This window comes from Brachybacterium hainanense (assembly GCF_042434575.1).
In the GTDB taxonomy this organism is placed as follows: domain Bacteria; phylum Actinomycetota; class Actinomycetes; order Actinomycetales; family Dermabacteraceae; genus Brachybacterium; species Brachybacterium hainanense.
Map to the genome: position 1 here is coordinate 55,433 of NZ_JBHLSV010000008.1, position 54,392 is coordinate 109,824.

At 71.4% G+C, this 54,392-nt stretch carries 53 protein-coding genes and 5 tRNA genes (2 of these 58 running past the window's edge); 24 read left to right on the top strand and 34 right to left on the bottom strand.

What is annotated here, in order from left to right; translation table 11 throughout:
* Positions 1–976, top strand: partial view of an ATP-binding cassette domain-containing protein gene (locus ACFFF6_RS08400; RefSeq protein WP_376979911.1) — the 3' portion only. Its footprint begins 647 nt before the window's first position; 976 of the gene's 1,623 nt are visible here — the last part of the coding sequence; the start codon falls outside the window, past its left edge; it ends in the stop codon at positions 974–976.
* 160 nt (positions 977–1,136) lie between these two features.
* Positions 1,137–2,423 carry an O-acetylhomoserine aminocarboxypropyltransferase/cysteine synthase family protein gene (locus ACFFF6_RS08405; protein WP_376979912.1) on the top strand — a complete coding sequence of 429 codons (1,287 nt, stop codon included), beginning with the start codon at positions 1,137–1,139 and terminating at the stop codon, positions 2,421–2,423.
* Between the two features lie 134 nt (positions 2,424–2,557).
* Here the strand turns inward: ACFFF6_RS08405 and ACFFF6_RS08410 are convergent, their stop codons facing one another.
* Positions 2,558–3,412: a DUF559 domain-containing protein gene (locus ACFFF6_RS08410; RefSeq protein WP_376979913.1), complete on the bottom strand. Its 855-nt coding sequence runs from the start codon at positions 3,410–3,412 to the stop codon at positions 2,558–2,560.
* Positions 3,413–3,772: 360 nt separating this feature from the next.
* On the opposite strand from ACFFF6_RS08410, the gene ACFFF6_RS08415 reads away from it, so the two are divergent.
* The 4 genes from ACFFF6_RS08415 (at position 3,773) to ACFFF6_RS08430 (ending at position 9,814) form a co-directional block, all read left to right on the top strand.
* Positions 3,773–4,474, top strand: coding sequence for an HAD family hydrolase (locus ACFFF6_RS08415; RefSeq protein ID WP_376979914.1), 702 nt, complete (start codon positions 3,773–3,775; stop codon positions 4,472–4,474).
* A complete protein-coding gene (locus ACFFF6_RS08420; RefSeq protein WP_376979915.1) occupies positions 4,471–5,166 on the top strand; it encodes an HAD family hydrolase in 696 nt (231 codons plus the stop codon). The genes ACFFF6_RS08415 and ACFFF6_RS08420 overlap by 4 nt, the downstream gene beginning before the upstream one ends.
* Positions 5,167–5,255: 89 nt before the next feature.
* Positions 5,256–7,172: a thioredoxin-like domain-containing protein gene (locus ACFFF6_RS08425; protein ID WP_376979916.1), complete on the top strand. Its 1,917-nt coding sequence runs from the start codon at positions 5,256–5,258 to the stop codon at positions 7,170–7,172.
* Between the two features lie 35 nt (positions 7,173–7,207).
* Positions 7,208–9,814, top strand: a complete 2,607-nt coding sequence (locus ACFFF6_RS08430) for a pyrophosphatase (protein WP_376979917.1) — start codon at positions 7,208–7,210, stop codon at positions 9,812–9,814.
* Between the two features lie 49 nt (positions 9,815–9,863).
* Here the strand turns inward: ACFFF6_RS08430 and ACFFF6_RS08435 are convergent, their stop codons facing one another.
* Together ACFFF6_RS08435 and ACFFF6_RS08440 are read right to left on the bottom strand one after the other, a co-directional pair.
* Positions 9,864–10,457, bottom strand: a complete 594-nt coding sequence (locus tag ACFFF6_RS08435; RefSeq protein WP_376979918.1) for a TetR/AcrR family transcriptional regulator — start codon at positions 10,455–10,457, stop codon at positions 9,864–9,866.
* A 136-nt stretch (positions 10,458–10,593) separates the two neighbouring features.
* A tRNA-Gly gene (locus ACFFF6_RS08440) sits at positions 10,594–10,664 on the bottom strand.
* Between the two features lie 119 nt (positions 10,665–10,783).
* Between ACFFF6_RS08440 and dcd the strand changes: the two genes are divergently transcribed.
* Both dcd and ACFFF6_RS08450 read left to right on the top strand, forming a co-directional pair.
* The gene (dcd, locus tag ACFFF6_RS08445; RefSeq protein WP_376979919.1) at positions 10,784–11,377 is read left to right on the top strand and encodes a dCTP deaminase; all 594 of its coding nucleotides are present in this window, start codon (positions 10,784–10,786) and stop codon (positions 11,375–11,377) included.
* 1 nt (position 11,378) lies between these two features.
* Complete coding sequence (locus tag ACFFF6_RS08450; RefSeq protein WP_376979920.1) at positions 11,379–12,191, top strand: hypothetical protein; 813 nt, start codon at positions 11,379–11,381, stop codon at positions 12,189–12,191.
* 47 nt (positions 12,192–12,238) lie between these two features.
* Here the strand turns inward: ACFFF6_RS08450 and ACFFF6_RS08455 are convergent, their stop codons facing one another.
* Positions 12,239–13,591: an MFS transporter gene (locus ACFFF6_RS08455; protein ID WP_376979921.1), complete on the bottom strand. Its 1,353-nt coding sequence runs from the start codon at positions 13,589–13,591 to the stop codon at positions 12,239–12,241.
* Between the two features lie 178 nt (positions 13,592–13,769).
* Between ACFFF6_RS08455 and ACFFF6_RS08460 the strand changes: the two genes are divergently transcribed.
* From ACFFF6_RS08460 to mnhG, 6 genes are read left to right on the top strand one after another with little or no spacing between them, the layout of a single operon-like run.
* Positions 13,770–16,673: a Na+/H+ antiporter subunit A gene (locus tag ACFFF6_RS08460; RefSeq protein WP_376979998.1), complete on the top strand. Its 2,904-nt coding sequence runs from the start codon at positions 13,770–13,772 to the stop codon at positions 16,671–16,673.
* A complete protein-coding gene (locus ACFFF6_RS08465) occupies positions 16,663–17,274 on the top strand; it encodes a Na(+)/H(+) antiporter subunit C (RefSeq protein WP_376979922.1) in 612 nt (203 codons plus the stop codon). Before ACFFF6_RS08460 ends, ACFFF6_RS08465 begins: the two co-directional genes overlap by 11 nt.
* Positions 17,271–18,863, top strand: a complete 1,593-nt coding sequence (locus ACFFF6_RS08470) for a Na+/H+ antiporter subunit D (RefSeq protein ID WP_376979923.1) — start codon at positions 17,271–17,273, stop codon at positions 18,861–18,863. The genes ACFFF6_RS08465 and ACFFF6_RS08470 overlap by 4 nt, the downstream gene beginning before the upstream one ends.
* Positions 18,860–19,411: a Na+/H+ antiporter subunit E gene (locus ACFFF6_RS08475; protein ID WP_376979924.1), complete on the top strand. Its 552-nt coding sequence runs from the start codon at positions 18,860–18,862 to the stop codon at positions 19,409–19,411. The genes ACFFF6_RS08470 and ACFFF6_RS08475 overlap by 4 nt, the downstream gene beginning before the upstream one ends.
* Complete coding sequence (locus ACFFF6_RS08480; protein WP_376979925.1) at positions 19,408–19,941, top strand: MrpF/PhaF family protein; 534 nt, start codon at positions 19,408–19,410, stop codon at positions 19,939–19,941. Before ACFFF6_RS08475 ends, ACFFF6_RS08480 begins: the two co-directional genes overlap by 4 nt.
* Positions 19,938–20,531 (top strand): monovalent cation/H(+) antiporter subunit G, encoded by a 594-nt coding sequence (mnhG, locus tag ACFFF6_RS08485; protein WP_376979926.1) that lies wholly within the window; start codon positions 19,938–19,940, stop codon positions 20,529–20,531. Before ACFFF6_RS08480 ends, mnhG begins: the two co-directional genes overlap by 4 nt.
* Positions 20,532–20,550: 19 nt before the next feature.
* Here mnhG and ACFFF6_RS08490 read toward each other — a convergent pair whose 3' ends face one another.
* The 9 genes from ACFFF6_RS08490 to ACFFF6_RS08530 all read right to left on the bottom strand — a co-directional run bounded on the left by ACFFF6_RS08490 (position 20,551) and on the right by ACFFF6_RS08530 (position 27,594).
* Positions 20,551–22,227 (bottom strand): formate--tetrahydrofolate ligase, encoded by a 1,677-nt coding sequence (locus ACFFF6_RS08490; RefSeq protein ID WP_376979927.1) that lies wholly within the window; start codon positions 22,225–22,227, stop codon positions 20,551–20,553.
* 62 nt (positions 22,228–22,289) lie between these two features.
* Positions 22,290–23,225, bottom strand: coding sequence for a sensor histidine kinase (locus ACFFF6_RS08495; protein WP_376979928.1), 936 nt, complete (start codon positions 23,223–23,225; stop codon positions 22,290–22,292).
* A complete protein-coding gene (locus ACFFF6_RS08500) occupies positions 23,225–23,944 on the bottom strand; it encodes a response regulator transcription factor (protein ID WP_376979929.1) in 720 nt (239 codons plus the stop codon). The genes ACFFF6_RS08495 and ACFFF6_RS08500 overlap by 1 nt, the downstream gene beginning before the upstream one ends.
* A gap of 15 nt (positions 23,945–23,959) precedes the next feature.
* The gene (locus ACFFF6_RS08505; RefSeq protein WP_376979930.1) at positions 23,960–24,628 is read right to left on the bottom strand and encodes a hypothetical protein; all 669 of its coding nucleotides are present in this window, start codon (positions 24,626–24,628) and stop codon (positions 23,960–23,962) included.
* A 124-nt stretch (positions 24,629–24,752) separates the two neighbouring features.
* Positions 24,753–25,433 (bottom strand): DUF3060 domain-containing protein, encoded by a 681-nt coding sequence (locus tag ACFFF6_RS08510; RefSeq protein ID WP_376979931.1) that lies wholly within the window; start codon positions 25,431–25,433, stop codon positions 24,753–24,755.
* Positions 25,434–25,458: 25 nt separating this feature from the next.
* A complete protein-coding gene (locus ACFFF6_RS08515; RefSeq protein WP_376979932.1) occupies positions 25,459–26,703 on the bottom strand; it encodes an OmpA family protein in 1,245 nt (414 codons plus the stop codon).
* A gap of 141 nt (positions 26,704–26,844) precedes the next feature.
* Positions 26,845–26,917: transfer RNA gene (locus ACFFF6_RS08520), tRNA-Phe, on the bottom strand.
* A 153-nt stretch (positions 26,918–27,070) separates the two neighbouring features.
* A complete protein-coding gene (locus ACFFF6_RS08525) occupies positions 27,071–27,433 on the bottom strand; it encodes a metallopeptidase family protein (protein ID WP_376979933.1) in 363 nt (120 codons plus the stop codon).
* Positions 27,434–27,521: 88 nt separating this feature from the next.
* Positions 27,522–27,594 (bottom strand) — tRNA-Glu (locus ACFFF6_RS08530).
* Between the two features lie 286 nt (positions 27,595–27,880).
* Between ACFFF6_RS08530 and ACFFF6_RS08535 the strand changes: the two genes are divergently transcribed.
* Positions 27,881–27,954 (top strand) — tRNA-Asp (locus tag ACFFF6_RS08535).
* Between the two features lie 137 nt (positions 27,955–28,091).
* On the opposite strand, the gene ACFFF6_RS08540 is transcribed toward ACFFF6_RS08535, so the two are convergent.
* Positions 28,092–28,778, bottom strand: coding sequence for a response regulator (locus ACFFF6_RS08540; RefSeq protein WP_376979934.1), 687 nt, complete (start codon positions 28,776–28,778; stop codon positions 28,092–28,094).
* On the bottom strand, positions 28,757–29,920 hold the full coding sequence (locus ACFFF6_RS08545; RefSeq protein WP_376979935.1) for a sensor histidine kinase: 1,164 nt from the start codon (positions 29,918–29,920) through the stop codon (positions 28,757–28,759). Before ACFFF6_RS08545 ends, ACFFF6_RS08540 begins: the two co-directional genes overlap by 22 nt.
* 123 nt (positions 29,921–30,043) lie before the next feature.
* Between ACFFF6_RS08545 and ACFFF6_RS08550 the strand changes: the two genes are divergently transcribed.
* Positions 30,044–31,654, top strand: coding sequence for an alpha/beta hydrolase (locus tag ACFFF6_RS08550; RefSeq protein ID WP_376979936.1), 1,611 nt, complete (start codon positions 30,044–30,046; stop codon positions 31,652–31,654).
* A 137-nt stretch (positions 31,655–31,791) separates the two neighbouring features.
* Positions 31,792–31,864, top strand: a tRNA-Thr gene (locus ACFFF6_RS08555).
* Between the two features lie 25 nt (positions 31,865–31,889).
* Here the strand turns inward: ACFFF6_RS08555 and ACFFF6_RS08560 are convergent.
* Positions 31,890–33,317, bottom strand: a complete 1,428-nt coding sequence (locus ACFFF6_RS08560; protein ID WP_376979937.1) for a tyrosine-type recombinase/integrase — start codon at positions 33,315–33,317, stop codon at positions 31,890–31,892.
* 409 nt (positions 33,318–33,726) lie between these two features.
* Between ACFFF6_RS08560 and ACFFF6_RS08565 the strand changes: the two genes are divergently transcribed.
* The gene (locus ACFFF6_RS08565; protein ID WP_376979938.1) at positions 33,727–34,068 is read left to right on the top strand and encodes a DUF2510 domain-containing protein; all 342 of its coding nucleotides are present in this window, start codon (positions 33,727–33,729) and stop codon (positions 34,066–34,068) included.
* 227 nt (positions 34,069–34,295) lie between these two features.
* Here ACFFF6_RS08565 and ACFFF6_RS08570 read toward each other — a convergent pair whose 3' ends face one another.
* The 9 genes from ACFFF6_RS08570 to ACFFF6_RS08605 form a co-directional block, all read right to left on the bottom strand.
* Complete coding sequence (locus tag ACFFF6_RS08570; protein ID WP_376979939.1) at positions 34,296–34,943, bottom strand: hypothetical protein; 648 nt, start codon at positions 34,941–34,943, stop codon at positions 34,296–34,298.
* Between the two features lie 29 nt (positions 34,944–34,972).
* Positions 34,973–35,620 carry a hypothetical protein gene (locus tag ACFFF6_RS08575; RefSeq protein WP_376979940.1) on the bottom strand — a complete coding sequence of 216 codons (648 nt, stop codon included), beginning with the start codon at positions 35,618–35,620 and terminating at the stop codon, positions 34,973–34,975.
* 685 nt (positions 35,621–36,305) lie between these two features.
* The gene (locus tag ACFFF6_RS08580; protein ID WP_376979941.1) at positions 36,306–36,728 is read right to left on the bottom strand and encodes a hypothetical protein; all 423 of its coding nucleotides are present in this window, start codon (positions 36,726–36,728) and stop codon (positions 36,306–36,308) included.
* On the bottom strand, positions 36,725–37,003 hold the full coding sequence (locus ACFFF6_RS08585) for a hypothetical protein (protein ID WP_376979942.1): 279 nt from the start codon (positions 37,001–37,003) through the stop codon (positions 36,725–36,727). Before ACFFF6_RS08585 ends, ACFFF6_RS08580 begins: the two co-directional genes overlap by 4 nt.
* On the bottom strand, positions 37,000–37,287 hold the full coding sequence (locus ACFFF6_RS08590; protein WP_376979943.1) for a hypothetical protein: 288 nt from the start codon (positions 37,285–37,287) through the stop codon (positions 37,000–37,002). The genes ACFFF6_RS08585 and ACFFF6_RS08590 overlap by 4 nt, the downstream gene beginning before the upstream one ends.
* The gene (locus ACFFF6_RS08595; RefSeq protein WP_376979944.1) at positions 37,284–37,595 is read right to left on the bottom strand and encodes a hypothetical protein; all 312 of its coding nucleotides are present in this window, start codon (positions 37,593–37,595) and stop codon (positions 37,284–37,286) included. Before ACFFF6_RS08595 ends, ACFFF6_RS08590 begins: the two co-directional genes overlap by 4 nt.
* 97 nt (positions 37,596–37,692) lie before the next feature.
* Positions 37,693–38,106 (bottom strand): FDXHR family putative zinc-binding protein, encoded by a 414-nt coding sequence (locus tag ACFFF6_RS20005; protein WP_446680630.1) that lies wholly within the window; start codon positions 38,104–38,106, stop codon positions 37,693–37,695.
* Positions 38,103–38,318 carry a hypothetical protein gene (locus tag ACFFF6_RS08600; RefSeq protein ID WP_376979945.1) on the bottom strand — a complete coding sequence of 72 codons (216 nt, stop codon included), beginning with the start codon at positions 38,316–38,318 and terminating at the stop codon, positions 38,103–38,105. The genes ACFFF6_RS20005 and ACFFF6_RS08600 overlap by 4 nt, the downstream gene beginning before the upstream one ends.
* A complete protein-coding gene (locus ACFFF6_RS08605) occupies positions 38,315–38,692 on the bottom strand; it encodes a helix-turn-helix transcriptional regulator (protein WP_376979946.1) in 378 nt (125 codons plus the stop codon). The genes ACFFF6_RS08600 and ACFFF6_RS08605 overlap by 4 nt, the downstream gene beginning before the upstream one ends.
* A 332-nt stretch (positions 38,693–39,024) precedes the next feature.
* Between ACFFF6_RS08605 and ACFFF6_RS08610 the strand changes: the two genes are divergently transcribed.
* Positions 39,025–39,489 (top strand): hypothetical protein, encoded by a 465-nt coding sequence (locus ACFFF6_RS08610; RefSeq protein ID WP_376979947.1) that lies wholly within the window; start codon positions 39,025–39,027, stop codon positions 39,487–39,489.
* Positions 39,490–39,939: 450 nt separating this feature from the next.
* Here ACFFF6_RS08610 and ACFFF6_RS08615 read toward each other — a convergent pair whose 3' ends face one another.
* From ACFFF6_RS08615 to ACFFF6_RS08625, 3 genes are all read right to left on the bottom strand, one after another.
* Positions 39,940–40,143, bottom strand: a complete 204-nt coding sequence (locus ACFFF6_RS08615) for a cold-shock protein (RefSeq protein WP_376979948.1) — start codon at positions 40,141–40,143, stop codon at positions 39,940–39,942.
* Between the two features lie 955 nt (positions 40,144–41,098).
* Complete coding sequence (locus tag ACFFF6_RS08620) at positions 41,099–41,908, bottom strand: response regulator (protein WP_376979949.1); 810 nt, start codon at positions 41,906–41,908, stop codon at positions 41,099–41,101.
* Positions 41,905–43,056, bottom strand: coding sequence for a sensor histidine kinase (locus ACFFF6_RS08625; RefSeq protein ID WP_376979950.1), 1,152 nt, complete (start codon positions 43,054–43,056; stop codon positions 41,905–41,907). The genes ACFFF6_RS08620 and ACFFF6_RS08625 overlap by 4 nt, the downstream gene beginning before the upstream one ends.
* Positions 43,057–43,125: 69 nt before the next feature.
* On the opposite strand from ACFFF6_RS08625, the gene ACFFF6_RS08630 reads away from it, so the two are divergent.
* Entirely contained in the window at positions 43,126–43,332 is a 207-nt protein-coding gene (locus tag ACFFF6_RS08630; RefSeq protein ID WP_376979951.1) for a hypothetical protein, read from the top strand.
* Positions 43,333–43,409: 77 nt separating this feature from the next.
* Here the strand turns inward: ACFFF6_RS08630 and ACFFF6_RS08635 are convergent, their stop codons facing one another.
* A complete protein-coding gene (locus ACFFF6_RS08635; RefSeq protein ID WP_376979952.1) occupies positions 43,410–43,793 on the bottom strand; it encodes a universal stress protein in 384 nt (127 codons plus the stop codon).
* Positions 43,794–43,867: 74 nt separating this feature from the next.
* Positions 43,868–44,548, bottom strand: a complete 681-nt coding sequence (locus tag ACFFF6_RS08640; protein WP_376979953.1) for a lysophospholipid acyltransferase family protein — start codon at positions 44,546–44,548, stop codon at positions 43,868–43,870.
* A gap of 227 nt (positions 44,549–44,775) precedes the next feature.
* On the opposite strand from ACFFF6_RS08640, the gene ACFFF6_RS08645 reads away from it, so the two are divergent.
* The 4 genes from ACFFF6_RS08645 (at position 44,776) to nrdE (ending at position 50,160) form a co-directional block, all read left to right on the top strand.
* Entirely contained in the window at positions 44,776–46,530 is a 1,755-nt protein-coding gene (locus ACFFF6_RS08645; protein WP_376979954.1) for a Gfo/Idh/MocA family oxidoreductase, read from the top strand.
* A gap of 696 nt (positions 46,531–47,226) precedes the next feature.
* Positions 47,227–47,490, top strand: a complete 264-nt coding sequence (gene nrdH, locus ACFFF6_RS08650; protein WP_376979955.1) for a glutaredoxin-like protein NrdH — start codon at positions 47,227–47,229, stop codon at positions 47,488–47,490.
* A gap of 133 nt (positions 47,491–47,623) precedes the next feature.
* Complete coding sequence (nrdI, locus tag ACFFF6_RS08655; RefSeq protein WP_376979956.1) at positions 47,624–48,022, top strand: class Ib ribonucleoside-diphosphate reductase assembly flavoprotein NrdI; 399 nt, start codon at positions 47,624–47,626, stop codon at positions 48,020–48,022.
* Positions 48,023–48,027: 5 nt separating this feature from the next.
* Complete coding sequence (gene nrdE, locus ACFFF6_RS08660; protein WP_376979957.1) at positions 48,028–50,160, top strand: class 1b ribonucleoside-diphosphate reductase subunit alpha; 2,133 nt, start codon at positions 48,028–48,030, stop codon at positions 50,158–50,160.
* A 99-nt stretch (positions 50,161–50,259) separates the two neighbouring features.
* Here the strand turns inward: nrdE and ACFFF6_RS08665 are convergent, their stop codons facing one another.
* The 4 genes from ACFFF6_RS08665 to ACFFF6_RS08680 form a co-directional block, all read right to left on the bottom strand.
* Positions 50,260–51,612 carry a hypothetical protein gene (locus ACFFF6_RS08665; RefSeq protein WP_376979958.1) on the bottom strand — a complete coding sequence of 451 codons (1,353 nt, stop codon included), beginning with the start codon at positions 51,610–51,612 and terminating at the stop codon, positions 50,260–50,262.
* Positions 51,613–51,718: 106 nt separating this feature from the next.
* Entirely contained in the window at positions 51,719–52,978 is a 1,260-nt protein-coding gene (locus ACFFF6_RS08670) for a DUF418 domain-containing protein (protein ID WP_376979959.1), read from the bottom strand.
* A 150-nt stretch (positions 52,979–53,128) separates the two neighbouring features.
* On the bottom strand, positions 53,129–54,130 hold the full coding sequence (locus ACFFF6_RS08675) for a permease prefix domain 1-containing protein (protein ID WP_376979960.1): 1,002 nt from the start codon (positions 54,128–54,130) through the stop codon (positions 53,129–53,131).
* Positions 54,131–54,140: 10 nt separating this feature from the next.
* Positions 54,141–54,392, bottom strand: the 3' portion of a protein-coding gene (locus tag ACFFF6_RS08680; protein WP_376979961.1) for a PadR family transcriptional regulator. Its footprint extends 105 nt past the window's final position; only the last 252 of its 357 coding nucleotides appear in the window; its start codon lies beyond the right edge, outside the window; its stop codon occupies positions 54,141–54,143.

The following is a 54,392-nucleotide window of genomic DNA, read 5'->3' on the forward strand; positions in this document are numbered from 1 at the left end:
CGACCGCGCCTTCCTCGACGAGGCGACCCGCATGCAGCTGGACCTGGATCCGTCCCCGCAGCCGCTGGGGGAGACCCCCGGCGGGGTGAGCGCCTACGAGGGCGGGTTCTCCGACTACCTGCTGGCCCGGTACGACGCCCGCGACCGCTGGGAGCGGCAGTTCCGCGAGGAGCAGGAGGAGCTCGGGCGTCTGCGCACGCAGGTCCGCGACTCCCACAGCGTGGGTCATGAGGGCCGCGGGCCCCGCACCGAGGCCCGGGCCTCGAAGAAGTTCTACTCGGACCGCAACGCGACCGTCGTCTCGCGCCGCGTCCGCGACGCCCAGCGCCGGCTCGAAGAGCTCGAGGAGAGCCAGATCCGCAAGCCGCCGCAGGAGCTGCGCTTCACCGGCATCGGCGAGCGGCGCCGGCCTCCGAGCGGAGGGGCTGTGCTCGCCGCCGCCGCGCAGGCGGAGGCGGCGGGGCGCCTCGCCCCCGTCTCCTTCAGCGTGAGCGCCGGGGAGAAGCTGCTGGTCACCGGGGCCAACGGCTGCGGGAAGTCGACGCTGCTCGCCCTGTTGTCCGGGCACCTCGCCCCGGACGCGGGGTCGGTGACCGTGACCGCGGACCGCGCCCTGCTCGCGCAGGACGAGGCGGTGGACCAGGACGCCCTGGTGCGCGCGGTGCTGGGCCGCGACGCCGAGGAGCAGCAGGGGGACGGGGTGCCGGGGGATCTCATGGGCCTGGTGCATCCCCGCGATCTGGACCGCCGGATGGGGGAGCTGTCCCGCGGCCAGCAGCGTCGCGTCGCCCTCGCCGCGATCCTGCGCCGCCCGCCGGCGCTCCTGCTGCTGGACGAGCCCACCAACCATCTCAGCCTGGACCTGGCGACCCACCTCGAGGAGGCCGTGCAGGAGTGGGAGGGGACCGTGGTGATCGCGAGCCACGACCGGTGGCTGCGCCGACGCTGGCGGGGCCGGCGGCTCGAGCTCGGCTGACCGCCGCCCGACCCCGCAGCCGTGCGGGCTGGACGAGCCGGAGCCTCGGCCCTCCGGCCCGTCACGGACGTTCACAGAACCTGGACCGGTGCGCCGTCCTCGGCGATGCTCCTGGTGATCGGCAGGCCATGCCGCTCTCCACCGCCCACCAGGAGCACCGATGTCGCAGAGCCCGTTGAAGTTCGAGACCCTGACCATCCACGCAGGCCAGGAGCCCGATCCTGCGACCGGGGCCCGCGCCCTCCCGATCCAGCAGACGACGAGCTTCGTCTTCCCCAGCGCCGAGTCGGCTGCCGGACGCTTCGCGCTCGCGGAGACGGGGAACATCTACACCCGCATCACCAACCCGACCCAGTCCGCGATCGAGGACCGCATCGCAGCGCTCGAGGGCGGCGCCGCCGGCCTGCTGCTGGCCTCCGGGCAGAGCGCGATCACCCTGGCGATCCTCAACGTCGCCCGCGCAGGGAACAGCATCGTCGTCTCCCCGAGCCTCTACGGCGGCAGCTTCAACCTCTTCAAGCACACCCTGTCCCGCCTGGGCATCGAGCCCCGCTGGGTCGAGGACCCCACCGACCCCGAGTCCTGGCGCGCCGCCGCCGCGGAGGACACGGTCGCGTTCTTCGGCGAGACGATCCCGAACCCGCGCCAGGACGTCCTGGACGTCCGCGCGATCGCCGACGTCGCCCACGAGGTCGGCGTCCCGCTGATCGTCGACAACACGATCGCTACCCCCTACCTGCTGCGCCCCCTCGAGCACGGCGCCGACGTCGTCATCCACTCCGCCACCAAGTACCTGGGAGGCCACGGCACCTCGATCGCCGGGGTGATCGTCGACGGCGGCAGCTTCGACTTCTCGAAGGACCCCGCGCGCTTCCCGAACTTCACCGAGCCCGACGAGTCCTACAACGGCCTCGTCTACGCCGACCTCCCGGCGCCCTTCGCCATCCGCGCCCGCGTCCAGCTGCTGCGCGACCTGGGCCCGGCGATCTCTCCCTTCAACGCCTTCCTCATCGGGCAGGGCCTCGAGACCCTGCCGCTGCGCATCGACCGCCACCTCGAGAACACGCATGCCGTCGCCGCCTTCCTGCGCGAGCAGCCCGCCGTGACCTCGGTGCGATGGGCCTCGGACCCGGACTCGCCCTCCAAGGAGCTCGCCGACCGCTACCTGCCCCGCGGCGCCGGGGCCGTGCTCGGCTTCGTCCTCGAGGGCGGCGCCGAGGCCGGCAGCGCCTTCGTGGACGCGCTCACCCTGCACTCCCACGTCGCCAACATCGGCGACGTGCGCAGCCTCGTGATCCACCCGGCGACCACGACCCACGCACAGCTCTCCGCGCAGGAGCAGCTCGCCGCGGGCGTCGAGCCCGGATTCGTGCGGCTGTGCGTGGGCATCGAGCACATCGACGACATCCTCGAGGACCTGCGCCGCGGGTTCGCCGCGATCGCCTGATCGACTCCGCCAGCCGGAGGGAGGCCTCCGACATCGATGCGAGCAGGGAGCATCCCGTGCGCGATGCGTGCAGGAGATGCTCCCTGCTCGCATCGCGCTCGGCCCGGACGTCGGGATCACACGACGGACGGGCATCAGCGGTACCACGGCGCCACGGGGACGGGCTCCCCGCGATGCTCCCTGCTCCGGATCATGCCCAGCAGCATCCGCGAGGTCCGTTCCCAGTCGAGCATGACCTGCTCGTAGGTCAGGTTCACGACGGTGTACCCCCGAGCCTGGAGATCGAGGCGCTTCCGGTAGGTGCGCGCGTAGTCCTCCACGCCCGTGTGATATCTCCTGCTGTCGCATTCGATGACGAGCTTCTCGCCCACCAGCATGTCCACGCGCCATGGGCCGATCGTGACCTGGGGGCGCACCCGGACGTGCCGCTTCTCGAAGAACCTGCGGGCCTTCGTCTCGGTGCCGGCCTCCGCGTCGGCGCGGAGCGTCCCCAGGGCGCTGCGCGTGCGCAGCGGAAGACGCGCGAGCAGCTGATCCACCTCCGCCATGGTCGCGACCCCCACATGCAGCGAGGACTCGAGGAGGATGGCCGCCTCCTCCGTGCCCCGGCACCGCACCGCGTGCAGGAGCGCTGTCGTCACGGGCAGGACGGGGGAGCCGTCCGGCCATGCCTGCAGCGCCGGGTCATGGAGGACCATGCCCGTCGCCGCCGCTCTGCGCGTGCCTGCGCGCAGGACCGCGACATGGAGACCGTGCACCGGCGGCGTCCAGACGCCGCGCAGACCCAGCGCGCTGGTACAGGTCAGACGGGCTCCCGCGCGCAGGGCCTCGGCGACGGCGGGCGGTGTCAGCGCCGAGCCGTACCATCCTCGCGCCAGACGGACGATGCTCCCGTCGGCCACCAGGGCGGCCAGCTCGGCGCTCGTGCACCCGGCCTCGATCAGCTGCCGACGGGTGCGGACGTGCAGCTCGGGCTCCGTGGTCGTCATCGCCTCAGCCTCGGGCTCCGGAGCCGCCGTGGCGAGAGGAGCGCCGCGCCTGTGGACGGCGGTGCATGGGGAGGACAGGCACGTGCGCCGAGAGACGGGGAAGGTTCCCGACGCCGATGCGAGCAGGGAGCAGCCCGCGCTCCTACCGCCCACGGGATGCTCCCTGCTCGCATCGGGGGCCGGACGGGGCACTCGCGCTGGGCGCTGGGAGCGGGTGACGGCGGAGGGGGCATGCCGCGGGACCCGGCGGGGAGCCGCCGGGGCGGGGGATGAGGGGGATGGCCCAGCCCAGCGCCGTGCACATCCCCGAGCCGCCGGGGAGGGGGAGAGATGTCAGGCGCACCCCGATACGCTGGGAGCATGAGCGACCTCCTCGGCACCCTCCCCCTGTCCGTGTGGCCCTCGACGTGGACCCCGCGCGCCGTGGTCTTCGACCTCGACGGCACCCTCGTGAACACCGAGGCCGAATGGGTGGCGGTGCAGGACCGCTATCTCGCGGAGCACGGCGCCAGCATCAGCGAGCAGACCCGCCGCGACATCACCGGCCGCGCCGCGGAGGTCGTCGTGCTCGCGATCGCGCGCGCCGTCGACAAGGACCCGCACCTCGTGGGGCGCGAGCTCGTCGACGCCCACCGCGAGGGCATGCGCGGCCGGGACGGCTTCGCGATGCTCCCCGGCGCGCTCGCGACCGTCGCGGCCATCGCCGCGAAGGTGCCCGTCGTCATCGCCTCGAACTCGCCCCGGGACATGCTCGACCACAAGCTCGAGGTCACGGGCCTGCTGGCGCTGGTCGACGCGCACGTCGCGATCGAGGACGTCCCCCTGCCCAAGCCTGCCCCCGACATGTACCACCATGCCGCCGCGCTGCTGGGCGCGGAGCCCTCCGCCGCCCTCGCCTTCGAGGACTCCGAGACCGGGGCGGAGGCCGCGCTCGCCGCCGGCCTGAACCTCATCGCCATCCCCTCCCTCCCCGGGCAGGACCCGCAGGCCCACCTGCGCCTGACGAGCCTCGAGGACCCGCAGCTGCAGTCCTGGATCGCCGGCTGGGAGTCCGTCCGATGAGCAGCCGCTTCGAGGCGGCCTTCGACGGCTGGACCCCGCAGGCGGTCGTCTTCGACTGCGACGGCCTGCTGCTGGACACCGAGTCGATCTGGGAGCACACGCAGGCCGCGATGCTCGAGCGCTACGGCGTGGCCCTTGAGGACACCGACCTCGAGGCGCTGGTCGGCTCGACCCTCGAGGAGGCCGCCGCGGCGATCGCCCGCGCCTCGGGTCGGGAGGAGCAGCTCGTGCTCGAGGAGACCCGCGAGCAGTTCGTGCGCGATCTGGGAGCGGAGATCCAGCTCATGCCCGGAGCCCGGGCCGTCCTCGAGGCCGCGGCCTCGCGCGTCCCCATCGGCTGCGCCTCCAACTCGTGGCTCGCGGCGCTCGAGGACAAGCTCGAGCGGACCGGCCTGCGGGACCTGTTCGGGGTGCTCGAGGCCGCGGACACGGTGGCGAGCCCCAAGCCGGCCCCCGACATGTACGTCGCCGCGGCGCGCGCCCTCGGCGCCGACCCCGCCCGGACCCTCGCCTTCGAGGACTCCCCGACCGGGGCCCGGGCCGCGCTCGAGGGAGGGCTGCGGCTGATCGCCGTGCCCGCGCCCGGGGCGCGGATCGATGGCGCCGCGCTCGTGCTGGAGGACCTCGAGGACCCGGAGCTGCTCGCCTGGATCCGCAGCTGGCCGGTCCCCGCCGGCGCGGTGGACGCCTGAGCGCCGCCGGCCCGGCCGCGGAGGCATCGGCCGACGCAGACGTGCACCGGGTTGGCGCAGGGGCCTCCCGGCAGTGTTCACTGGAGGGCATGACCTCGAACACGGACCCCGGCACCCTCGACGCACGGGTGCGCGGAAGCGCGCTGCGCGGGCGCGGCTGGCTGAACACCGGCGGCGCGGACCTCGCCCTGGAGGACCTCCGCGGCAAGATCGTGCTGCTGGACTTCTGGACCTTCTGCTGCGTCAACTGCCTGCACGTCCTCGACGAGCTGCGGCCCCTCGAGGAGAAGTGGGCGCAGGAGCTCGTCGTCATCGGCGTGCACTCGCCGAAGTTCGAGTTCGAGAAGGACCCGGAGGCGCTCGCCGCGAACATCGAGCGCTACGAGGTCGAGCACCCCGTCCTCGACGATCCCGAGCTGCTGACCTGGTCGGAGTACAGCGCCCGGGCCTGGCCCACCCTCATGGTGCTGGACACGCACGGCCGCATCGCCGGGAACCTGTCCGGCGAGGGCCACGCGGCGAACCTCGACCAGCTGATCGGCAGGCTCGTCGCCGAGGGCGAGGCCGACGGTTCCCTGCGCCGGGGACCGGCCCCCACCGTGCTCGCCGAACGCACCCCGCAGACCCTGCGCTACCCCTCCAAGCTCACCGCCCTGCCCGACGGGCGCCTGGTCGTCTCCGATGCGGGCCAGCACCGTCTGGTGATCTTCGGGACCGACGGGAGCACGGTCGACGAGGTCATCGGCGGCACCGAGCGGGGACTGGTCGACGGCGAGAACGAGGAGGCCCGATTCGCGGAGCCCAACGGCGTCCTCGCCCTGCCGGCGGAGATCGCGGAGCAGGTCGGCTACGAGCTGCTCGTGGCCGACAGCGCCAACCACGTCCTGCGCGGCGTGGACCTCGGCGCCGACCGTCTCCTGCGCGGGCGCGCCGCGAGCACGGTCACCACCGTCGCGGGCACCGGGGCCCAGTGGATGCAGGGCCAGCCCCTTCCGCGGGCCGAAGGCGATCCGCGCTCCTTCGCGCTGTCCACGCCCTGGGACCTGACCTGGTCCCACGCCCTGCACCGCGTCGTCATCGCGATGGCGGGCATCCACCAGATCTGGACCTTCGACCCCGTCACCGGGGCGCTCGCCGTCCTCGCCGGCACCACCAACGAAGGGCTCGTGGACGGACCCGTCGTGGAGACCTGGTGGGCTCAGCCCTCCGGCGTCGCCGAGGCCGCCGACGGCACGCTCCTCGTCGCCGACTCCGAGAGCTCCGCGCTGCGCACCATCGACCCCTTCACGATGACGGCGCGGACCCTCGTCGGCGAGGGCCTGTTCGACTTCGGGCACGTCGACGGGCCCGCACGCACCGCCCGGCTGCAGCATCCGCTGGCCGCGACCGCGCTGCCCGACGGCCGCGTCGCGATCGCCGACACCTACAACGGCGCGATCCGCCTGCTGGATCCCCACGGCGGCGCCGACGGCGCGGGAGAGGTCGTCACCGTCGCGACCGACCTGTCCGAGCCCTCCGGCCTGATCGTGGGCCCGCCCGTGGACGGGATCGGCCAGCTCGTGGTCGTCGAGTCGGGGGCGCACCGCATCACCTGGGTGCCGGTCGCGAAGGCCGCCGAACGCGTCATCGATGCGGGCGCCCAGCGCTCGGAGCGTCCCGCGACCGAGGTGGGACCCGGGCCGCTCACGATCCGGGTGCTGTTCACCCCGCCCGAGGGACACAAGCTCGACGACTCCCTGGGTCCCTCGACGCAGCTGAGCGTGAGCACCACCCCGAGCGCCATGATCACGGGCGGCGGCGGCACGGGCACCGAGCTCGAGCGCCGCATCGAGGTCGATCCCGCGTACACCGAGGGGGTGCTCCACGTGAGCGCGCGCGCCGCCTCCTGCGACGCGGACCCGGCCGTCGAGTTCCCCGCCTGCCACATGCATCAGCAGGACTGGGGTGTCCCGATCCGCATCGTCGACGGCGCTCCCACGACCCTGGACCTCGCCCTCCTCGGCTGAGGAGACCAGCACGACCGACCAGCTGAAGGAACCGCATGCAGTTCATCACCGGCTACGCCCTGGGCCGTGACACGGCCACCCTCCTGCTCGCGGTGGCGGTGCTCGCACTCGGCGCGCTCCTCGCCGCCGTGATCGTGGTGCGCCGCGCGGCCGCCCGGCAGGCCGAGCCCGCCGCTCTCGGCTCCTCCCTCCTCAGCTCCGGGATCAGCCTGGGCCTCTGGGCGGGCGTGCCGGTGCTGGGCCTGTCGCTGCTGGTGGTCGACAGCTTCCCGGACCGGGTGCTGCGAGCGGCGATGATCCTGCTGGGTCTCGCGCTCGGCGGCTTCTCCGCATGGCTGGGGCAGCGGCTCCTCGCCGCCTTCGCGACGGGGGAGGAGGGCGACGCCCCCGCGGACGCCGTGCGCGCCGGGGGGCTGCTCGCCGCCGCCTCGGTCGGCATCGCGGCGCTCCCGGTCGCGGTCGCCGTCTGGTTCCTGCGCGAACGTGCCGGGGAGATGATCCTCGCCCTCGCCGCCGGGACGGCGCTCATGGTCCTGGGTATCCGCGTGGTCGGGGCGATGGCGGAGTCGGCCGCGGCGTCGGCCGCGCTGCTCGCCGGCTCCCACGAGCTCGAGCTGGGACGGGAGGATCCCGCGAACCTGTCCGCCGCGGCGCTGCGCGAGACCGAGCTGCTGCGGCACGGGGCGGGCCGCGGCGCCCAGCTCACGGCGGTCGCCGCGCTCCTGGCCGGGGCGGGCACCACCGTCGGCGTGACCGTGCTCGCGACGGAGGGCATCGTCGTCACCGTGCTCGCCCTCGGCGTCGCCGTGGCAGCCCCCCTGCTCGCGCTCGTGATCCCGCACCGCGGCGCCCCCGGACGCGAGGGCGCCGCCTACCGTCTGGGCGCGCTCGTGCCCGCCCTCCTCGGTGCGGCCGCGGCCGTCTCCGCGACCGCCCTGTGGCTGCCCTCCCAGTACCAGAACCTGCGCTTCGACGCCGTGGGCCTGGGGACCATCACCGACCCGGCGATCGTCGCCTCCGCGACCCCGCGCGCCGACCTCGTCGCGCAGCTCGAGACCGCCCTCGGGGACCTCGGCCCCTACCTCGACGCGACCGACGAATCGCGCGAGGCGAGCGCCCTGCTCGACCTGATCTCGGTCTACGCCACGCATCCGGGCACCCTCGCCGCCCTCGCCCTGGCCCTCGGCGCCCTCGGCGCGCTCTGCGTCCAGACGCTGATCGCCGCGCACGCCGCCCCCGGCGGCGCCGCCGCCCGTCGCATCGCCCGCACCGCCCGCACGGGTGCGAGCCTCGGCATCCTCACAGGGCTCGGCGGCGCCGCCGCGCTCGCCGGCGCGGCCCTTGCGGCGACGGCGCTGCTGCTGACCGTCCTCGGCGTGCTGGCCGCCGGCGTCCCCCTCCTCGCTCTGACCATGATCGGTCTCGCCGGGCTGGGTGCGCTGATCGTCGTCAGCGGCAACGCCGCCTCCCACGCGGCCGTGACCGTGGACCGCCCGGGGGTCGAGGAGGACTGGCGCTCCCTCGTGCGCGGACGCTCCGAGGAGAGCGCGGCCGGCCTCGCCGTCGCCGGCGGGCTCGGCCTGACCGCCCTGCTGGCCCCTGTCGTCGCCGCGATCCAGGCCGCCGGCCGCGCCGGCGCCGTCTGGGAGGACCGCTTCCTCCACGCAATGACGCCGACCTCGCTCAGCGTCGTCGCCGGGATCGCGCTGGGCGCCGCGACGGCCCTCGCCGTGCTGGGATTCGTCGCGGACGGACAGCGCCGCCTCGCCGCGACCGCGGTCCTGGAGGCGCGCTCCGCCCACGTCGAGGAGCGCCCGGCGGTGTCCTTCGCCGGGATGGGCCTGGACGCGCGCCGCGCCGGCCTCGTGGTCCTCTCGACCGCCGCCCTCGCGCCGATCGCGGCGGGCTTCGCGCTGGGCCCTGCCGCCGTGCCCGCCTACCTCGCGAGCCTCGTCATGGTGGGCCTGGCGGTGTCGCTGTGGGCGCTCGCCGCGGCCGGCCCGCTGGTCGGCGCCGTCCCCGTGATCGAGGAGGGCCGCTACGGCGGGACCGGGTCCTGGGCGCACGGAGGAGCGCTGAGCGGCGCCGTGCTCGGCAGCTCGCTGCGCGCCGGAGCCGGGGAGCTGCTGCCGGCCGCCGCCCTGGTGTCGGTCCTGACCTCGTACCTGTCGATCACCATGGTGGTGGGTCTGGTCGCCGACGGCGTCTCGATGTACCTGCGTGCCGGGGTGGCTCTGATCGCCGTGCTGGTGGGCCTGTGCTGCTGGCTGTTCGCGCGCACGGCCCCGGAGCCGGACCTCGAGGACGCCGACGCCGTGAGCACGCGCCCCCTGTTCGCCACCCGCATCGAGGAGGACGCCGACGGGGGACTGCTCGAGATGAGCTGGGACACCGAGGAGACCGGTGCGGACCGCCGCGGCCGGGGCGCCCCCGCGGACGCGGATGAGGACGCCGATGAGGCGGAGGAGGCCGCCGACGCCGTCGCGAGGGCCGCGGGCGATCCCGACGGCTCCAGCGCTGCGGAGGACGATGCGGAGGAGGATCGGGAGCGGCCCGCGGACTCCGCCCGGTCCGCGAGAGGATCCGCCCGGAAGGGATCGGCGCGGAGTGCGAAGCGCTCCGGCCGCTCGCGGCGCCGCTGAGCGCCAGCGGTCCCGCGGCGGAGCGGGATGCGGGCCCGGGACGCCGGGATCAGGCCGCGGCGGCGCCGAAGCCCGCGCCGAGCCCGGAGAGGATGAACGCCTCGAGGGCCTCGTCCTCGATGCTGCGGCTTCCGGCCTGGTTCACGAGCAGCGAGTTCAGGATCCGCACCGTCTGGTCGATGTCGAGGTCCGGGCGGAAGTCCCCGCGAGCCATCCCGTCCCGCAGGATGCCGCGCAGCACGTTCTCGATCACCACGACGTGCTCGCGCAGGCGCCGGGCCGTGTCCGGGTCGAGGCTCGCCCCCTTGCCACGGCCGGGCATGTGGAAGGTGATGTGGAGGCGCAGCTGATGGCGGACGTAGATCCGGATCGCCTCCGGCGGGGTGCTGGCCCGGGAGAGCTCCTCGCGCAGCGAGTCGACGAACCCTGCGGTCTGGTGCATGGCGTACTCGACCAGCAGCGCTTCCTTGTCGGGGAAGTGGTTGTACATCGCCGTGCGGCCCACCTGGGCGACGGCCGCGATCCGCGAGAACGTGATCCGCTCGAAGGCGTCCTGCTCCAGCAGCTCCTCCAGGGCGCTGAAGATCTTCCCGCGGGTGCGTTCGCGATGCTCCTCCAGGGAGCCGCCGATGATCTTGGGCATGTCACATAGTGTCGCACTCTGTCAGCTCGATCGCGCCGTGTTCTTCGTGACCAGGACGATCGGCGGTGCCGAGGAGCGGGCGGGCGCCGAGACGACGATGGCGCGGCTCCGGAGAGCCGCGCCGTCGTTCGATCGGAGCGGATGACGGGAATCGAACCCGCGCTATCAGCTTGGGAAGCTGAAGTTCTACCATTGAACTACATCCGCGTGCTCGCCCACTGTAGCGCGATCCGGGCCCGGATCGGAAATCGGGCTCGGAGCAGGGCCCGCGCACGGGTCCCGCGTGTGGCCCTCGCGTCTTCGGCCCTGCCGGATAAGCTGGGCCCGTGCTGCTGAGTGATCGTGACATCCGTGCCGAGATGCAGGCGGGCCGCGTCCGCCTGGACCCCTTCGACGAGGCGATGATCCAGCCCGCCTCCGTGGACGTGCGGATCGACCGGTTCTTCCGCCTGTTCGACAACCATCGCTACGCGATGATCGATCCCGCCCAGCACCAGGAGCAGCTCACCCGTGTGGTCGACGTCGACCCGGAGGAGGCGTACATGCTGCATCCGGGGGAGTTCGTGCTGGCCTCCACCTACGAGCAGATCACCCTGCCCGACGACATCGCCGCCCGGCTCGAGGGGAAGAGCTCGCTGGGCCGGCTGGGTCTGCTGACCCATTCCACGGCAGGTTTCATCGATCCCGGTTTCACGGGGCACATCACCCTCGAGCTCTCGAACATGGCGACGCTGCCGGTGGCGCTGTGGCCGGGGATGAAGATCGGGCAGCTGTGCTTCTTCCGGCTCTCGAGCGCCGCGCAGCGGCCGTACGGCTCGGAGGGCAACCGCAACCGATATCTGGGGCAGCGCGGCCCGACGGCCTCCCGCTCCTGGATGGACTTCCATCGCACCAGCATTCCGCGGGATGAGGAGCACTGACATGCAGCAGCCGACGGATCACGAGGCGGAGCGCACCGCGCACCGGCTCCAGCTGCCCCGGTCCACGCAGCCGCAGGACATCCTCGCGATGATCCGCAACGTGCGGCCGGAGGCGACCCTCCAGGACGGGATGCTGGACCTGGGCGACGGCGCACGGATGGTCCAGGACTCGGATCCGCGGCGTAGCGGCCGCTGGACCGTCGAGGTGCCGCGCGTGCGCGAGGACCCGGCCCCGGAGGGGATGGGCGACTCCCACGACTACGCGGCCGCCTTCCCCGAGGGTCTGCCCTTCGGGATCGAGCGGGACGTGCTGGATCTGTGCTGGGCGCTGGGCCGTCGCCTCTACGGGGCGGTCGTCACCGACTCGGGGGTCCGCCTGGAGCCGCATCCGCATCATGTGCGGGACCTGATCGTGGTCAGCCCCCACCGCGTGGACGCGACGGAGCTCGCCGAGCTGCTGGCGATGGTCGAGCCGGACGTCGAGTACGTCGGCGAGCTGGTCGCGGGCGCGGAGCGCTATGCCCTCACCTTCCCTCTGACCGAGGACGCGATCGAGGTCCGGGTGGGGGAGCGGTCCCGGCCCACGGCCCTGCGGGCGCAGCGCTGGATCGACGACTCCGTCGACTACGAGATCGTGCACGTGACCGCGGATCCGGAGGAGGACTCCCTCGCACGGCCCGACGAGGACGTCCGCGCCCGCTGGGGCGAGGCCTATGCACGGATCGGCCGCCTGGCCGCGGTGCTCGCGGAGAACGTGGGCGGGTACGTCGTGGACCGTGAGGGCTTCCTGGTCGCTCCCGAGGATCTGGCCTGAGCACCGGATCCCGGCCTCGCCCCTGATCTGCGAGTCCACGCAAGGGCCTACGGGGCGCTGTCCGGTGCGGCGAGGGCTGCGGCACGTCCCGCCGGGCCCAGCCGGATCGGGAGGAAGGCCAGCAGCCCCACCGCCATCACGGCGATGATGCCGAGGATGCCCATGCGCGTCCCGCCGAGCAGCGCGACGGACAGCGAGAACGCGCCCGTGCCCAGGAAGCCCAGCGCGCGTCCCGTGGTCGCGTACAGCCCGAAGTTCTCCGTCTCCCGGCCCGGCATCGACAGCCGGGTGAGCAGGTTCCGGGACGAGGACTGCACGGGACCGACGAACAGGCAGATCGCCAGGCCCGCGGCCCAGAACGCGGCGGGGGAGTCGAAGGCCAGGACCACGAGGCCCAGGGCGATCACGCCCAGGCACCCGCCGATGATCACGGGACGCGGGCCGATCCGGTCGTCGACCCGCCCGCCGAGGAAGACGCCCAGGCCGGCCACGAGGTTCGCGGCGATCCCGAAGACGATCACCTCCGTCGTCGAGAATCCGTAGGCGATCGCGGCGAGCACGCCCGCGACGGAGAACACGGCGCCCAGCCCGTCGCGGTACACGGCGGAGGCGACGAGGTACTGGAGCATGACCGGCTCGTCGCGCAGCGCGCGCATCACCCTGCGGCCGATCGAGGCATAGCCCTGCCAGGGCGTCCATCGGACAGCGGCGGCACGCGCAGGATGCCGCGGCGCGCGGAGCATGAGCGGCAGCGTGCCTGCGAGGATCCAGAGCGCCACGAACAGCGGGATCGCCCGATAGTTCCCGCCGCCCTCGCCGCTGATGCCGAGCAGGCCGGTGCCGGGCATGATGAACAGGACCAGCACCAGCACGAGGCACAGGATCGAGCCCCAGTAGCCGACCGCCCAGGCGGTCCCGGAGATGCGGCCCCGGTCCTGGGGCGTGGAGATCTCCGGGAGCACCGAGTTCACGAAGACGCCCGCGAGCTCGGAGGTCACCACGGCCAGGGCGATCAGCGCCGCGCCCAGGTGGAGGAAGCTGGCGTCCAGCTTCACGAGCGGCATCAGCGCGACCACCGCGATCGTCGCGATCGTGGTGATGCGCAGGAGGGTGTTGCGCGCCCCGCCGGCATCGGCCAGGTTCCCCAGCAGCGGGGCCAGCAGCGCCACGAGCACGGCACCCGCGGCCTGCCATGCGGTGAGCACCTGGGAGCCGTGATCGCGAGCCGCCGCGATCGCCGCCTCGCCGACCGCTCCCTCCGCAGCGACGGCGCTGGTCACGTAGGTCGCGAACACGAAGGTGAGGATCACGGAGCTGAAGGCGGACATGCCGCCGTCCCAGAGGGCGAAGGCCCGGATCTGGCTCCGGAGAGGGGTGCGCACGGCGGCCGGCAGCGTCATGGGGCCACTCTACGGATCACGGGCGGCGCGCCGAGCCGGCGGGGCGCGGAGCCCGCCCGGACCGCGTCCCGAGCATTCAGGTGGCACGGACCTCGGAGCGGATAAGATTCTTCAGCCCCCCGCCATGCCCGATGACACGGACGGAGAACACGTGATCACTGTCCTCCTTGCGCATCTGATGGCAGCCGTGGCAGCTCCCTTCCTCGTCCGGCGGATGGGCCGCAACGCCTTCTACCCGCTCGCCGCCGTGCCCGGCGCGTCCGCGATCTGGGTCGCGAGCATCGATCCGCGCCAGCTGGCGGAGGCTCCCCGCACCGTCCACCTGAGCTGGATCCCGCAGTTCGGGATGTCGATCTCTTTCACGATGGACGTCCTCGGCTGGGTCATGCTGCTGATCGCCACCGGCATCGGCGCCGTCGTGCTCCTGTACTGTGCCCGCTACTTCAAGGACACCGAGCCGGGGCTCGGCCGCTTCGCCGGGGTCCTCACCGCCTTCGCCGGGGCGATGGCCGGGCTCGTGCTCGCCGACGACGTCATGATGCTGTACGTCTTCTGGGAGCTGACGACGGTCTTCTCCTATCTGCTGATCGGGCACTACGCGGACAAGCAGTCCTCCCGCCGGGCGGCGATGAACGCGCTGATCTCCACGACCATCGGCGGGCTCGCCATGCTCGTGGGCCTGCTCATGCTCGGCATGGAGGCGGGGACGCTGAGCCTGGCCGGGATCCTCGCCTCGGACATGTGGGGAGCGCCCGGCCCGTACCTCGTGACCGCCCTGCTGCTCGTGCTCGCGGGGGCGACCTCGAAGTCCGCTCTCGTGCCCAGCCACTTCTGGCTCCCCGGGGCGATGGCCGCGCCTACGCCCGTCTCCGCCTACCTGCACGCGGCCGCGATGGTGAAGGCCGGCGTGTACCTGATCCTCCGCCTCGCCCCCGCGATCGGCCATCTCGAGGCGATCAGCGTCCTGCTCGCGACCCTCGGCGCGATCACGATGCTCGTCGGCGGCTGGCGGGCGCTGCGCCAGCATGACGTGAAGCTGCTGCTGGCCTACGGGACCGTCTCCCAGCTGGGCTTCCTGAGCGCGGTCGCAGGCCTGGCCACGCATGACGCGGTCCTCGCGGCGATCGGCATGCTCATCGCGCACGCCGTGTTCAAGGCGCCCCTGTTCATGGTCGTCGGCATCGTCGACAAGAAGTTCGGCACCCGCGACCTGCGCGTCCTGTCCGGGGTCCGGAAGGTCGCCCCGACCGTCGCCGTGATCGGCACCCTCTCCGCGGCCTCCATGGCCGCGATCCCGCCGCTGTTCGGCTTCGTCGCGAAGGAGGCGCTGTACTCGGCGCTCTGGAACGGCGGCGCATTCCCGCGGATCCTGCTGATCGCCCTGGTCGCAGGCTCGATCCTCACGGTGGCGTATTCGTGGCGCTTCGTCCAGGGCACGTTCGGGCGCGCCCCCGGTGCCCCGGACGCGGCCCGCCCCGAGATCCCTGTCCTGTTCTGGCTGCCGCCCGCGGTCGTCGCCGTGCTCAGCATCGCCCTGTCCGTGCTCGCCGGGCCGCTCGAGGGGATCCTGCGCGGCGCCGTGACCGCCCTGCCCGCTCCGGAGGAATCCATCCACCTCGTGGTCGTGCCGCATCTGGGCGTGCCGCTGCTCGCGAGCGCCCTCACCCTCGCCGGCGGAGGCCTGCTCATCTGGCGGGCCCGCCGCCTCGAGCACCTCCAGGCCCTGGTCTCCCCGCAGCGCTGGGCGCAGGGCGAGGCGATCGACTGGATCGACTCCGAGCGCTTGTTCCGGCGCCTCATGCGCGGCGTCGACCAGCTCGCGGTCGGCGTGACGCCCCTGTACCAGCGAGGCTCGCTGCCGATGACCCTCGGCATGATGCTGATCGTCCTCATCGCGCTGGCCGCCCCCATCGCGACCCTGCAGTCGCCGCTCCCGGACAACCTGGTGCTCTTCCATCATCCGGTCGAGCCGGCGCTGCTGGTGATCGCGGCCTTCGGCGCGATCGGCGCGGCCCGGGCGCGGCGTCGTCTGCGCGCCGTCTTCCTCATCACCGTGACCGGCTACGTGGCCGCGCTGCTGTTCCTCCTGGCCGGCGCCCCGGACGTGGCGACCACGCAGATGCTCGTCGAGACGGTGATGACCGTCGTGCTCGTCCTGGTGCTGCGCCGCCTGCCCCTGCACTTCTCGCGCCGTCCGCTGCGGCTGGACCAGTGGGCCCGCTGGGGCGTCGCGATCGGCACCGCCGTGGTGCTGTGCGGCGTGGCGCTGTACGCGGCCGACGCCCGCACCCTCGAGCCCCTCGGCATGGGGCTGATCGAGGCGGCCTACGAGATCGGCGGCGGGCACAACGTGGTCAACGTGACCCTTGTCGACGCCCGCGTCTGGGACACGATGGGCGAGATCTCCGTGCTCCTCGTCGTCGCCACCGGCGTCGCCTCCCTCATCTTCATCACCCGCCGCGAGCAGCGGATCACCCGGGTCCGCGAGGACGACGCAGAGCTGACGATCTGGCGCCGTCGCAGCGACAGCGACCTGCCTCAGAACGTGCTCGGATTCGACGACGACGAGGAGGACTCCTCTCCCAACCGCTGGCGGACCTGGCTGTCGGCCGGTCTGACCCTCGCCCCGGAGCGCCGTCTCGTCGTGCTCGAGGTCATCACCCGCATCAGCTTCCCGCTGATGATGATGTTCTCGGTGTACCTGCTGATGGCGGGGCACAACCTGCCCGGCGGCGGCTTCGCCGGCGGCCTCGTCGCCGGTCTCGCGATCACGCTGCGCTATCTCGCGGGGGGCCGCTACGAGCTCTCCGAGGCCGTGCCGGTCCAGGCCGGGCTCGTGCTCGGCGTCGGCATGGCGGTCGCGGTCGCCGCCGGCGTGCTGCCGCTCCTGCTGGGCGGGACGATCTTCGCCTCCGCGACCCCGGTCCTGCACATCCCGATCCTGGGCGAGGTCCATCTCGCGAGCGCGCTCATCTTCGACGTCGGCGTGTACCTCGTGTGCATCGGCGTCGTCCTCGACTTCCTGCGCAGCCTCGGCTCGCAGATCGACCGCCAGCAGGAGGCCGAAGCCGATGCCCGTTAGCCTCACCCTCCTCCTGACCGCGGGCGTGCTCATCGCCTGCGGCGTCTACCTGATCCTCGAGCGCACCCTCTCCCGCGTCATCCTGGGATTCGTCCTGGCCGGCAACGGGGTGAATCTCCTGTTCATCGTCGCGGCGGGCCCTCCGGGGAACCCGCCCTTCGAGGGAACCGCGGAGCCGGGGACGATGACGGACCCGCTGCCCTTCGCGATGGTGCTCACCGCCATCGTCATCACGCTGGGCATCACCGCCTTCGGGATGGCCCTCGCCTACCGCGCCTGGCAGCTGTTCGGCCATGACGAGGTTCCCGACGACGTCGAGGATCGGCGCGTCCTGCGCCGCAGCCAGCGCCGCAGCGGGGACGCCCTCGAGGTCCCCCGCGCGGAGGCGCTGTCGGAGGAGACCCGTCGCGGCGCCCTGCTGCACTCGCAGGGCCACGGCGCGGCCGAGGACCCCCTCGGCCCGGACCTCTCCGGCGCGGAGGACGTGCCCCAGGACTACACCGAGGCCGACGAGCGCGAGGAGCCGCGACCCACCACCTTCGAGCGGGCCGCCCGCGACGGGGCCGGCACGCACCGGGGAACCGGACCGGAGGGCCGATGAGCGTCGAGATGCTGCTCGCCCTGCCCGTCATGCTGCCGCTGATGGGCGCGGCCCTCACCCTGCTGCTGCGCCATCACGCCCGCTCCCAGCTGGCCGTCTCCGTCACCGTGCTCGTGGCGATCCTCGCCGTGTCGCTGCTGCTCGCCCAGCAGGTGGCGGGTGCCGGAACGCTCGTGCTGCAGATCGGCCGCTGGACCCCGCAGCTGGGGATCGTGCTGGTCGCGGACCGGCTGACCGTGCTGATGCTCGTCATCTCGAGCGTCGTCACCCTCGCCGTGCTCGTGTACTCGAGCGCACAGACCGTCCACGAATCCGCCGAGCGGACCCCGGTGGCGATCTACCATCCCACCTATCTCGTGCTCGTCGCCGGGGTGTGCAACGCCTTCCTCGCGGGCGACCTGTTCAACCTCTACGTCGGCTTCGAGGTGCTGCTGGCCTCGAGCTACGTGCTGCTGACCCTGGGCGGCTCGGCCTCCCGGATCCGTGCGGCGACGACCTACGTGATCGTCTCGCTGCTCAGCTCGGTCATCTTCCTCGCCGGCATCGCCGCGGTGTACACCGCGGTCGGCACCGTCAACCTCGCCGAGCTCGCGGTGCGCCTGGACACCCTGCCCTCCGGCATCCGGATGACGCTCGAGCTCATGCTGCTGGTGGCCTTCGCGATCAAGGCCGCGATCTTCCCGCTGAGCACCTGGCTGCCGGACTCGTACCCGACGGCCCCCGCCCCCGTCACCGCCGTGTTCGCGGGGCTGCTGACGAAGGTCGGCATCTACGCGATCATCCGCCTGGAGACCCTGCTGTTCCCCGAATCGGTGATCCAGAACCTGCTGCTGGCCGCGGCCGGGCTGAGCCTGCTGGTCGGGATCCTCGGCGCCGTCGCCCAGACGGACCTCAAGCGCGTGCTGTCCTTCACGCTCGTCTCCCACATGGGGTACATGCTGTTCGGCATCGGCATGAGCACCCGCCTGGCGATGGGCACGACCATCTACTACGTCGCCCACCACATCACCGTGCAGTCCACGCTGTTCCTGGTCGCGGGCCTGATCGAGCATCGCGGCGGCACCACGAACCTGGGACGGCTGGGCGGGATGGCGAAGCTGTCGCCGGTCATCGCGATCCTGTTCTTCATCCCGGCGATGAACCTCTCCGGCATCCCGCCGCTGTCCGGCTTCCTCGGCAAGGTCGGTCTGATCGAGGCCGGCATCCGGGTCGACACGATCGCCTCGTGGACGCTCGTCGCGGTGAGCGTGATCGCGAGCCTGCTCACCCTGTACGCGATCGCGAAGATCTGGAACCGCGCCTTCTGGCAGGAGCCCGCGGAGGACTTCGTCGCCCAGCTGAAGCCGGTCCCGCACGTCATGACCGGGGCGACGGCCGCGCTCGTGGGCGTCTCCCTGCTGCTGACCGTGTTCGCCGGACCGCTGCTGCGCTTCGCCGACGACGCGGGAACCGCCGTCCTCGAGCGCACCCCGTACGTGAGCGCCGTCCTCGGGGACGAGGCCGCCGATGCGCTGGTCTATCGCATCGGCGACGAGGGCGAGCGGATCGGCGACAACGGGACCGACGACGGGACGGGGGATGCGCGATGATGCCGATCCCTCTCGTGCGCCGCGCCCGGACCCTGCCCCTGAACTGGATGGGCCTGCTGGTCTCGCTCGCCTTCTGGTGCCTCCTGTGGGGCGGGGTGAGCGTCAAGAACGTGCTGGGCGGGCTCGTCGTCGCCCTTCTCGTCTTCCTGCTGTTCCCGATGCCTCCCACGGGTCACGAGATCCGGGTGCGCCCCCTGCGCCTCGTGGTCGGGGTGCTGCGCTTCCTCGCCGATCTCGCGGTCTCCGCGGTGCAGGTCGCCTGGTTCGCGGTGCGCCCGGGGCCCCCGCCGCCCTGCTCGGTGGTCGCCGTCACGCTCGCCTCCCGCTCGGATCTGTTCCTCACCGCCGTGGCGATGCTCGCGACCCTGATCCCGGGCTCGGTCGTGGTCGAGGCCCAGCGCTCCACGGGCACCCTGTTCCTGCACGTCATCGGCGCGGGGACGGAGGAGGAGGTCGAGGCCGCCCGTCGGCGCGTGCTCGAGCAGGAGAAGCGGCTGCTGCTGGCGCTGGCCCGCCGGGACGTCCTCGAGGAGGCGGGGCTGGCATGAGCACGATCGAGATCGTCCTGACCGTGTACGGGATCCTGCTCGCCGTCGCGGCCCTGCCGACCGTGTACCGGATCGTCGTGGGCCCCACCATCCTGGATCGGGCCGTCGCCACGGACATGCTCGTCGTCCTCGTCGTGCTGGGCATGGCGCTGTACAGCGCGGGGACCGCGAGCACCTGGGCGGTCCCCTCCATGCTCGTGCTCACGGCGTTCGCCTTCATCGGGACCGTGGGCGTGGCCCGGTTCGTGGCCCGCGAGGACCCGCGCCGGGTCCGTCCCGGCCCGCGGGGGAGCGACGGCATCGAGCACGTGGGCACCGAGACCGGGCATCACGACGCGATCCACGTCGACGCCCCGGAGCTGCTCGCCGGCTGGGCGGAGGAGGACGCGGTCCGGGCCCACCGCCCGGATGCCGAGGACGAGCAGGGGCTCCCGGACAACACGCCGTCCGTCCGCACCGATGCCGCGGAGGTTCCCCGCAACCCGCACACGCCGGGACCGGGAACGGCAGCAGAGGAGGGACGGGGATGAGCGCCCTCGACGTGATCGGCCTGGTGCTCATCGGCCTCGGCGTGCTGCTCGCGATGATCGCCGCCGTGGGCCTGCACCGCTTCCGCGATGCCCTCATGCGCATGCACGCGACCTCGAAGCCGCAGACCCTGGGGCTGATGCTCGTGCTGGCCGGCACCGCCCTGCTGGGCCGCTCCTGGGCGGGCGCCGGGTTCCTGCTGCTGGTGCTGCTCGCGCAGATGGTCACCGTGCCGGTCGCGAGCACGATGGTGGGCCGGGCCGCGTTCCGCCGCGGCTTCGTGCGCGGGGGCCAGTACGCGGTCGACGAGCTGAGCCCGCGCCTGGCCGCCTCCGACGACGTGGACGACGACGAGGACGGCTTCCTCGACGAGTACGTCGACGAGGCGCGCGGTGTCACCGTCCGCGACGAGGATCGCTTCCCGGAGAACACGGTCGTCCCGGCCCCGACGGCGGAGGATCTCTCGACCATCGCGAACTGGGACGAGCCGGAGCCCGAGGAGCGCGTCGAGGACGAGGACGACCGCGGCATCGACATCGACATCGAGGACGAGACGGAGCTCGAGGCCGAGCACCTCGCCGAGGAGCGCTGAACCGTCCCGGAGCCGTCGGCTAGAACAGGCCGACGGCGCGTCCCTGCTCGTCGACGTCCATGCGCAGGGCAGCCGGCTGCTTCGGCAGCCCCGGCATCGTCATGATCGATCCGGTCAGGGCGACGACGAAGCCGGCGCCGATGCGCGGCACCAGGTCGCGCACGTGCAGCACGTGGTCCTGGGGCGCGCCGAGCGCGGAGGCGTCGTCGGAGAAGGAGTACTGGGTCTTCGCGACGCAGACGGGCAGGCGGTCCCAGCCGTTGCGCTGCAGGCGCCGCAGGGCCGCCGGGGCAGCGTCGGTCAGCTGGATGCCTCGTGCGCCGTAGACGTCCTGGGCGATCCTCGTGAGCGAGGCCTCGATCCCGTCCTGCGGGTCGTACAGGTGGTGGAAGTCCTCGCCCCCGCGGCCGTCCATGACCGCGAGCAGCTCCCGGGCCACGTCCGTCCCGCCCTCGCCGCCGCGCGCCCACACATCGGCGACGGCCGCGCGGACGCCCTGCCGCGCGGCCCAGGCGAGGACGGCCTCGAGCTCGGCGGGGGTGTCCGCGGGGAAGCGGTTCACGGCGACGACCGGCTCGAGGCCGAAGCGGCGGATGTTCTCGACGTGCCGTCGCAGGTTCGCGGTCCCGGTCTGCAGGGCCTCGACGTCCTCGTCCTCGAGCCGGTCCAGGGCTGCGCCTCCGTGGCGCTTGAGGGCGCGGACCGTCGCGACGAGCACCACCGCATCGGGGCGAAGGCCGCCCACGCGCGCCTTGATGTCCAGGAACTTCTCCGCCCCGAGGTCGGAGCCGAAGCCAGCCTCGGTCACGGTCACGTCCGCGAGCGAGGTCGCCAGGCGCGTCGCGACGAGGGACGAGCAGCCGTGCGCGATGTTCGCGAAGGGGCCGCCGTGCACGAGCGCCGGGGTCCCCCCGAGGGTCTGGACGAGGTTCGGCTTCATCGCGTCGCGCAGCAGGAGCGTGATCGCGCCGTCGATGCCCAGCTCCCGCACGGTCACGGGCTCGCGCGAGCGCGTCATCGCCACGACGATGTCGCCGACCCGGCGGCGCAGGTCCGTCAGGGACGTCGACAGGCACAGGATCGCCATGATCTCCGAGGCGACGACGATGTCGAAGCCGTCCTCGCGCGGAGTGCCCTGCGAGGGACCGCCCAGACCGATCACGATCTGCCGCAGCGCCCGGTCGTTCACGTCGAGCACGCGCTTCCACTGGACGCGGCGTGGGTCGATGTCCAGGGCGTTGCCGTGCTGGATGTGGTTGTCCAGCAGGGCGGCGATCGTGTTGTTCGCGAGCTGGATCGCGTGGAAGTCGCCGGTGAAGTGGAGGTTGATGTCCTCCATCGGGGCGACCTGGGCATGCCCGCCCCCGGCGGCGCCGCCCTTCATGCCCATCACGGGCCCCAGGGACGGCTCGCGCAGGGCGACCATCGCCCGGGTACCCAGGAGCGTGAAGGCGTCGGCGAGGCCGACGGTGACGGTGGACTTCCCCTCGCCGGCGGGTGTGGGCGACATGGCGCTGACGAGCACCAGCCGTCCGGGCTCCGCCCGCTGGGGGACGGCGGAGACCTCGACCTTCGCCTTGTCGCGGCCGTAGGGGATCAGCGCCTGCTCCGGGATCCCGGCGCGGCGGGCGACCTCGGTGATCGGCAGCAGCTCGGCAGCCTGGGAGATGGCGAGGTCCGGGTTCTCGAGCGTCATCGCAGCGGGTCCCTTCGACGGTGTGGTTCGGCGGCGGGGAGGACTCGCCCTCAGCGTATCGGTCAGGGCGCCGCGGGGGAGGCGGCAGCGGGAAGCCGGATCCGCACCAGAGTCCCGCGGCCCAGGACGGAGCTGATGTGCGCCTCGCCCCCGTGGCGGGCGACGATCACCCGCACCAGGGAGAGCCCGAGCCCCGTCCCCTCGCTGCCGCGCGCCTCCGCGGCGCGCCACAGCTCCTCCCACACATGGGGGAGGTCCTCGGCGCGGATGCCGCGTCCGGTGTCGGCGATCTCGAGGGTCACGGTGCCCTCCGCGGCGCTGCCGCGGACGTCGATCACGGCGCCGTCCTCGGAGTACTTCACGGCGTTGACCAGGAGGTTCCGGATCATGACGCGCAGCAGGTCGCCGTCGCCCACGACCTCCGGGAGCGGCCAGGGGACGGTCGGCAGGGCGGTGCGCAGTTCGCGCCGCAGGCCGCGGGCGGCGTTCTCCTCCGCGAGAGCGGAGACCTCCTCCTCGAGGAGCGGGCCGATCGCGACCTCCTCCCGCTCGATCTCGCGGGTCTCCAGGGAGGACAGGGCCCGCAGCTGACCGACGAGATCGCCCACCCGCCGGGCCTGGCCCGCCGCGATCTGCACGTTCGCGGCGGGCAGCGGATCGCCGGCGGCGAGGGCCGAGCGGATCGCGGTCACCGGGTTCTTCAGCTCGTGGTCCAGCCGCCGCAGGAACCGCCTATGGTTCTCCTGCTCCTGCGCACGCACCTGCGCGAGCTCCCGCTCGCGCCGCGCGGCCTGCCGGGCGGCGCGCCGCGGACGCACGAGCAGGAGGAGGACGAGGACCGCGGAGGCCAGCAGGCCTGTCGTGAGCAGGAGGCTCGGCAGCGGGATGCGCAGCAGGACCGCGCCGCCGCGTCCCAGCAGGAGGAGCGTCGCCGCGGCCGCGCCGAGCAGGAGGAGCGGACCGAGGCAGAGGCCCGGCAGCAGGAGCCGATGCCGCATCAGATGCCCTCGACCGGGGGGAGGAAGCGGTAGCCGTGGCCCTGCACCGTCTCGACGTGCCGCGGAGCGCCGGGATCCTCGCCGATCGCCCGCCGGATCTCCGCGATCCGGTGGTCCACGGCCCGCGAGGGGATCGCGAACTCGAAGCCCCAGACCGCCTCGAGCAGCGTCTCCCGGCTGAGCGCCTCCTGCGCATGGAGCATGAGGTGCTCGAGCAGGGCGAAGGCCTTCGGGGTCAGCTCGATCGCGCGACCGTCCGCGGTGACCGTGCGCCCCAGCCGGGACAGCGCGATCGCCCCGCCCCGCAGGGACGCCGCCGCGGCGAGCGGACGCGCCGCCCCGGCGCTGCGCCGCAGCACCGCCCGGATCCGGGCGACCAGCTCCGGCGGGTCGAAGGGCTTGCCGAGGTAGTCGTCGGCCCCTTCCTCGAGGGCGGCCGTCCGCTCGAAGGACTCGTCGACCTGCGTGAGCAGGATGATCGGCGTCCACTCCTCGGCGGCCCGCAGGCGCCGCACCAGCTCCCGCCCGTCCATGACGGGCATCAGCACGTCGGTCACGACGATGTCGGGCCGCTGGGCGGCGTGGGCCGCGAGGGCCGCGGCGCCGTCGGACGCGACCCGCACGGTGAAGCCGCTGCGCTCGAGGAACGGGGCGAGGGTGGCGGTGATCGCGGTCTCGTCGTCGACGAGGAGGACGCGGCGGCGGGCGGGGTCGGTCATGGCTCCAGCTTCGGCTCAGCGGGCGGCGGCGGCGTGGTTGCCCTCGCCCGTGTCGGTGACGGTCGGCTCCGTGCCGGTCCATTCGACCATGATCCCGTCGCCGCGCAGCTCGACCGCGCCGAGGTCGATGCCGGAGACGAGCACGCCGTTGCCCTCGACGACGACCGTGTCCGCGGAGTCGATCAGGATCGCGCCGCCGTCCGCGGTGATCGTGACGCTCGTGCACCCGCCCTCGAGATGGACAGGGCGCCCCGGGCGGTCCAGGGTGTAGGTCCCGTCCTCGCAGGTCTCGGTGATCGCGCCGTGCATGATGCCGCGCCATTTCTCCGAACGGCGATCGGTCGACGTGCCGGGGGAGGAGCTCGAGGGCGCGGAGGAGCCGGAGGGCTCCTCGGAGCCGTCCTCGCCCGCGTCGTCCTGGCCCGCGGCGGAGCCCCCCGCATCGGCGGAGCCCCCTGCATCGGAGGAGTCGCCTGCATCGGAGGAGTCCTGCGCGGCGGTGCCCTCCCCGCCGTCCGGGGAGGACGCCGTGGTCTGCTCGGAGGGGGTCTGCCCGTCCTGGTCGCCGCCGTCGAAGCCGATCGAGCAGGCGCTCAGCAGCAGCGGTCCGGCGACGGCCAGGGCGAGGCCGCCCAGGAGTCGACGGGAGGCGGTCGTGGTGGCCGGGAGGCGGCGGGGGGACATGATGCTCCTTCTGCATTCGCGGTGACGGCCCGGGTCCGGTGCCGTGCATGTCCTCGAGACTACGGAGCACCGGAGGAGGGATGGTGCCCGAGCGGTCGCAGCCCTGTCGCAGAAATGCGACAGGTCAGCCGACCGGACGCAGGACGTTGCCGATGCCGGCGTCGTCGATCCGGGGAGTGCTCCCCGTCCATTCCACGGTGTTGACGTCCCCGCTGACGGCGATCTCCTGGGCGGCGGCGAGGGAGATCACGTTGCCGTCGCCGACGACGGTGACGGAGATCGCCGAATCGACCAGGAGGGTCGTCGCGTCGGCGGTCACGGTCACCGAGGCGCACTCGCCCTCGAGGTGGATCACGGCCCCGGCCTGCTGGAGGTCGTAGCTGCCGTCCGGGCAGGTCGCCGTCGACGCGTAGGCGAGGGTGTCCTCCCACAGCGTGGAGCCCGGTGCGGAGCCCGCGCCTCCTGCCGGAGCGGGCGCGGATGCTCCCGGCTCGGTCTCCGTCGGACCCGGCGCGGGCGTCCTCGCGCGGGGCGGCGCCGCGGAGGGCGGCTCCTCGGACGAGCCGGCGGGTCCCTCCGTGCCCGGGTCCTGGATGCTCGGCTCCTGCGCGGAGGTGTCCTGGCCGGATGGCTCCGATGCCGGAGCATCCGTGGCGGGCGCCTGCTCCGCGGGCTGCGCCGTCGGGGTCGGGGCATCCTCGGCCTCGCCCTGGTAGGCGATCGTGCAGGCGGCGAGCAGCAGCGGGGCGGTGAGGGCGAGAGCGGCGGTGCGCAGGGCGAGCACCATGCGGGAGGATGCGGGCATCGGGAGCTCCAGGAGAGGGGTGCGGTCAGAAAGCGGGGATGAGGATCTCGACGCGGCGGTTGAGCTGACGGCCCGCCGGGTTGTCCGTCCCGCCGATCTCGTTCGGGGCGACCGGCAGGGACTCGCCGTAGCCGACGGACGTCAGCTCCGCGGTCACCGACCGCTCCCGCAGAGCGGCGACCACGGAGGCTGCCCGGCGCTCGGAGAGGTCCTGGTTGAACTCATCGGTGCCGATCGCGTCCGTGTGCCCGCCGATCTCGGCGGCCGGGACGGAGAGGTCCCGCAGGGCACCGGCGAGCTCGTCGAGGACGGCCGCGGCATCGGCCCGGATCACGTCCTCGCCGAAGTCGAAGAGCACCCCGTCCTGCAGGGTGATCGTCGTTCCGCAGGACTCCATCGGTGCGAGCACGCCCAGCGGAGGGAACGTGCCGACCGCCGGGATCGGCGCGATCGGCGCGATCTCGATGTCGGTGCCGTTCACCCGGCCCGTCCCGTCGCCGTAGTTCGTGATCTCGAGCCCGGCGGCGGCGTCGGTGTAGGAACCGGCTCCGTCGCCGTAGTTCACGATCGAGATGCCGGCGTCCGCGTCCTCGTAGGAGCCGGAGCCGTCCCCGTAGTTGTGGTGCTCGATCCCTCCGCCGGTCCGGCTCGCGGAGCCGTCGCCGTACACGTCGATGCTGACCCCGCCGGCGCTGACCCTGCCGGAGCCGTCCCCGTAGTTGCGGATCGACACGTCCCCGGAGTCGTAGCTCCCGGAGCCGTCGCCGTAGACCTCGACCTCGACGCCGTTGAGGGTGAAGCTCCCCGACCCATCGCCGTAGTTCGTGATCTCGCCGTCCTCCCCGGTCAGCGTGCCGGAGCCGTCGCCGTACAGGAGCATCGACCGGGAGCCGGAGGTGCGCTCGAGGGCCTGGCCGCAGCCGGCAGGATGGATCTCGAGGCCCGGGCGGGCGGGGACCCGCGTGCTGATCGAGGTGGTGAACGGCGACAGGGAGGCGTCCAGGAGCGAGAGATCCGGGAGCTCGAACAGCGGCACCGCCGGGAAGACGCCGACCTCGAAGCCGGGGACGGTCGGAAGGGGTGCCGCAGCGGCGGTCGTGGCCTCCGCGGTGGCGGCTGCAGGATCGGCGGCGGTCGGGTCGGCGCCGGTCGCCGTCGGGCCCGAGGAGGCGGGAGCGGGAGGGACGTGCTCGACCGAGCATGCGGACAGCACCGAAGCGGTGCTGACCAGGCCGGTCATGAGAATCATGCGGCGGGGGAACGTGTTCATGGAAGGGAGAGTAGGGCACGCCGGGCCGGATTCCGCCTCCGTGCTGTCGCAGGGTCGTCGCAGATCTGCGACAGCGGTGGCGGCGCAGGCCACGGCCGGGAAGAGGAAAGGCCCCCTGGTCTCCCAGGGGGCCTTCTGCAGTGGCTCCGACCGGCGTCGATCCGGTGACCTTTCGATTTTCAGTCGAACGCTCTACCAACTGAGCTACAGAGCCGCGGTCGCGCAGGGCGACCGAGAAGAAGACTAGCAGTGCCGCAGGCCGGAGCACCAATCGATACGTGCCGATGAGAGCCAGGACACGGCCGGTGCGCCCGCGCCGTCCCGACCTGTCCCGGCGGCCCGCCGACGCACGTCCTTCGCGGCGCCCTCAGCCCCAGCCGAGCTCATGCAGGCGCTCGTCGTCGATCCCGAACAGATGCCCGAGCTCGTGCAGAACGGTCACCGCGATCTCGTGGACCAGCTCCTCCCGGGTGGCGCACATGCGCTGCAGCGGGCCCCGGAAGATCGAGATCCGATCCGGCTCGCGGAACCCGTCGAAGACGCTGCGCTGATCCAGGGGGACCCCCTCGTACAGCCCCAGCAGCTGCTCGCCGTGCGGTCCGGAGGGGGATTCGTCCTCGACGAGGATCACGACGTTCGCCGCGGCGATGCCGCGCGCGACCCCCTCCGGCAGCGAATCGAGGGCGTCGTCGACCGCCTCCTCGAAGTCGGTGCGACTGATCTCCACCATCGGATGCTCCTGTGTGGGGGATGACTGCGGGGCGCCGCCCCGGGCCGGCGATGCCGGGACCCGGAGGCGACGCCCCGCAGGACCGCCGTACCCCCAACGGGATTCGAACCCGTGTCGCCGGCGTGAAAGGCCAGTGTCCTAGGCCGCTAGACGATGGGGGCGCACGGCCATGGTACAGGCCCCTCGGCCCCCTCGCCGCGCTCTGCGCGGGGAGGGGGTGCTCCCGCGGGCAGGAGGGCTCGGGATCTCGCGGGCGGACGTGGTGAGCGCCACGTCGCGAGACGAGGAAGCGCAGGTCATGGCGTTGAATCGGGTCTGTTCGCCTCCTGTATGCCCTCTGTGCACGACGGTGCGGCGCGGCTCACAGCAAAAGTGGTCGAAGGCCCTCGGAACCTCCGGTAGAGTTATCCATGTCAGCGGCGCGGAAGTGCGGATGACGAAGAGAATGGCCCTGTAGCTCAGTTGGTTAGAGTGCCGCCCTGTCACGGCGGAGGTCGCCGGTTCAAGCCCGGTCAGGGTCGCGTGACATGAAGGCCCCGGAACGAGAGTTCCGGGGCCTTCATCGTTCTCCCCGTAAGCCCGCGGACGCCGGGGCCGGCCTCCGAGGGGGTCGCCCCGCGCCGACCGGACCCGCGCGGCCCGGCCGACCCGGCCGGGATCAGAGGGGATGCTCGTCGATGTCGGACAGCCCCGCCTCGTGCGCGATGATCGCGATCTGCACCCGGTTGGTGCAGTCGAGCTTCGCGAAGATCTTGGAGACGTGGGCCTTGACCGTCGCCTCGCTCATGAACAGCCGAGCCCCGATCTGCGCGTTCGACAGCCCGGCGCCCACCGCGCCCAGCACCTCGGTCTCCCGCTCCGTCAGCTGGTCCAGCCCCGCCGGGCGGTCCGGGCGCAGCCCGGGGTTCGCCTGCGAGAAGTGGGAGAGCATGCGGCGGGTCACCCCGGGGGAGAGCATCGCATCGCCGCGGGCGACCACGCGCACCGCCCGGATCAGGTCCTGGGGCGGCGTGTCCTTCAGCAGGAAGCCGCTCGCCCCTGCCTCGAGCGCCTCGAACACGTACTCGTCCAGGTCGAAGGTCGTCAGCATGATGATCTTCGGGGCCCCCGGAAGCTCGCACACGGCCCGGGTCGCGCTGATCCCGTCCATCGTCGGCATGCGCACATCCATGAGCAGCACATCGGGCCGATGCCGCTGCACGAGCGGCACCGCCTCGCTGCCGTCGGCCCCCTCGCCCACGACCTCGATCTCCGGATCCGCGCCGAGGATCATCGCCAGCCCTGCCCGGACCAGGGAGTCGTCGTCGATCAGACCGATCCGTGTCACGGAGTCTGCGCTGGCCATGGGATTACCGCCTTCACTTCGAATCGACCATCTGCTGTGGGGCCCGCGGTGATGGTCCCTCCCGCGTGGCTGACCCGGGTCTCGATCCCGGACAGCCCCATGCGCGCTCCGGGCAGGTCCGTGGTGAACCCGCGCGGCAGGAGGTTGGACACCTCCACGATGAGCTCGTCGCCCGGCTCTCCGATGAGGGCGACCCGCGCCTTCGTGTGACGAGCGTGCTTGTGGATGTTCGTCAGCCCCTCCTGCACCACACGGTACGCGGTGCGGGCCAGCGGATCGGGGACGTGCGCGTCGATGAAGTCGTACAGCTCCACCCGGATCCCCGCCTCCTGGCTCGTGGTGACCAGACGCCGCACATCGTCCCAGGTGGGCTGGGGCGCCAGCGGTGCCGACTCCTCCGTGCCCCGCAGCACCCCGAGCACCTGCCGCAGCTCCGTCAGGGCGTCCGCCGCTGTGGAGCGCATCAGCCCGGCCGCCGCGGACACCTGAGCCTGGTCCAGGTTCTGGTTCACCTCGAGCGCCCCCGCCTGCAGGGCGATCAGAGAGATCTTGTGGGCGACGATGTCGTGCATCTCGCGGGCGATGCGGGTCCGCTCGGCGCGCCGCGCCTGCTCCTCGGCGACGGAGCGCCCGTGCTCGGCCTGCTCGGCCCGCTCCCGCAGCTGGTCCAGCAGCTCCCGCCGCGCCGAGGTGTACATGCCCAGGACCGCGGCCGTCAGCGTCATCAGCACCATCAGGGCCACGAACACGATCGTGGTCCGGTCCTGGCTCACGACCAGGGGAGGGGTGCCCGCGGCCAGGCAGGCCAGCAGGGTCACCAGGCCGATCATCACGCGCGAGGAGCTGCGGGTCGCGTATCCGTAGGCGCCGGCGACCAGCACGGTGAACGAGACCGCGCAGGCGTTCAGCGCGAGCACCAGCGGCAGCAGCCAGCGCCAGTGCCGATGCCGGAAGAGGAGCGCGGCGACCAGCACCGCCCCCGCCGCCGCGGCCACGATCGACAGGGTCCCGCGCATGAGCAGCAGCCCCGTGAGGACCTCGGTCGCGCCGCACAGCACGACGAGGCCCTCGAGCCACCACCGGCGCGCGGGGATCCGGCCCCCGGCCGGGCGCGGCGACGCCGCGGAGTCCTTGCTCTGCACCGGACCAGCCTAGGGCCTCGGCATCGGTCCGGCCCCGTACGATGGTCGAACCCAAGGAGCGACGAGAGGGTCGGCATGCACGAGGCGCGACGAGGGCGCAGGCCCGCAGCAAGGATTCTGGCGATGGTCGCGGCGGTGGTTCTCACCGCGTCGGGCTGTTCGCTGATCGGCCAGCTGGGCCAGGGGGGTCAGGGTCCGGGGAGCTCGACATCCGCCGCCTCGGACGGCGGCGCGCCCGGGGCGACGCCGGCGCTCGCCGAGGTCGGCACCTCCGCCGCGAAGGATCTGCCTGCGGATCCCGCCGCGGACCCCGCCTACGAGGCCTACTATGCGCAGCGCGTCCAGTGGGGGGAGTGCGGGGACGACGTCGACGTCTCCACCCCGGCCATGCAGTGCGGCACCGTGCGCGTGCCCCGGGTGTGGAACGATCCCGCCGTCGGCGACCTGGAGCTGGCGGTGATGCGCCTGCCCGCGAGCGGCGAGGCGCAGGGCTCGCTGCTGACCAACCCCGGGGGTCCTGGCGGCTCCGGCATCGACTTCGTGGCCGGCTCCGCGCAGTACGTCTTCAGCCAGGAGGTGCTCGCCGCCTACGACATCATCGGCTTCGATCCCCGCGGCGTCGCGCGCTCCGAGGGGATCCGGTGCCTGGATGACGCGCAGACGGACGAGTATCTCGCCGCGACCGGGGAGATCGGCACCCCGGAGGGCCTGCAGGCCGCGAAGGACGAGTTCGCCGCGATGGCCGCCGCCTGCGAGGAGCACTCCGGCGACCTCCTGCCGTACGTCGACACCTACTCCGCCGCCCGCGACCTCGACGTCCTGCGCAGCGCCGTCGGATCCGAGAAGCTCGACTACCTGGGCTACTCGTACGGCACCTACCTCGGAGCCAGCTATGCGGAGCTGTACCCCGAGCGGGTCGGCCGCTTCGTGCTCGACGGAGCGCTGGACCCGACCCTCACCTCCGACGCCATCACCCGCGGCCAGGCCGAAGGCTTCGAGAACGCGACCACCGCCTTCGTCGAGGGGTGCCTGTCCCGAGGATCCGACGTCTGTCCGCTCAAGGGCACCACGCAGGAGGGGAAGCAGCAGCTGCGCGCCTTCTTCGACTCCGTCGACGCCCAGCCGCTGACCACCGACGACGACGCGCGGCCGCTGACCGGTGCGCTCGCGCGCAGCGGCCTTCTGCTGACCCTGTACAACGACGAGAACTGGTCGATGGGCTATCAGGCGCTGAGCGCCGCCATGAACGGCGACGGCTCCGCGCTGCTCTTCCTCGCGGACCTCGGCTCGGACCGCAACGACGACGGGACCTACAACGGCAACGGGACCTTCGCGATCACAGCCGTCAACTGCCTGGATCACGTGGGCGTCGCCGATGAGCAGTGGCAGGTCCAGGAATCCGCTGCCCTCGCAGAGGAGTTCCCGACCTGGGGCGACGGCTTCGGCTTCTCGCAGACCATGTGCGACCTGTGGCCCGCCGGCCCGGTGCGCGCACCGGCCCCCATCGCGGCCGCCGGCAGCGACCTCATCGTCGTGATCGGCACGACCGGCGATCCCGCCACCCCCTATGCCTGGGCGCAGGGCCTCGACTCCCAGCTCGAGAACTCCACCCTCATCACGTACGAGGGCGAGGGCCACACCGCCTACGGACGCTCCGGCGGCTGCGTGGAGGAGGCGGTGGACGCCTACCTGCTCGAGGGCACCGCTCCCGAGGACGGCCTCACCTGCTCCTGAGCCTTCGCTCTGCCGCGGATACGCCCGCGGCCAGGGCCGATGCCGCCTGTGAGGTGACCTACCCCTCACGCCCAGGTTTTGCGCGCGGGGGCGTCGTTCTCGTAGAGTGATCAGGTCCGCGGCGCGAGCCCGGGCAGGCCGCCTTAGCTCAGTCGGTAGAGCGATTCACTCGTAATGAATAGGTCGCCGGTTCGATTCCGGCAGGCGGCTCCCTAAAAGTGGTCCTGACCAGCGCTTACGCTCCTCTGGAGACAAGTCGAAGGTCGGGGCCGCTCTCGTTTATGGCCACTTTGGTGGCCACTTTGCGACCAGCGCGTACACCGGAGAGCACCTCGCCCGCCTCGACGGGCATGGACCGCACGTCCCCGTAGCGGGCGAGCGTGAAGGCGGCGTTGCCGTGGCCCACGTGGGCGGCGACGCGAGGAGCCGCAAGCCCTCCGTCCAGGAGGTCGTTGATGACCGTCCGCCGGAACGAGTGACTCGTGGCCCAGGACAGCCCCACGGACTCGTCGTCCAGGACCGCCCGCACACGCCGGTTCGCGTTGCTCTTGTCCCAGTACCCGCCCGAGGTGCTCGGGAAGACCACGCCCACGCGGTTCGGCGTGTCCCCGCCCATGCTCTCGTCCTCGGCAAGGCGACCCCGTAGCAGGAGGGCAACGTCCTCGGGGATCGCGATGGTCCGCATGCCGTTCTTGGTCTTGGTCCAGTCCTGCCGGATGACGCGCCTGTTCTCGTCCTCGGAGAGCGTGCCGCACACGGTGACCTGAGGACGGGTGACGTTGAGGTCCACGTCCTCCCAGCGAACCGCGAGCGCCTCACCGATCCTGCATCCGGTGCCCAGCATGAACGCGACAAGATCAGCCGTGTGGTTGTCCTGGACACGGGGATGTCCCGGCTTGCGCACGCGGCGGATCGGGCGCATGCGAAGGTAGTCCAGGTGCTCGTACAGGCGGGTGTACTCCTCGGCTCCGATGGCCTTGCCGTGATCGCGCTCGGGGGAGACCTCCTCGCCTGCCTCAATCTGCCGTTCCCGTGCCCGCCGGACCTTCGCCTCCGTCTTCGCCGTGCGCTTGACCACGCCCATGCCGACCATCGGGCCGGGGGCGGGAACGATGCCGTACCCGACAGCGCGCTTGTACATCCCGGAGACGGTGCTCTTGACCGCGTGCGCGGCACCATTTCCGGATCCGTTGGCTACACCTTGGAGCCACTCCCTCAGCTCCAGGTGAGCGATGTCCTCCAGGCGACGACCGTCGAAGGGGCAGGAGTCCGCGAGGACGTAGTTCCTGATCGCATCCGTGTACGCGCGGACGCTGGTCTGTGCGAGCCCGCTGTCGTCTCCTCGGAGCCACTCGTCATGCATCCGCGCAAAGCCGGTCCAGTCGCGGGGGATCGCCCTGCCGCGCTCCCGGTCCTGTCGCACCTCCCGCTCCCGCTGGTACGCGGCGGCAACGGCCTCCCGGAGCTTCGCCTCCGCCTCCGTCTTGGACGCCCCGCTCGCGGACTTGCGCCCGCGCCCTCCGTCCGCGGTGCCGTACCGTGCCCGCGCCGTGACACGGGTAGCACGTCGCCGCGAGCCTGCAGGGATCCGGACGCCCGCGGCATCGAACGACTCGAACGAGATATCGCCCAGCTCGCCGGGGTCTAGCTTGAGATTCGCCATGCAGGAGAGCGTACAGCAAAGTGGCCATAGTTCGCAACGGTGCGAACCTCTGCACGCCGCTCTCCCGCGACAGATCCGACTCGGACCTCCCGGAGGTCAACGCCTGTCTGTTCGGCCGTCCAGCACCCCGTAGAGGGGGTGGGGCATGACCCCTAGTCCGCTCGCTGGCCCCCCGCCGGGTCATAGCAGACGCGATCTTGTACGGGTTCCATAGGCCCCGATGTCAAGCAACATTGACCACGTTTTTGGGGTGTGCGGCGCTCGATGTGTTCCGTGAGGCGGGCAAGCTCGGCGCCCGCCTCGCGGGGTTGATCTGTGATGGGTCGCCGCCTGTGCATCGGGTTAGAATCCATGGTCAGAGCGAAGATCGGCGCGTGGGGTCGATGCGCGCAGCGGAGAAGGGGGATGCGTGAACGATCAGGGTGGACCGCCGCCAGGGTGGTACAAGAATCCGGCCGACGATGGGGGAGAGCTGCGCTGGTGGGACGGCTCGTCCTGGACGGAGCACCTCCAGCCCGTAGCGACGAATCTCCAGGGCGGCGACAAACCGGCTCCTGAACAGTCGTCTTTCCTCAAGGACCTCACCTCCGGCTTCCGGCCGAAGGGGGAGATCCCCACGGTGGTCGTGAAGACGCAACAACCTGCATCCATGACTGACTGGTGCTGCGGCGTGCCGTGTGCGGTGATCGCGGTCGTGGCGATCATCGCGGCGGTCATCGGCGGCATCCAGAGCCTGCTGGGAATCGGGTAGTTCGGGCCCCACGCTTGGCGGCAATGCCGGACCTATGTATCTACTGGCGTTGTCGTGTTCCTCTGGGCTCCCGCGGTTGGTAGATCGCCGCCGGTGGCGTGGACGAGGCGCTGTCAGGGCTCGTCCCAGACGCGACGGAACCGCCCTCCCCAGGTAGATGTCCAGGGGAGGGCGGTTCTCGGCTCCTAGCGCGAGCCCCGGCTCTGTTCCGGGGGTGCTAGGGGGGGTCAGGCGTGTGCAGCTTCCCATGCTCGGCGGGAGGTCTCCAGGTCTGCGGCGAAGGCCAGCGAGTTCCTGGTGTCCTCAGCTCCGGGCACGTAGGTGCGGACCTCCTGGTTGGGGGTGCGGTCCGGGCGGATGCGGGCATCGGGGTCCTGGTCCTCGGCTCCGAGGCGGACGAGGATCCTCCGGGTGCTGGAGTAGGCAACGACTCCATCGGGGAGGGTCACGAGTCGCTCGTCTCCGACGTTGGTCCAGCCGACCACGTGGGCGGTACCGATGCGGGTCCGCGGCTCGGGGGCGTGGTGCTGGTAGCCGTCGCCTCGGCGATGGTCGGAGGCGAACAGCTCATCGAAGCGATGTCGCACCGGCTCACCGTCGAAGTAGCGGACCGAGGACACGGCGACCTCCAGGTCGCCATCGTTGCGCTGGCGGGTGACCTCGACGGCGGTGACCACGACGACCGGCCTGGGCAGGGGAGCGGTCGGGGTGACGTGGCTACCCCGGTCGTAGGCGCGGACCTCGATCCCCTCGGCGCTCCAGCCGCCTCGGGCGGTGTCCTCGGCGACGACGAGGATCGCATCGGTTGCGGTCTTGTCCAGCTCGACGCCCCCGGCGAGGACGAGGACGGGGGACAGGTCAGGTGCATCGGTCATGTACTTCTCCTTGGTGGGTGGGGGAGTGGTCAGCGGTTCGTGACGGCGGCGAGGACGGCGGCGGCGATCGCCTGCGGGTCCTGCTCGCGGTACAGCTCGCCGTCAACAACGAGGACGTCGGTGTACGCGGTGCCGCCGTTCGGGCGGGCAACGGGGACGGAGCGTACGAGGACCCGGGCGAGAGGATCGGTCTTGCCCTCGATCAGACCGGCCTCACGGACCTGGGCGACGAGCGGGCGGACCGCCTGGTTGTAGCCCTCGACGGCGCTGTGGAGCTCCTCAATGGCCGCGGTGAGCTTCTCGACGGCGGATGCCTTGGAGCCCTCCAGCGAGCTCAGTAGAGCGGCGGGACTGCCCTCTGCGGTCTGGTCGGCGAGGTGGGTCAGCTCCGCCGAGGCGAGCGCCTGCCGACGCGCCGGGAGGATCCGGTCCCGGATGTCATCTCGCCGCGCCTCCCGGGCAGGGAGGAGCCGGTCCAGCTCCTCGATCCGGTCGGGATCAATGCTGAGGTCGCCCAGCTCGACCTTGCGGGTGAGGTCTGCCTGCTCCTTGCGGAGCTGGGAGAGCTTCTCGTCTGCTTCGGCGAGCGCCTTCTCGCCCTCAGCGACGGCGGTTCGTGCAGCGGCGACAGGATCGGAGGTGCTGGCCTTGACGGCCTTTGTTCGAGTAGTAGCCATGAGGCTAGGTCCTTTCGGTTGGTGGGGCCCTCCGGGCCCCTCTAATGGTGATCCCTCAGCGAAGATCTGAGGGAAGTACTTGGTGCGCCTTCGGCGCTCTCGGGCGTGAGCCCGAGGCCGGAAGCGGCGGCGAAGTCGAAGCTCTATCGGTTCCTCGCTGATGGGCCGCGGAGCGGCCCTCTAGCGCTAAGCGCTAAGTGCTTCGGCTTAGTGCTAGAGGGGCCCTCCGGACCCCCTTCTCGTGAAGGGGAAGGGCTTCCGTGGGAGGAGCTTCCTTGTCTTCGCTGAGGGCCCGCGGAGCGGGCCTCCAGGTGCTTAGCGGTTAGTCCTCGGGCCTAGCGCTTGAGGGCCGCTCCGCGGCCCCTTTGCGTTCAGGCTGAAGCTCCTTGCTCTTCGCTGCTTCAGGTTCGATCTGATCCTCCGCTGCTTCGTCGTTCCGGCTACTCGCATCACGTCACCTGTCGGGCGCATGGGCGCGGGCTTGGTGCCCGCGCATGGACGGCCGTAGGGCGCCGGGATCCGGCTAGGGGTAGGGCGCTTGAACCCGTTCGCTCGCTGTCGCTCGCTCACGCTTCTCTATAGGGCGATCTGCGAAAACGTGCATAACCGCAGGTCAGAAACGGTATCCATTGGGAACTACGTCACGGGAGGACGCAATTATGGGAAGTCTTTACCTTCGCTCCCGCTAGACCTTCTCGACGAACCGGACGAGCGTCGTGGTTGCACCGGGCTGAACGAGATTCGACCTCTCCAGGGCTCGCAGGATCCGAGTCGCATTGCCGGTCTGGATCCCGAGGAGTCGGGCGAGTTCGCCTCGCTCGAACTCGGCGGTTCCGTCCGAGGTGCAGCGCGCAAGCGAGAGCATGAGCGCCTTGGTCTGCGTAGCCGTGAGATCCGCATCGGCGGCATGATGCAGCACAGCGAGCGGGACAGAGACCATACCCATCCTGGGCGCCTGCCTCGTCCGCAAGACGTACAGCGCGCCCTCTCGCGAGTAGGGCGGGAAGTATGGGTCATCGTCCAGGCCCCAGTTATCCGGAGCCGCCGTTTCTAGGGCGCCGTATATCTCCCGCTCCAGAACATCGGCCGCTGCATGTGCCTGGTTCATTGCTCCTCCTCAGCCCGATAGGCGAACGTGACGATCAGCTCCTCCGAGGTGGATCCCTCCGCGAAGACTCCGTGCTCAACCAGATGCGCGACAGCCTTCTCCACAAGGGCGCCAGGACAGCGACCAATGAATGTTGCGAGCCCTCCAGGCCGGAAGCGCGCAACGCCTTCGGAGTCCGCCTCCGACAGTGCAGCGATGATGATCCTCTCTGCCGGATAGAGGCCGCGGACATGGCGGAGCCGCTTCATCTCCTCGGGGATCAGGAAAACGTTCACGCAACCCTCCCCGTGAGAACGAACCGCTGAGTGTCCGAGTCCTCGGTGAGCACTCCCATGGAAACCAGCTGTCGAACAGCCGTTGCGACCTCCGAGGGTTTGCACTCGTCCTCTCCTCGACCGGTCAGGAGTCGGCGGATGAACACCTTGGACGGAGCCTCGGCAACCCCGTCCACGTGGTTCCCGTGAACCCATACCGCGAGGACCAACGCCCGATAGGCGCGCTTCTCCTGGAGAGAGCGCAGGTGCGTGCTGAAGTCGAAGACCTTCCCGTCCTCGTTCACGCGGCACCCCCCGTCCCCGTGAACTGGAGCGTCCAGTCCCTCGTGCCGACCAGCACGAAACCGCTCGCGGCCTCGGCGACCACAGCGACCTCCTGCTCCCCGTCGCCGACCTCGACGACGCCGGAGACAAGCTCCCCGTCGATCAGGTAGGCGACGCCTTGTGCCTCGGGGATCATGATCGTGTTCGCCTCATCGTCGGCGACAGGTTCGGGTGCCTTGAGGAACTTGCCCCAATCGTGATTAGGGGCAAGGTCGATCCAGTTGTCGAAGTCGAAGAACTCCGCATCGGTCATCTTGTTGATGTCCACGATGCTCCTATCTCAGGGCGTGCTTCGCCCCGGTCATGTCGTTGAAGTAGTTCGTGACCCTGCCTAGGAACTCATTCCGGGGCAGGGAGGGTGTGGTCTATGCGGCAGACATCGCCAGAACGATGTCCCCATTGGCTCCAGGAGCCGAGAACTCCCCTCGACGGTCCCCGAGGTGCCAGACGTTGTTTTCGTCGCTCCAGTACCCAATGGGGACGGTGTCTCGGAGGTCCAGACAGAACCGATCGGATCCGGAGCCGCGACGATGGCGGGTGAATGGTCCCTCTCCGGCGAAGGTCTCGTGACATCCGGCGCAATGCCAGAACCGCGGACCGTTCTTCAGCTCCACGCCGCAAGTGCAGCGGGGATGTCGCGTATCCGGAGCACCCTCGGAGCAGTGGCCCCACTCGTGCCAGGAGGCGACAGATACGTGTTCCGGTCTCTCGGTGCCCTCGGCACATTCTGAGCACGTGGAGCGGAGACGGGACAGCTTCTGAGGGTAGGTCTCACTCACGCGGCTACCTCCTGCTCGCTCTCCTCCGGCTCCTCGTCCGGGAGCCCGAGCGCGGAGCGCAGGGCGAGCGCGGCGGCATCGAAGTTCCGACGCTCCAGCACCGTGCCATCGGCGAGCGCGACGACGAACAGGTCGGCCTCGGCATCCTCGAAGATCGCCCCGACGATTTCGCCGTTGACGAGGATCTCGTCCAGCAGGCGGCCCGGGTTCACGCGGCCACCGCCTCTACGGCAGGCATGCCGTCCAGGTAGGCCTGAAGGTCCTGCGCCCGGTAGCGGACGACTCGGCCACCCGGACCAACCTTGATGAAGCGGGGGCCCTGGCCTCGGGTAGCCCATGTGGCGAGCGTGCCGGGCGCAACCTTCAGGATGTGGGCCGCCTCGGGGCGGGTGAGTAGGGGCGTCGGAGCGCCCGCGGGCAGAGCAGTATTCGACATGACAGCGGACGTCCTCACGTCCCGCACCGGGGCAGGGTGCCCCACGTGCACACACGGCGCAGGACCGAAGTCCTGCCGTGCGGAGCCTTCAACGTCAGGGCTCGAGATGCACACGAGTACTCGCCGACGTAGCTCTAGGACCCCTCCCATGGGGGAGAGGAACGGGGTCGAATGTGCTCGCCCTGGCTTGCCGGTTCAACCGTAGCAACTCGGATCGACGACGAAGCATGGAAGTGACCTCAGTGCAACGTTTTGTGGTGTAGATCACACCAGGAGTGATGGCGGGTGGTCGGGTGGGTGGAGGTCCCGAGGGAAGGTGCAACACCGAGGGTCCAAAAATGAGACGGGCATCACAGGGTGGGGGTGCGACTCTGACCTGCCTGTGACTCCACGGCGGCTGAATGTGTAACCCCGAGAGCGGGCGGGAACCTCAGGGGGGCTTGGTGAATAGGGATCCCGGATCTGCTGGCAGAATCCCCGACATGAGCCACCATGAAACGGTCCTGACCGAACTTCACGCCGCCCTGATTGACCACGCCTCTGGCGTGGGGGTCGGAATTGGCGCGACCCTGCCGGACGGCTACGGCATCGCCGATGTCCGCGCTCTTTGGGATGATCGTGACCTGCTCGACACGGAGCTTGGAATCATCGGCGCCGTCGTGGTTGACGTCCGGGAGGATGGGCTTCTGCTGATCGGGCGCGAGCCCGTCCGGGAGGTGCGCCATACCGCGGAGGTGGATCCGGATCCGGCCGGTCCTGATGATCTCGTTGACCCGGCGCTTGTTGTGACGCTGGGCCTCGACGGAGACATGGTGCCCCTGTGGTCACCGGATGCGCTCCCGGCCTACCGGGACGGTGCGGCGGCCGTGCGTGAGCACGGAGAGGTCCTCGACCTCCTGCGCTCCCAGCTCCTCGACCTCCTGGCCGATGCTGAGGCGGATGCGTAGGGGGCGCACCGGCCCCGAGACGGCCGAGGGCCCCTAGCAACGATGCCGGGGGCCCGTCCAATGTGGCCACTTTGGTCCCGATGTGGCCACTTTGGTGGCCACTTTGCAGGATACCCCGACATCTACGGAGCTTGAGCGAACTGCATATGCGCAGGTCATAGGCTAGGGCGAGCACCTCGGTACCCCCCGGTGAATCCTAGTGGAGGGAATGAATAGGTCGCCGGTTCGATTCCGGCAGGCGGCTCGGCTGAAAAAGACCCCCTTCTTCTGGATCGATGTCCAGGGGGAGGGGGTCTCTCGTTCCCGAGGTCGTGCGCCGCGGCACGGTCCGCTCCATCGGCCGTGCGGCCGCTCGCGGGCTCGCCGGGGCGCGTGAGAAGCCGTGACCTGCCGGGACGACGACGCGCCCCGCCCTCCCTCAGGGGAGCGGGGCGCGTCACGGGGCCAGGGTCAGAGGACCTGGATGCTGACCGCGGCGAGCCCGCGGTCGGTGCGCTCGGTCTCGAAGGAGACCTTCTGGTTCTCCTCGAGGTTCCGGAAGCCGGAGCCGATGATGTTGCTGAAGTGGGCGAAGAGGTCCGCGGACCCGTCGTCGGGAGCGATGAAGCCGAAGCCCTTGTCGCCGTTGAACCACTTCACGGTGCCTGTAGCCATGTTCTGTTTCCTTCTGCGTCTGCGGTCGAGGGTTCGACCCGTGGGTGACAGGGCGGGATGATCACCGCGCCGAGGTGCCGTCGACGTCTGTCGATGCCTTCGACGGGGGCGCCCTGGGGGGATTCTCTCGAGGATTCCACGTGCTCCCGCGAGGGAGCGGGAGCTTCCGTGGCTCTCACCCATCGAACCGAAAACGCTGAAAGTGCTGCGGTCTTGAACGATGTGTCCTGCATACTCGCTCGACCGTGTCGCCACATGGACGTCATCCGACGCCTGACGCCAGTCGAGGGCGGTCAGGATGGGGCTGCAGGGGGAGGGGAGCGAGCGTCGAGCTGCCGGTGCTGTGATGTCGACCAAATCCTAGAGATGTGCAGGGCACGGGACCCGTGCCCTGCTCTCGCCGATCACGAGGCGCCGGGATGTCCCGGAACCCGGTGAGGGCGATGCGGTGCCGCATGCGACGTCCGCGTTCCTGACAGTACAGGCAGATCCCAGAGATGCCCATGGGTATGCCCCGGCCTGTGCGTCACGGCACACCGGTGCATCATCGGCGAGATCCACCCGGAGGCGCCGGGCGCTCTGCTGCGGACCCGCGCATGCAGAAGCCCCCTCGCAGGGCGGAGGGGGCTTCGGGGCACCCGGGCCGTGGCCCGGACGGGGGAGGAATGGCCCGACGGAACTGTCTCCGTGGCCGGACCCGGAGCCTCCAGATGTGGGGGCGGAGGCGCCGGGTCCAGCTGACGGGCGAGCCTCGAAGGCTCGTCCTCTGCGGAGGCGGAGGAGAACAGCTGGGGACCAGACCAGCTCGACTAGGTTGCCTCTCGCCGAGGACACGTCCTTACCGTATGCCGGACGGGCGAGACGCCGGAACGTCCCCAGGTACCGTCCTCGAGCCGCCGACCCCCTCCCCTATGGGACCTGGGTACACCCCGGAGGCGACCTGCCGCCGCGGACGTCAGGCGCGGGGGCCGGGAGGCTCGGCCAGCCCCAGCTCGAAGGCGCGCACCGCGATCTGCAGCCGAGAGGCGGAGCCGAGCTTCGTCATGAGCGAGGTGACGTGCTTCTTCACGGTCGACTCGGACAGCACCAGCTGCGCGGCGATCTGCGTGTTCGTGTCGGCCCGGCACAGCAGATGCAGCACTTCGAGCTCGCGCTCGGTGAGGGCCGGGAGCGGCCGGTCCGCGGCAGGATCCGCCGCTGCGGGGCCCTCGCCCGGGGACGCCGCCCCGGTGGTCTCGGGCGCGGCGGCCCCGGGACCGTCGGGGCCGGGCGACGGGGCCGCGGGGGGAGGGGACGTAGGAGGAGCTCCCGCCGGCGCGGTCGCGGCGGATCCCTCGGCGAGGGCGGCCGGTTCGCGGGCGAGGGCGGAGGCGACCTCCGGGGTGATCACGACGCCGGCTCCCGCGGCCGCGGCGCGGACCGCGGCCACGAGCGCCTCCGCGGGGGCGGACTTCAGCAGGAACCCGGCCGCGCCCAGGGCGAGGGCCTCGCGGACCTGCTCGTCGGTCCCGAAGGTGGTCAGCATGAGCACGCTGATCTCCGGCCGATCCCGCCGGATGGCCGTCGCGCCGGCCAGCCCGCCCATCCCCGGCATCGACAGGTCCATCAGCACGACCTGCGGGGCGATCCCGTCCAGGAGAGAGAGGGCCTCCTCGGCGGTCCCTGCCGCGGCGATCATGTCGACATCGTCGGCCGAGCGCAGGTACATGGCCAGCGCCTCCCGGACGATGGGATCGTCGTCGCAGATCAGCACCGGAATGCTCACGTGTCCTCCTTCGGCAGCGGCGCGTACAGGCGCGCCATGAATGATCCTCCGTCACCGCGGGTGTCGACGCTCCCGCCGACCACCGCGATCCTCTCCTGCACCCCGACGAGCCCGCTGCCGCCGCGAGGAACGAGGGAAGCGGCCGTCGAGCGCCGGTTGGTGAGGACCACGTCGATGCTCCCGGGAGCGGTCTCGAGCATCAGCCCGACCGCCTGCCCCTTGTCCCCGTGACGGATCGTGTTGGCGACCAGCTCGCCCAGGCACAGCGACAGCGTCATCGCGAGCGGGCCCGGGATGAGCTGCGTCCCCTCGACGTCGGTGTTGACCTTGAAGCCGGCCTCGGCCAGTCGCTCCTGGGGCAGGCGCAGCAGCTCCCGGGCCTCGACCGCACCGCCGTCGCCCTCGGGCTCCCCGTCCTCCTCGCTGCGCCGCAGCGCCTCCATCGCCGCCCGCAGATCCTCCGCGGCGGCACGGGCGGCGACGCTGATGCGCGCGAGGTCCTGATCGGTGGCGCGGTCCAGCTCGGGCCGCAGCCGGGCCTGCTCCGCGATGAGCACGACCTCCGTCGTCGCCCGGATCGCGGTGTCGTGCAGCTCCCGCGCGAGAGCCTGCCGCTGGGCCGCGAGGTCCTCGACGCGGCGCCGGCTCGACTCGCCCAGGCGGTGCCCGAGCACGCGGATCGTGATCGCGATGATCGCCGTGATGACCAGCAGCACGATCCAGAAGCCCGCACCGGTGAGGACGTCGGAGACCGAGGTCGCCGCGCTGAAGGTGGCGGTCACCAGCAGCGCCGCGTACCAGAGGCCGATCAGCAGGCTCGTGCGCGGCCGGCAGCTGATCACGCACGAGGCGAAGGCGACCAGGCAGGCGAAGACGCCGAGGCCGATGTAGAGGCTCGGCAGCGACACGGCCAGGGTCAGCACCCCGCCGAGCGCGACCGAGGCGGGCACCGGGTGCAGCGCGGAGAGACCGCCCGCGACGCTCATGAGCACCCACAGCACCAGGGTCGAGGGCTCAGGATGGTGCCAGGCGCCCGGGGCGGCCAGGAGCAGCAGGACCAGAGCGATCGAGATCGCGGGCAGTGCGCGACGGGTCGCGCGGAGCACGCCGTCGAGGTGGTCCAGCAGCGAGATCGTCCGTGTGGGCACGGGGCCAGGGTACCGGCGTCGACGTAAGCTATGCGTGTCCGACCGCACAGCCTGCCGAAGGAGTCCTCCATGTCTGCCACGTCCGCGACGTCCATCCGCACCCGCCTCGTCCACGGCCTCGCCGTGGCGGCCGTCCTCGGCATCACGATGGCCCCCGTGGGCGCCCTCGCGAGCCCCATCAGCGACAAGGTCGGCGACGGGAGCACCGTCGAGGCCCAGAAGATCCAGGGCATCTGCGAGATCGCCCCGCGCCTGCCGTTCATCTGCGTCGGCTGACCCGGCCTCCCCGGCCCTCCCGCGCGGCGCCCGTCTACCTGTCGTGGACGGGCGCCGCCGCGCGGGCAGCGCCCCGCTCAGACGACGAGCACGTCGCTGGGGGAGGAGGTCAGCAGCTTCTGGATCGTGATCCCCAGCAGGTGACGGGCCATGTCGCGCTCCCGCCGGATCCCGACGACGAGCAGCTCCGCCCCTTCCTCCTCGACGACCTGGACGAGGACGTCGGAGACGTCGTCATCGGTGTGCTCCTGGCGCACGGCGATGCGGACGGAGGAACGGCGCACCATGTCCTGGGCGCGCTCGAGCTGCCCGGCGTCCGCATGCCGGGGGTCCTCCCCCACGTCGTCGCGGACCACGTTGACGATGATGAGCGGACCGCCGCGGCGCTCCGCCTCCCGGTGGGCGGCCTCCAGGGCCGCGAAGCCCACGGGGGTGGGGATGAATCCGACCACGACGGCCATGGCGACCTCCTGCTGACGAGCGTTGCCCCGATCCTACGGGCTGGGACGGCCCCGGGCGGACAGCACCGTCAGCCTCAGAGATCCGAGGTCGCGTGACGGTTCAGCTCATCGGCCCGCTCCTGGCCGCTGAGCTCCGCGATCGCATCCATGATCCGGTCGGTCAGCTGCCGGCGGCGCACGCCCGTCGGCAGGCTCGGGTCGATGTCGGACGGGTGGATCGGCGTGCCGAAGCGGATCGTGATCGTGCGCCGTGCGGGCAGCAGGCGCCCCGTCTCCTGCACCGTGTCGGTGCCCTTGAGCCCGACCGGCACGACCGGGACGTCCGCCTCGAGGGCGAGCCATGCCGCTCCCTGCCGCCCCTTGTAGAGGCGGCCGTCGCGCGAGCGCGTGCCCTCGGGATAGATGCCGAAGCCGTCGCCGTCCTGGAGGATGCCGAGCGCCGCCTTGAGGGCGCCCTGCTTGGAGGCCAGGGTGTCGCGGTCGACGGGCACCGTGCCGATGGCCTCGAAGAAGGACTTCTGGATCCAGCCGATGGGGCCCTTCCGCCGCCAGTACGTGTCCTTGGCGATGAAGCGCATCTCCCGCGGCGAGACGACCGGGATCATGTAGCTGTCCAGGAGCGACAGGTGGTTCGAGGCGATGAGGAACCCGCCCTCGGCCGGAACGTTCTCCAGCCCCGTCACGCGCGGGCGCAGGTAGAGCTTGGTGATCGGCGCGGAGATGCCTTGCGCGATGCGGTAGAAGGTCGAGGCCAACGGTTCCTCCGGGCGGGACGCGGTCTCGCCCCGGTGGAGGCCGGGCGAGCGGACGGTCCAGAGTACCGCGGCGCCCGCGGCGCCCGAGGCCCGGTCCGAGCGCCCGCGGAGCCTGCGCGTCGGGGCCGTGCCAGCCCCGTATGGTAGAACAGCGCCGCGCTCCGGCTCCGCCTGCGACGTCGGCTCCCCTGCTCGCTCTTCTGCTGCTCTCCCGAAGGAGTGGACATATGCCCAAGGTCCTCCGCATCGCCGTGGTCGGCGCCGGGACGATGGCCCAGTCGGTCCATCTTCCTCTGCTGCGTCGGCGGTGGGACCGCTTCAGCGTGGAAGCGCTCGTGGATCATTCGCCGCGCCGTCGCCGCGAGGCGTCCGAGGCGTGGGGCATCGCGGAGGAGGCGCGATACGAGAGCGTCGCGGACCTCATCGCCGCCGTGCGCGCGAAGACCGTCGTCCTGGACGCGGTGGTCCTGTCGACCGACGGCCTTCACGTCGAGGACGTCCTCGCCTTCGTGCGACGCGGCATCCCGGTGCTGGTCGAGCCGCCCGTCGCGTTCTCCGCCGAGGAGCTGCGCGTCCTGGCCGACTTCGAGCGGATGACCGGTCGGCGGATGATCGTGCTCGCCTACCCGCAGCAGCATGACGAGGCCGTCGCGGCGCTCGCGGGGCACATCGCCCGCAAGGATCTGCGGATGATCGACTACGAGGTGCTGATGCCGGCGAGCCAGCCCCTCTTCGCGCATGCGCACGTGACGACGTCCGCCTACGACCTCCCCAGCGAGGTCCGCTCCGCCCGTCGCGCCGCGCTGCAGGACGCCGTCGTCGCCGGCACGGGGGAGGGCGCGACCCAGCGTGACCGCGACCTGTATGTCAAGGGCCTGCTCACCGGGGTCGCCCATCAGCTGGCCGTGATCCAGAAGGCCTACGGTCCGCTCACGGAGCTGACCGCGGTGCGCCACTGGCCGCGCGGCGTCATCCCCGGCTCGATCGAGATCCTCGGCGAGCTCGAGGGCGGGGCGCCCGTGCGGCTGGTCTGGCACTACCTGCCGTTCGCCCCCGAGTACTCCGAGCGCGTGCGCGTGCTCTCCGCCCGCCGCCGCGTCGAGCTCGACCTCGCCGCGCCCTCCTTCGCCGACCGCCGCTCGAGCATCAGCCTGCGCGAGAAGGTGAGCGGATCGGTCACGCAGACCTCGGTCACCTCGACGATTGGCTCCGTAGAGGCGATGTGGGAGGCGTTCTACGCATTCCTGACCAAGGGCGAGGAGCCGGGATCGGGCGTTCCGGAGGCGCTCGCCGAGCTCGCCCTCATGCACGAGATCCTCGATCGGATCGTCACCGCGGACGGCCGCTCCCTCGAGCCGGAGCCCGAGCCCGAGCCCGATGCCGCCGCCGAGCCCGATGCCGCCGCCGAGGGCGACGGTGCCGGAGAGGGCGAGACCTCCGACGGGGCCGATGCCTCCGCATCGGTCGCCGCGGTCCCGGAACCCGCCGCCGCGGAGGGGTCCGCGGGGCAGGACGGGGCCCACGGGGACCTGGCTGATCCCGATCCTGCGGCCGCATCGGCTCCGGATCCGGCCGTCGATGCCGATGCTGCGCCCCTCGAGGCGACGGGCGGGCCGGACGCGGCTGCCGATGCTGACGCTGATGCGGCGGGCGCGCTGGACGCGGCTGCCGATGCTGACCCGGCCGGAAGGTCCGCTGATGCGGCTGCCGAACCGGATGCCGGCACCGAGCCTGCCGCCGAAGCACCCGTCGCCGCCGAGCGGGAGAGCTCCGCGGGCTGGTCCGGCGAGCGGGAAGACGCGGATCGCGAGGCGCGGGACCGGGGCGCGAACTCCACCGAGGTCCTCCCTGACCTCGACCTCACGACCGCTCCTCTGCCGTCCGCCACGTTCCCGGTGTCCCTGGGCTCCGCTGAGCCGACGACGGGGGAGCGCGACGTCTGGTCCGCCCCGGCCGAGGACGAGACCCGGCGCGACTCCTGAGCCGAGGCGGCGCGGTGCCGTCGTCTCCCTCGGGACACTCCCCATCGGCCGTCGGCTGATCGCGGCCCGTCTCGACTGACCGTGGTCGAGGCACAGCACCCACGCTGTGCCTCGGCCACGGTCAGTCGTCGTCCGGGACGATCGCTGTGCCTCGGATGCGGGCAGACGTCGGTGTCGGCGGCGCGCGGGCCCGGATCCGGGTATCGGACGGCGGCGTGCACGACACGCCGGGGACCGGACGCGACACGCCGAGGACACGCGGCCGCAGGATCGCTCCGGGCTGCGGAAAATCGGGGAAAACGGGTGTCCGAGGCCCGCGCCGTCCACCGGCGTCGGTACCCCCGGGAACGATATGCACACCCCCGTCCACGGCGTTCCTGCAGTCCTGCGCGGACTGTCCCCACTCCCGCGAAGTTGTCCACAGCTGTCCCCAGCCGCTTGTGGATAACATCCGTGTAGTTCAGTACATCTTGTGGTCACCCCATCACGGGACCACTAGGTGTAGTGTTGGAGAGGTCAGGGCGACCTGGGGGAGATCCCCACGAAGAGCCGCCCGGGACCTTCGTGAGCTGGCTCTCGAAGGTCCCGCACGCGCCGCGTGGAGCACCGCGATCGGCCCTGGCATGCAGCACCCGAAGACCCGTACGACAGAACGTCCCGCTCCCCGCCGAGCAGCACCCCCGAGAGAGGTCCCCGATGGATATCACCGTGTACTCGAAGCCCCTGTGCGTCCAGTGCGATGCCACCAAGCGCGCTCTGAACAAGGCCGGGATCGCGTACGACGTCGTGGACATCACCGAGGACGCCGAGGCCCTGGCGCACGTGAAGTCGCTGGGCTACGTGCAGGCCCCCGTCGTCATCACCGGCGCGGACCACTGGTCCGGCTTCCGTCCGGACAAGATCAAGGCTCTCGTCGCGAGCGGCGCGGCCGCCATGGCGCACAGCGCCGCCGCGATCTGATCACCCGCTGATCCACGCCGCGGCGGGCCCACCCGGAGCATCCGGGGGAGCCCGCCGCCCACCCGCAGGAGACCGGGGGCGGACGGCGACCCGGCCGGCGCCGCCCCGGACGCAGCACGCAGGAGGCAGGGCCATGGGCACGCTGGTCTACTTCTCCTCCGTCTCGGAGAACACCAAGCGCTTCGTCGACAAGCTCGGGATCCCTGCGCACCGCATCCCGCTCCGTCCCAGGGACGAGCCCCTGGTGATGGACCAGGAGTTCGTGCTCGTGGTCCCCACCTACGGCGGAGGAGAAGGGCGCGGGGCAGTCCCCAAGCAGGTCATCAGGTTCCTCAACGACGAACGCAACCGGCGCCTGATCCGGGGCGTCATCAGCGCGGGGAACACGAACTTCGGCGAGGGCTACTGCAAGGCGGGGGACATCATCGCCGCGAAGTGCCACGTCCCCCACATGTACAGATTCGAGCTGCTGGGCACCACGCGCGACGTCCAGCAGGTCACACGAGGATTGGAAGAGTTTTGGCGACACTGACGGAGATGCCTGCCGTGGAGCACCACAAGGCGCAGGACTACCACGCGCTCAACGCGATGCTGAACCTGTACGGCAGCGACGGCAAGATCCAGTTCGACAAGGACCGGCTCGCCGCCCGGGAGTACTTCCTGCAGCACGTGAACCCCAACACGGTGTTCTTCCACTCGCTGCGGGAGAAGCTCGACTACCTCGTGGAGAACGAGTACTACGAGTCCGCCGTCCTCGAGCAGTACGACTTCGAGTTCGTGAAGTCGCTGTCGGAGCAGGCCTTTGCGAAGAAGTTCCGCTTCCCGACCTTCCTGGGCGCCTTCAAGTACTACACGTCGTACACGCTGAAGACCTTCGACGGGAAGCGGTACCTCGAGCGCTTCGAGGATCGCGTCGTCATGGTGGCCCTCACCCTCGCCCGCGGCGACGAGACCCTCGCCCGCAACCTCGTCGACGAGATCCTCGACGGCCGCTTCCAGCCCGCCACGCCGACCTTCCTCAACGCCGGCAAGGCGCAGCGCGGCGAGCTGGTCTCCTGCTTCCTGCTGCGCATCGAGGACGACATGGAGTCCATCGGCCGCGGCATCAACTCCGCGCTGCAGCTGTCCAAGCGCGGCGGCGGTGTCGCCCTGCTGCTGAGCAACCTGCGCGAGTACGGCGCCCCGATCAAGCAGATCGAGAACCAGTCCAGCGGCGTCATCCCCGTGATGAAGCTGCTCGAGGACTCCTTCTCCTACGCCAACCAGCTGGGGGCCCGGCAGGGCGCCGGTGCGGTGTACCTCAACGCCCACCACCCCGACATCCTGCGGTTCCTGGACACCAAGCGGGAGAACGCGGACGAGAAGATCCGCATCAAGACCCTCTCGCTGGGCGTCGTGATCCCGGACATCACCTTCGAGCTCGCCAAGAACAACGAGCCGATGTACCTGTTCTCCCCGTACGACGTGGAGCGCGAGTACGGCAAGCCCTTCGCGGACGTGAACGTCTCCGAGGTCTACCGGGAGATGGTCGACAACCCGCGGATCGCCAAGAAGAAGATCAAGGCGCGCGAGTTCTTCACTACCCTCGCCGAGATCCAGTTCGAGTCCGGCTACCCGTACATCATGTTCGAGGACACGGTGAACCGGGCGAACAACATCCCCGGCAAGGTCACCCACTCGAACCTGTGCTCCGAGATCCTGCAGGTCGCGACCCCGTCGACGATGAACAACGATCTCAGCTACGACACGCTGGGCCGCGACATCTCCTGCAACCTGGGCTCGCTGAACATCGCGCTCGCGATGGACTCCCCGGACTTCGCGCAGACGATCGAGACCTCGATCCGGGCGCTGACGGCGGTCTCGGACACCTCGGACATCTCCTCCGTGCCGACCATCGCCGAGGGCAACCGCAAGTCCCACGCCATCGGTCTGGGCCAGATGAACCTCCACGGCTACCTCGCCCGCGAGCGCGTGTTCTACGGCTCCGAGGAGGGCCTGGACTTCACGAACATCTACTTCTACGCCGTCACCTACCACGCGATCCTCGCCTCGATGCGGATCGCCAAGGAGCGCGGCGAGACCTTCTACGACTTCGAGAACTCGAAGTACGGCACGGGCGAGTACTTCGACAAGTACATCGACCGGGCCTGGGAGCCGAAGACCGAGAAGGTCCGCGAGCTGTTCGCGAAGTCCTCGGTCCACGTGCCCACGCAGGAGGACTGGAAGCAGCTGCGCGAGGACGTGATGAAGCACGGCATGTACAACGCGTACCTGCAGGCCGTGCCGCCGACCGGGTCGATCAGCTACATCAACAACTCCACCTCCTCGATCCACCCGATCGTCTCCAAGATCGAGATCCGCAAGGAGGGGAAGATCGGCCGCGTCTACTACCCGGCGCCGTTCATGGACAACGACAACCTCGAGTACTACGAGGACGCGTACGAGATCGGCTACGAGAAGATCATCGACACCTACGCCGAGGCCACGCAGCACGTGGACCAGGGTCTGTCGCTGACCCTCTTCTTCCCGGACACCGCGACCACCCGTGACGTCAACAAGGCGCAGATCTACGCCTGGCGCAAGGGCATCAAGACCCTCTACTACATCCGCCTGCGGCAGATGGCGATCGAGGGCACCGAGGTCGAGGGCTGCGTCAGCTGCATGCTGTGACGGGGTGATCCGGCTCCCGCCCTCCGAGACGGGAGCCGGGGAACGGAGAACGGCCCGCCGCGAGGGAGAACCTCGGGGCGGGCCGTCCGTATCCGCGGCTCACGCCAGCAGAGGGCTCACCAGATGCCGTGCCGCTCCGGAGGGGTCGGAGCCGAAGAGCGCATCGTCGCAGCCGGCGTCCGCCAGCAGCAGCGGGCCGTCCGCGGCGCGGAGCACGGCGGCATCGCCGACGCGCGCATCGGGGCTCGTCGAGATGAGGTAGCGGTCCTGCAGCCGCACCACCTGCGCGGTCACCGTTCCGGTCGGCGTATGGCGGGTCACGCGGATCGCGCAGTCCTCGGCCGATGCGCTCGCCCCTCCAGGGAGGGCATCGGCCGCGCTCGCGCGCAGCTGCGCCCAGCCCGTGCTCCGCTCCTCCGCGCTCCAGTCCCAGATCAGGTCGAGTCCCTCGTGGTCGAGGGGGATCCGCAGATCGGCCGGCAGCGGCGCGAGTCGGCCCAGCTCGGCCAGGTGCAGGACGGCCGCGGAGAGTCCGGCGGAGGGGAAGACCGCGACCTCGGTCGTGTCCTCGCCGCGGCTGGTCGTGCGCAGGGTCCACCAGTGCGACAGGGTCAGCTCATGCGAGACGACCTCGCCGGGACGGGCGACGAAGACCGCCGCATGCCCCTCCGGCTGGCTGAGGATCTGGTGGAGGGTCGAGGTGAGCGCCACGTCGAACCCCGGCACGGGAGCGGCGACGGGCATGGCCGAAAGCTCGGTGAGCAGATGCTGGACCGTCGGCGTCGGGCCCTGCGCCATGAGGACGGGGGAGGGCTCCTCCGGCGCGCGGACGATCCTCCAGGAGGCGAGGATGCGGTCCAGCACGGCGCCGTGGGCCGCGTCGACCTCCGGGGTGGTGGTGAGGGTGACGCTGACGCCGATCCCGTCGACGATCCGGCTGCGCTGCCGCACGAGATAGGTGGTGGGCGAGTGGTCGATCGCCAGCAGGGTCTGCTGCCAGGTGGCGTGCTCGGCCGCCTCCGCGCTCGCCTCGGGCAGGAGGCCGTGCTCGAGGACCTGGAGGTGGGGCAGGCTCATGCGCTGCTCCTCGAGCCGAGCGGACTGCCAGGAGGACAGCTCCGTTCCCGCGGGGAGCCGGGTGACGGCGACGAGGAGGGTCGATTCGAAAGCCGGGGCGAGCGTTGCGTCGTCGCCGAAGGCAGCGGACATCGCCGTGGCGGGCAGCGCGGGCCCCGGGCCCGGCGGGAGACGGCGCCAGGTCTCGGGAAGCTCCAGCTCCGAGATGACGGGGATGCGGTGCAGAGCCACGCGCGCGGTCCATGTCTCCTGGCCCGAGGCCAGGATGGGGCCGGGGTGGTCGAGGGGGTCGGCGAGGCGGCCGGGCCAGCGATCCGGGGCCGTGCACGGGACTGCGTCTCCGGGGAAGAGCCCGGCGCTCGGGAACATCGCCATCATGCCTCCTGCATGCGCGCCATGCTCGGTGCACGCGCGCCGATCCACGGTACCGGGGCACGACTCCGGGGGCCATGGGGAGAAGTACCCATGGCGCGGTCGGAGATCAGCGGTTCGGGGTCCGGCGGCCGTAGGTCAGCCGGCGCAGCAGCACCTCCGCCGGACCGCGAGCGCCGCGCTGTTCGAGCAGCATCGCGAGCGGGACGCCGAGCGCCCAGGTGAGCAGGCCGATGAGCAGCGCGAGCGAGGTGCCGGCCCAGCCGCCCACCCCCAGGCCCCAGGCCGAGAGCACGATCGCGAAGACGAGGGACTGCAGGAGGTAGAAGCTCAGGGAGCGCTTCCCGACGGCGGCGATCGCCCGCACGATCGGCGGACGCGAGGAGCCGAGACGCGCCGCGAGGAGCGCGAAGGCGGCGGCGTAGCCGACGCCTGTGCACACACCGGTCACGGAGCTGAGACCCATGAACATCCAGGAGGCGTCCTCCCGGACCGGCAGCACGTCCAGGGAGGTGAGCGCTCCGGGCAGGGCGCCGAGCCAGCCGATCGGGATCCCGATCAGGGCGAGGCGCCGCAGGAGCGGCAGGTGCGCCGCGGGGTCCTCGAGCAGGCGGTGCCGCGCGGCGAGCCAGCCCAGGAGGATCGACAGGGGGATCGTGAGGCTGACGACCTGGGCGATCGTGAGCCCCGCCCAGATGCTGGTGCGGGGGAGGATCGAGGCGAGGTACGAGGGGGAGCCGGCCGTGACGTCCTGCGGGTCGGCCATCACGAACTCGCCTGCGGCGCCCTCGGGCGCGAAGGCGATCAGCAGGGCCCCGCCGGCCACGGAGATCAGCGCGTACAGCGCGAGCAGTCCTGCGAGGACGGAGCTCCAGATGATGAGGGTGCGATCCCGGCGGCGGAAGAACAGCCACACCAGCAGCAGTCCGGCGAGACCGTAGGCGCCCAGCACGTCGCCCATGAACAGCAGCGAGGCATGCACCAGTCCGAAGAGGATCATCGCCGCATGACGGCGGCGCAGCATGCGGCGGACATCGGCCTCCGGCAGCCCGCGCTCGATCCGGGACCGGGTGAACTGGACCATCCCGTAGCCGAAGAGGAAGGCGAACAGCGGGTAGCTGCGCCCGTCGACGGCGATCATCATGATCGCCTGGAGGATCCGGTCCAGCGTGCTGCCCTCGAGGGGATGCGCACCGGTCATCTGGGTCGGCCGGCCCCAGAGATGCCAGGACACATTGGCGAGCGCGATGAGGGCGAGCATGAGGCCGCGGGCGAGGTCCGGGGCGAGGGAGCGCTCCGGGACCTGCGCGGAGGCCGCTCCTGGGGACGGGGCGGCGGGCGGGGGCGAGGGGGCGGCGGGCGTGGACATGGTCGTCTCCCGGAGGGGTCGGCGATCGGGTCGGCGTCGTCGTGCGGTGGGTCCAGAGTAGGCGGGACCCGGTGGGATCCGCCCGCGACGAAGGTCTATCCCCGGGGGTGCGAGGGCGCGGGGGCTCCTCCGGAGGGCGGGGCCCGTCGGTCAGCGGCGGGAGGCGTCCTGCCCGGTCCGCAGGGCCCCGCTCACGGCCCAGATGCAGCCGTAGAGCACGCCTGCGATAGGCCAGATGATCCAGGTCGAGCCCCAGTCGCCGGTCGCGAAGCTCCAGCCGAGGAAGATCGCGGTGGCGAGCGGCCAATAGACGGCGGCGATGACCCGGATCGCGGGATGCACCGACGGCCCGGTCAGGTCGTCCGGGTCCTCCTCGTTCTCGAGGGTGTCCGCGGCGGAGCTCGCCCAGGCACCACGCAGCAGGATCCACAGGCCCGCCGCCACCATGAGGAGGGTCAGGCAGACGCCGAACAGCACGCTGGCCTGGTCCTCGTCCTCGGAGAGCAGGGCGGGCACGAGGATCGGGACCGCGCACAGGATCCACAGCGAGAGCGCGATCGCGAAGGAGATCTGGGAGCGGGTGCGGTGCTCCCGCCGCAGCTCCCCGGCGTAGGCGCGGACCTCGGCGGTGGGGGTGAAGTCGCCGTTCTCGATGTCCGCGTAGTCCTCGAGACGGCCGCCGCGCACGACGAGCATGAGCACGCCCGTCGTGATGAGCACCAGCAGGAGGACGAGGCCCGTGAGCGTCGCCCAGCCGGGCGGCTCCGGCTCGATCTGCCCGCTCCAGGCGATCAGGAGCAGGAGCGGCACCACGGACAGGACGAAGAGGGTCACGCCGCCGGCGACGAGGCCGCGGTTGCGGCGGATCGCGTCGACGTACTCCCGGGCACGGTCCGCGGAGAGCCGGGGAGGTCCCGGCGGTGCTGCGGCGCCGAGGTCCGCGGCGATGCCGAGCTCCGGGGCGACCTCCTCGAGGCTGCCGAACTCGGCGATGACGCGGCCCACCGCCTGGGACTCGCTGAGACCCTGGTCGAGCAGGCTCTGCTGCTTGTCCTCCATCATGGCGCGCAGCTCCGCGCGGGCCTCGTCCATGCGGGCGCTGCGCGGGTAGGGGTCGAAGAGCGTGTCGAGGTAGGAGTCGATGACGTTCATGGCGGGGTCCTCACCTGGTTCCTGAGGGGATGTCGGAGGGGGTCGGGGGGAGGGCGAGCTGGTCGACGAGGGAGCGGGTGCTGATCCATTCCTCCCGCTTGGATGCGAGCTGGGCTCGTCCGGTGTCGGTGATGCGGTAGTAGGTGCGGGGCTTCCCGGTGGGGGAGAGGTCCTCGTAGGAGTCCAGGAGGCCCTGGGACTCGAGCCGCTTGACCGCGGTGTAGAGGGTGGTCTGCTTGATGACGTACTCGCCGCCGGAGCG

Coding starts and splice junctions, on each gene's coding strand:
- ACFFF6_RS08435 (WP_376979918.1), bottom strand. CDS start 10,457: ATGCCCAAGATCATCGGCGGCTCCCTGGAGGAGCATCGCGAACGCACC.
- nrdH (WP_376979955.1), top strand. CDS start 47,227: ATGGATATCACCGTGTACTCGAAGCCCCTGTGCGTCCAGTGCGATGCC.
- ACFFF6_RS08490 (WP_376979927.1), bottom strand. CDS start 22,227: ATGACGCTCGAGAACCCGGACCTCGCCATCTCCCAGGCTGCCGAGCTG.
- ACFFF6_RS08430 (WP_376979917.1), top strand. CDS start 7,208: ATGCAGTTCATCACCGGCTACGCCCTGGGCCGTGACACGGCCACCCTC.
- ACFFF6_RS08635 (WP_376979952.1), bottom strand. CDS start 43,793: ATGGCCGTCGTGGTCGGATTCATCCCCACCCCCGTGGGCTTCGCGGCC.
- mnhG (WP_376979926.1), top strand. CDS start 19,938: ATGAGCGCCCTCGACGTGATCGGCCTGGTGCTCATCGGCCTCGGCGTG.
- ACFFF6_RS08465 (WP_376979922.1), top strand. CDS start 16,663: ATGCCCGTTAGCCTCACCCTCCTCCTGACCGCGGGCGTGCTCATCGCC.
- ACFFF6_RS08540 (WP_376979934.1), bottom strand. CDS start 28,778: ATGGCCAGCGCAGACTCCGTGACACGGATCGGTCTGATCGACGACGAC.
- ACFFF6_RS08470 (WP_376979923.1), top strand. CDS start 17,271: ATGAGCGTCGAGATGCTGCTCGCCCTGCCCGTCATGCTGCCGCTGATG.
- ACFFF6_RS08460 (WP_376979998.1), top strand. CDS start 13,770: ATGGCAGCCGTGGCAGCTCCCTTCCTCGTCCGGCGGATGGGCCGCAAC.
- ACFFF6_RS08615 (WP_376979948.1), bottom strand. CDS start 40,143: ATGGCTACAGGCACCGTGAAGTGGTTCAACGGCGACAAGGGCTTCGGC.
- ACFFF6_RS08455 (WP_376979921.1), bottom strand. CDS start 13,591: ATGACGCTGCCGGCCGCCGTGCGCACCCCTCTCCGGAGCCAGATCCGG.
- ACFFF6_RS08480 (WP_376979925.1), top strand. CDS start 19,408: ATGAGCACGATCGAGATCGTCCTGACCGTGTACGGGATCCTGCTCGCC.
- ACFFF6_RS08560 (WP_376979937.1), bottom strand. CDS start 33,317: ATGGCGAATCTCAAGCTAGACCCCGGCGAGCTGGGCGATATCTCGTTC.
- ACFFF6_RS08410 (WP_376979913.1), bottom strand. CDS start 3,412: ATGACGACCACGGAGCCCGAGCTGCACGTCCGCACCCGTCGGCAGCTG.
- ACFFF6_RS08575 (WP_376979940.1), bottom strand. CDS start 35,620: ATGGCTACTACTCGAACAAAGGCCGTCAAGGCCAGCACCTCCGATCCT.
- ACFFF6_RS08420 (WP_376979915.1), top strand. CDS start 4,471: ATGAGCAGCCGCTTCGAGGCGGCCTTCGACGGCTGGACCCCGCAGGCG.
- ACFFF6_RS08505 (WP_376979930.1), bottom strand. CDS start 24,628: ATGTCCCCCCGCCGCCTCCCGGCCACCACGACCGCCTCCCGTCGACTC.
- ACFFF6_RS08415 (WP_376979914.1), top strand. CDS start 3,773: ATGAGCGACCTCCTCGGCACCCTCCCCCTGTCCGTGTGGCCCTCGACG.
- nrdE (WP_376979957.1), top strand. CDS start 48,028: ATGCCTGCCGTGGAGCACCACAAGGCGCAGGACTACCACGCGCTCAAC.
- ACFFF6_RS08515 (WP_376979932.1), bottom strand. CDS start 26,703: ATGAACACGTTCCCCCGCCGCATGATTCTCATGACCGGCCTGGTCAGC.
- ACFFF6_RS08580 (WP_376979941.1), bottom strand. CDS start 36,728: ATGAACCAGGCACATGCAGCGGCCGATGTTCTGGAGCGGGAGATATAC.
- ACFFF6_RS08500 (WP_376979929.1), bottom strand. CDS start 23,944: ATGACCGACCCCGCCCGCCGCCGCGTCCTCCTCGTCGACGACGAGACC.
- ACFFF6_RS08510 (WP_376979931.1), bottom strand. CDS start 25,433: ATGCCCGCATCCTCCCGCATGGTGCTCGCCCTGCGCACCGCCGCTCTC.
- ACFFF6_RS08525 (WP_376979933.1), bottom strand. CDS start 27,433: ATGGTGGAGATCAGTCGCACCGACTTCGAGGAGGCGGTCGACGACGCC.
- nrdI (WP_376979956.1), top strand. CDS start 47,624: ATGGGCACGCTGGTCTACTTCTCCTCCGTCTCGGAGAACACCAAGCGC.
- ACFFF6_RS08605 (WP_376979946.1), bottom strand. CDS start 38,692: ATGGGAGGGGTCCTAGAGCTACGTCGGCGAGTACTCGTGTGCATCTCG.
- ACFFF6_RS08450 (WP_376979920.1), top strand. CDS start 11,379: ATGCAGCAGCCGACGGATCACGAGGCGGAGCGCACCGCGCACCGGCTC.
- ACFFF6_RS08570 (WP_376979939.1), bottom strand. CDS start 34,943: ATGACCGATGCACCTGACCTGTCCCCCGTCCTCGTCCTCGCCGGGGGC.
- ACFFF6_RS08425 (WP_376979916.1), top strand. CDS start 5,256: ATGACCTCGAACACGGACCCCGGCACCCTCGACGCACGGGTGCGCGGA.
- ACFFF6_RS08475 (WP_376979924.1), top strand. CDS start 18,860: ATGATGCCGATCCCTCTCGTGCGCCGCGCCCGGACCCTGCCCCTGAAC.
- ACFFF6_RS08630 (WP_376979951.1), top strand. CDS start 43,126: ATGTCTGCCACGTCCGCGACGTCCATCCGCACCCGCCTCGTCCACGGC.
- ACFFF6_RS08675 (WP_376979960.1), bottom strand. CDS start 54,130: ATGAACGTCATCGACTCCTACCTCGACACGCTCTTCGACCCCTACCCG.
- ACFFF6_RS08405 (WP_376979912.1), top strand. CDS start 1,137: ATGTCGCAGAGCCCGTTGAAGTTCGAGACCCTGACCATCCACGCAGGC.
- ACFFF6_RS08495 (WP_376979928.1), bottom strand. CDS start 23,225: ATGCGGCATCGGCTCCTGCTGCCGGGCCTCTGCCTCGGTCCGCTCCTC.
- ACFFF6_RS08550 (WP_376979936.1), top strand. CDS start 30,044: ATGGTCGCGGCGGTGGTTCTCACCGCGTCGGGCTGTTCGCTGATCGGC.
- ACFFF6_RS08670 (WP_376979959.1), bottom strand. CDS start 52,978: ATGTCCACGCCCGCCGCCCCCTCGCCCCCGCCCGCCGCCCCGTCCCCA.
- ACFFF6_RS08610 (WP_376979947.1), top strand. CDS start 39,025: ATGAGCCACCATGAAACGGTCCTGACCGAACTTCACGCCGCCCTGATT.
- ACFFF6_RS08645 (WP_376979954.1), top strand. CDS start 44,776: ATGCCCAAGGTCCTCCGCATCGCCGTGGTCGGCGCCGGGACGATGGCC.
- ACFFF6_RS08665 (WP_376979958.1), bottom strand. CDS start 51,612: ATGGCGATGTTCCCGAGCGCCGGGCTCTTCCCCGGAGACGCAGTCCCG.